Raw genomic sequence first — 54,397 nt, forward strand, 5'->3', positions numbered from 1 at the left:
CCTCGCGCGCCGCGGTCGACGCGGGCTACGCCCCGAACGACCTGCAGGTGGGCCAGACCGGCAAGATCGTGGCGCCGCAGCTGTACATCGCCGCCGGCATCTCGGGGGCGATCCAGCACCTGGCGGGTATGAAGGACTCCAAGGTGATCGTGGCGATCAACAAGGACCCCGAGGCCCCGATCTTCAGCGTGGCCGACTACGGCCTCGAGGCGGACCTGTTCACTGCAGTTCCCGAGCTGACCAAGGCCCTGTAAGACCTGCACAAGCCCACCAAGGCATCGTTCGCGATGCCTTTTTCATATCTGGACGAGTTGGAGACAAGACCATGAGCTACCGCGCCCCCGTCAAGGACATGCTGTTCAACCTCCGCCACCTGGCGGGCATCGACGAGATCGCGAAGATCCCCGGCTTCGAAGACGCCGGTTTCGAGACCGCCCAGGCCGTGCTCGAGGAGTGCGCCAAGTTCAACGAAGGCGTGGTCGCACCCCTGAACCGCGCCGGCGACCTGGATCCCTCGTCCCTCGCCAACGGCGTGGTCACCACCACCCCGGGCTTCAAGGAGGCTTACCGCCAGTACGCCGAGGGCGGCTGGCAGGGCCTGCAGCACCCGGCCGACTTCGGCGGCCAGGGCCTGCCCAAGGCCATCGGCTCGGCCTGCGGCGAGATCCTCAACGCGGCGAACCTGAGCTTCGCGCTGTGCCCGCTGCTCACCGACGGTGCGATCGAGGCGTTGCTCACTGCCGCCTCCGACGAGGTCAAGGCCATCTACCTGGAGAAGCTGGTGACCGGCGAGTGGACCGGCACCATGAACCTCACCGAACCCCAGGCCGGCAGCGACCTGTCGCTGGTGCGAACCAGCGCCGAGCCGCAGCCGGACGGCACCTACAAGGTGTTCGGCACCAAGATCTTCATCACCTACGGCGAGCACGACATGGCGGACAACATCGTCCACCTGGTGCTGGCCCGCGTGAAGGGCGCGCCCGAGGGCGTCAAGGGCATCAGCCTGTTCGTGGTGCCCAAGTTCCTCGTGAACAAGGACGGCTCGCTGGGCGCGCGCAACGACGTGCAGTGCGTGAGCATCGAGCACAAGATGGGCATCAAGGCCTCGCCGACCGCGGTGCTGCAGTTCGGCGACGGCACGGCCGCGAGCATCGCCGACAGCGCCGGCCCTGGCGCCGTGGGCTACCTGGTGGGCGAGGAGAACCGCGGCCTCGAGTACATGTTCATCATGATGAACAGCGCGCGCTACGCGGTGGGCGTGCAGGGCATCGCGATCGCCGACCGCGCCTACCAGAAGGCCGTGCAGTACGCGCGTGACCGCGTGCAGTCCCGGCCGGTGGACGGCAGCATCAACGCTGCGGCGCCCATCATCCACCACCCCGACGTCAAGCGCATGCTCATGACCATGCGCGCCTACACCGAGGGCTGCCGCGCCATGGCCAGCGTGGCTGCTGCCGCCTACGACGCCGCCCACCACCACCCCGACGCCGAGGTGCGCAAGCAGAACCAGGCCTTCTACGAATTCCTGGTGCCGCTGGTGAAGGGCTACAGCACCGAGATGAGCCTGGAGGTCACCTCGCTGGGCGTGCAGGTGCACGGCGGCATGGGCTTCATCGAGGAGACCGGCGCGGCGCAGTACTACCGCGACGCCAAGATCCTCACCATCTACGAAGGCACGACCGCGATCCAGGCCAACGACCTGGTGGGTCGCAAGACCGCGCGTGACGGCGGCCAGGTGGCGCGCGCCATCGCCGCCCAGGTCGAGAAGACCGAGGGCGAGTTGGCCGCCCGGGGCAGCGTCGCCGCCCGCGCCGTGCACAAGCGCCTGGCCGCCGCGCGCAAGGCCTTCCTCGACGTCGTCGACTTCGTCGCCGGCCAGACCAAGGCCTCGCCCAACGCGGTGTTCGCCGGCTCGGTGCCGTACCTGATGCTGGCGGGCAACCTCGTCGCGGGCTGGCAGCTGGCGCGCGCGCTGCTCGCTGCCGAGACCCTGGCCGCCCAGGGCGAGGACGCCGACTTCATGAACGCCAAGGTCGCCACCGCCCGCTTCTACGCCGACCACCTCCTGGCCAAGGCGCCCGGCCTGCGCGACGCCATCGTCGAGGGCGGGGACAGCGTCACCGCCATGGCCCTGGACGCCTTCTGAGGCCCGCGCCGTGACCCGCGTCCTGCCCGGCGCCCTCGGCCGCGTCCCGCTGCCCATCATCGGCTCGCCGCTGTTCATCATCAGCAACCCCAGGCTGGTGATCGAGCAGTGCAAGGCCGGCGTGCTGGGCGCGATGCCCGCGCTCAACGCCCGCCCGGCCTCGCAGCTGGACGAGTGGCTGCACGAGATCACCGAGGCCCTGGCGGCCCACGACCGCGCGAACCCGGACCGGCCGGCCGCGCCCTTCGCGATCAACCAGATCGTCCACAAGAGCAATGACCGGCTCGAGCGCGACATGGAGCTGGTGGTCAAGCACAGGGTGCCGGTGGTGATCACGTCGCTGGGCGCGCGCACCGACGTCAACGACGCGGTGCACGCGTACGGCGGCGTCGTGATGCACGACATCATCAACAACGCCTTCGCCCGCAAGGCGATCGAGAAGGGGGCCGACGGCCTGATCGCGGTGGCGGCCGGTGCCGGCGGCCATGCCGGCACCAAGAGCCCCTTCGCCCTGGTGCAGGAGATCCGCCAGTGGTTCGACGGCCCGCTGGCGCTCTCCGGCGCCATCGCCACCGGCGGCGCGGTGCTGGCGGCCCAGGCCCTGGGGGCGGACTTCGCCTACATCGGCTCGGCCTTCATCGCCACCCTCGAGGCCCGCGCCAGCGAGGCCTACAAGCAGGCCATCGTCGAGGGCTCGAGCGACGACATCGTCTACACCAGCCTGTTCACCGGCGTGCACGGCAACTACCTCAAGCCCTCGATCCTGGCCGCCGGCCTGGACCCGGAGAACCTGCCCGAACGCGACCCGAGCCACATGGACTTCGGCGGCGAGCGCGCCGCCAAGGCCTGGAAGGACATCTGGGGCAGCGGCCAGGGCATCGGCGCGGTCAACGCGGTGACCTCCACCGCAGACCTTGTGGCACGCCTGGCGCGCGAGTGGCGCGAGGCGCGGGCCCGCGTCTGCGGCTGAAGCCCCGGCGTCCCCGGGAGGGCAGGCCCGGGCCTTGCGCGGCGGGCATCGCGATGGAATACTGTATGGATGAACAGTCGTTTCGTCGCCGTGCCCGTTTCCGCCCTCAAGGGCCGGGGCGCGGCCACGCGGCTCGCCCACCGCTTCTCCCGCGAGGCGCGTGACGCCTTCGACGACGGCTGGGAGACCCTGGCCGAGGCCCGGGCCGAGGGCGCGCCCGCGCCGGCCACCGAGATCACCTGGGAAGACCCGCGCAGCGCCATCACCTACAGTGACTCGCCCGACCTGTACTTCGACCGCTCCCTCAACCCCTACCGGGGTTGCGAGCATGGCTGCATCTACTGCTACGCGCGGCCCACGCACAGCTACCTGAACCTCTCCCCGGGCCTGGATTTCGAGACCCGGCTGGTCGCCAAGCGCGGCATCGCGCAGGTGCTGCGTCGGGAGCTCGCCAGCCCCCGCTACCGCCCCGGTTCGTTGGCGCTGGGGTCGGCCACCGATGCCTACCAGCCGATCGAGCGCGAGCTGCGGCTCACCCGCTCGGTGATCGAGGTGCTGCACGAGGCCTCCCACCCGTTCACCCTGGTCACCAAGTCCAGCGGCGTCGAGCGCGACATCGACCTGATCGCGCCGATGGCCCGCCAGGGCCTGGCCTCGGTCTTCGTCACCCTCGTCACCCTCGATGCCGGCCTGACCCGCCGGCTCGAGCCGCGCGCCGCCGCGCCGCACCGCCGCCTGCGCACCATCCGCACGCTGGCCGAGGCGGGCATCCCGGTGGGCGTGAGCCTCGCGCCGCAGATTCCCTTCCTCACCGAGGACATGGAGCAGGTGCTGGAGGCCGCGCGCGAGGCTGGCGCGACCAGCGCCTTCTACCAGGTGCTGCGCCTGCCCTGGGAAGTGAGCCCGCTGTTCCGCGAGTGGCTGGCCTTGCACTACCCGCAGCGCGCGCAGCGGGTGATGGCGCGCCTGCAGGACATGCGTGGCGGCAAGGACTACGACGCCGACTACGCCACCCGCATGAAGGGGGGCGGCCCCTGGGCCGACCTGCTGGCGCAGCGGTTCCGGCGCGCCAGCACGCGGCTCGGGTTCAACCGCGAGCGCTGGGCCGAGAACACGGCGCTGTTTCGCCGGCCCGCGCTCGACGGACAGCAGTCCCTCTTCGACGCCCCGGCCTGAGCCTCGGGTGTGGACGAGTCCACGCTTGAGGCCACGGCCGGCCTCGTGGCGCCGGCGTGTTCAGCAATTGTTAATTCAAAAGTATCTGTTGGTGGATAGCATCCGGCTCCCTTTCCATTTCCAGAGAGCCACCATGCCACTGAATCCCAGCCTCAAGCGACTGTTGTCCCTGTCCTGCCTCCTCGCCCTGGCCGCCTGCGGCGGCGGTGGCGGTGGCAGCGAAACGGCCGGCTCGGAACCCGGCGGCGGAATCGACCAGCCCTCGGGGGCCGCGAAATACGTCGGCACCTGGGTCGCCTGCACGCCGGTCGATGCGACGCATTCCATCCGGAGCACCCATGTCATCCCGCCGATGGCGTCCGACGTGATCCGCGTGAACTCCAGCGTCGAGATCCTCGCCAGCGCGGACTGCAGCGGGCCGGTGACCGGCCGGCAGGAGGTGGTCAGCGACGTGGGCTGGCTCGGCGCGACCAAGGTGGTCGACGGCACCACCGCGGACAAGGTGGGCGTCGCCCCCCGGAGCAGCATCACCAGCGGCAGCATCACCCTGATCGGCGATCCGCTGCAGCCTTTCAACCAGGTGATCGCCCTCGTTGACGGCCGGTTGCGTGAAGGCGACCTGAACGCCATCGGCCTCGATGGCTTCCCCGAGCAGCTGAGCGCCACCCTCTACATCAAGCAACCGTAAACCGCAGGAGCGCCCGCCAGACCCAGGCGGCCGCTCCCAGCATCACCAGGGAAATCGCCGCGCCCGCCAGGTTCACGCGCCACTGCTGCGCGTTCCCCAGCCGGCGCCACTGCCGCAGGCAGGCCCAGGCCATGGGCGGCAGGGCGAGGGCGGCCCACAGCGTGGGCACCGGCCACCGCCCCCAGCTCGCCAGCTCCGGAACCAGCGAGGCCGCGCCGGCAGCCAGCACCGCCGGCGCGGCCTCCAGTCCGCGTTGCCACAGGCCGGTGGCCACCGTGGCGGCGAGCATCAGCACGAGCGCAGCCGCGGCCTTGCGCGTGCGCTTCCAGTCCAGCGCGAACAAGACGAGGCAGGCGGCAGCGGCCTGCAACAGCCCCAGCGCCAGGGCCTGCAACAGGCCGGCCGCCGTCGGGTGCACCAGCGCCCGCCACAGGGCGACGTTGCAGGCCAGGGCGATCCAGGCGCCCACGCCGGCCACCATCCACGCAGGATGCGGCGCCAGGCGCGCTTCCCCGGGCATCAGGGTGGAGCGCACGAAGTCGGTGGCCCGGAACAGTTTGAGTCGCTGGGAAGGCATGGGCAGGAAACCTCCCGGCGATTGTTTGGCCGTGCCCCCGCCTTGGCAAGCGTCCGGCACCACCCGGCGGGCAATAAAAAGCCCGGCCGGAGCCGGGCTGGTTGCAGCGGGCAGGGCGCCTTACTGGAAGAAACCCTTGAGCTTGTCGGCCCAGGTCTCCTCGCTGGGCGTGTGCTTGTGGCCGCCCTTCTTGAGCGACTCGTCCAGCTCCTTGAGCAGCTTGCGCTGGTGCTCGGTGAGCTTGACCGGCACTTCCACGCCGATGTGGCAGTACAGGTCGCCGGGGTAGCTGGAGCGCACGCCCTTGATGCCCTTGCCGCGCAGGCGGAACTGCTTGCCGTGCTGCGTGCCCTCGGGGATGTCGATGGCCGCCTTGCCATTGAGGGTGGGCACCTCGATCTCGCCGCCCAGGGCGGCGCGGGCCATGCTCACCGGTACCACGCAGTGCAGGTCGTCGCCCTCGCGCTCGAAGATCTCGTGCTTCTTCAGGCGGATCTCGATGTACAGGTCGCCCGGCGGGCCGCCGTTCATGCCCGGCTCGCCGTTGCCGGCGCTGCGGATGCGCATGCCGTCGTCGATGCCGGCGGGGATCTTCACCTCCAGCGTCTTCTGCTTCTTCACCTTGCCCTGGCCATGGCAGGTGGTGCAGGGCTCGGGAATGATCTTGCCCGCGCCGCGGCAGTGCGGGCACGTCTGCTGCACGCTGAAGAAGCCCTGGCGCATCTGCACCACGCCCTGGCCATTGCAGTGGGTGCAGGTCTTGGCCTGGGTGCCGGGCTTGGCGCCGCTGCCATGGCAGGTCTCGCACGAGTCCCAGGTGGGAATGCGGATCTGCGCCTCCTTGCCGGCGGCGGCTTCCTCCAGGGTGACCTCCATCGCGTAGGAGAGGTCGCTGCCCCGGTACACCTGGCGGCCCCCGCCGCCACCGCGCCCGCCGCGGGCCTGGCCGAAGATGTCGCCGAAGATGTCGCCGAAGGCCTCGGCAAAGCCGCCGAAGCCCTCGCCGCCGCCCGGCCCGCCGCGCATGTTCGGGTCGACGCCGGCGTGGCCGTACTGGTCGTAGGCCCCGCGCTTTTCGGCGTCGGAGAGCATCTCGTAGGCCTCCTTGGCCTCCTTGAACTTGGCCTCGGCATCCTTGGCGGCGTCCCCCTGGTTGCGGTCAGGGTGGTACTTCATCGCCAGCTTGCGATAGGCCTTCTTGATCTCTTCTTCCGTCGCGTTCTTGGGCACGCCCAGGACGTCGTAGTAGTCGCGTTTGCTCGCCATGTTCCTATCTCAGGCAGTGTCGTTCAGGCAGTGTCCTGCGTTCCAGCAAAAAAGCCGCGCCGGCCTTGCGGGGCCAACGCGGCGAGCTGTCGCTGCGGTGCGAAGCCGCGATCAGCCCTTCTTGACTTCCTTGACCTCGGCGTCGACGACGTTGTCGTCGGCCGGCTTGGCCTGGGCCTGGGCGTCGGCGCCGGGGGCCGCGCCGCCGGCGGCCTGGGCGGCCTGCTGCGCCTGCATGTCGGCGTACATCTTCTCGCCCAGCTTCTGCGACACGGTCATCAGCGCGTTGGTCTTGTCCTCGATCGCGGCCTTGTCCTCGCCCTTGAGGGCTTCTTCCAGCTCCTTGACCGCGGCTTCGATCTTGTCCTTCTCGCCGGCTTCCAGCTTGTCGCCGTACTCGCCCAGGCTCTTGCGCACCGAGTGGACCATGGCCTCACCCTGGTTGCGGGCCTGCACGATCTCGAGCTTCTTCTTGTCCTCGGCGGCGTTCAGCTCGGCGTCCTTCACCATCTTCTGGATTTCCTCCTCGGACAGGCCCGAGTTGGCCTTGATGGTGATCTTGTTCTCCTTGCCGGTGCCCTTGTCCTTGGCGCCCACGTGCAGGATGCCGTTGGCGTCGATGTCGAAGCTCACCTCGATCTGGGGCAGGCCGCGCGGGGCCGGCGGGATGCCCTCGAGGTTGAACTCGCCGAGCAGCTTGTTGCCGGTGGCCATCTCGCGCTCGCCCTGGTAGACCTTGATGGTCACGGCCGGCTGGTTGTCGTCGGCGGTGGAGAAGGTCTGCGCGAACTTGGTCGGGATGGTGGTGTTCTTGCTGATCATCTTGGTCATGACGCCGCCCAGGGTCTCGATGCCCAGGGACAGGGGGGTCACGTCCAGCAGCAGCACGTCCTTGCGGTCGCCGCCCAGCACCTGGCCCTGGATGGCCGCGCCCACGGCGACGGCTTCATCGGGGTTGACGTCCTTGCGCGGCTCCTTGCCGAAGAACTCCTTGACCTTCTCCTGCACCTTGGGCATGCGGGTCATGCCGCCCACCAGGATCACGTCATGGATGTCGGACACGCTCACGCCGGCGTCCTTGATGGCGGTGCGGCACGGGGCGATGGTGCGCTCGATCAGCTCGTCGACCAGGCTTTCCAGCTTGGCGCGGGTCAGCTTGATGTTCAGGTGCTTCGGGCCCGAGGCATCGGCCGTGATGTACGGCAGGTTGATGTCGGTCTGCGAGCTGTTGGACAGCTCGATCTTGGCCTTCTCGGCGGCTTCCTTCAGGCGCTGCAGGGCCAGCACGTCCTTCGACAGGTCGACGCCCTGTTCCTTTTTGAACTCGCCGATGATGTAGTCGATGATGCGCTGGTCGAAGTCCTCGCCGCCCAGGAAGGTGTCGCCGTTGGTGGACAGCACCTCGAACTGCTTCTCGCCGTCGACGTCGGCGATCTCGATGATCGACACGTCGAAGGTGCCGCCGCCCAGGTCATAGACGGCGATCTTGCGGTCGCCCTTTTCCTGCTTGTCCAGGCCGAAGGCCAGGGCCGCGGCGGTGGGCTCGTTGATGATGCGCTTGACTTCCAGGCCGGCGATGCGGCCGGCGTCCTTGGTGGCCTGGCGCTGGGCGTCGTTGAAGTAGGCCGGCACCGTGATCACGGCCTCGGTCACGGGCTCGCCCAGGTAGTCCTCGGCGGTCTTCTTCATCTTGCGCAGCACCTCGGCGCTGATCTGCGGCGGGGCCAGCTTCTGGCCGCGCACGCCGACCCAGGCGTCACCGTTGTCGGCCTTGGTGATCTCGTAGGGCATGAGGTGGATGTCCTTCTGGACTTCCTTTTCCTCGAACTTGCGGCCGATCAGGCGCTTGACCGCGTACAGGGTGTTCTTGGCGTTGGTGACGGCCTGGCGCTTGGCCGAGGCGCCCACGAGGATCTCGCCGTCCTCCTGGTAGGCCACGATCGACGGGGTGGTGCGGGCGCCCTCGCTGTTCTCGATGACCTTGGGCGTGTTGCCCTCCATGACCGAGACGCACGAGTTGGTCGTGCCCAGGTCGATGCCGATGATCTTGCCCATGTGTTTCTCCTGATTCCTGATTCGTTGGCCCGCTGCGCGGGCCGGATGCATTGATGTCGTGTGCTTACTTGCGGCTCACCGGCGCGGTTTCAAGGCTGCGCGACGGTCACCAGGGCGGGGCGCAGGGTGCGCTCGGCGATGGTGTAGCCCTTTTGGAGTACGGTCACCACGGTGTTGGCCTCCTGCTGGCTGCCTTCGGGGCGGGGCACCATGGAGATGGCCTGGTGCTGGGCGGGGTCGAACTTCGCGCCGGCGGCGGGGTTGATCTCCAGGACCTTGTTGCGCTCCAGCGCGGACTTGAGCTGGCGCAGGGTCGCTTCGGCGCCCTCGCGGATCTGCTCCGGAGTGGCTTCCTTGATGGCCAGGCCGGCTTCCAGGCTGTCGGCCACCGGCAGCAGGCTCTCGGCGAAGGCCTCGACCGCGAACTTGCGGGCCTTGGCCATTTCCTCGTCGGCGCGGCGGCGGGTGTTCTGCATGTCGGCCTGGGCGCGCAGGTACTGCTCGTTCAGTTCGGCGACCTTGGCCTGCAGCGCGGCGACCTCGGCCTGCAGGGCGCCGGCGTCGGCGCTGGTGGCGGCCAGGGCGGCCTCGAGTTCCTCGGGCGTGGCGTCCTGCGGGACGCCCGGAGCGGGGGCTTGGGAGGGTTCGGACATGGTGGTGCGGGAAAAACGCAAAAAACTTCCGCGTTAGCTGGGGGCGCGGAAGGCCGGTTCAAGGCCGGGCCGGCAAAAAAAGCGGCCGGTCGAACGCGCGGGGCCGCACGGGCCCCGCCGGGCGGGCGGTCAGTGGACGGCGAGCAGCTCGACGTCGAACTTCAGCGTCGCATTGGGCGGGATCACGCCGCCGGCGCCGCGGGCGCCATAACCCAGCTGCGCCGGGATGATCAGGGTGCGGCGGCCGCCGACCTTCATGCCGGCGACGCCCTCGTCCCAGCCGCGGATCACCATGCCGGCGCCCAGGGAGAACTCGAAGGGGTCGTTGCGGTCGCGGCTGGAGTCGAACTTGGCGCCCTGCTGGCCGTCCTTCCAGAGCCAGCCGGTGTAGTGCACCTGCACGTCCTGGCCGGGCTTGGCCTCGGCGCCTTCGCCGACGTTGGTGTCTTCGTACTGCAGGCCGGAGGGAGTGGTGTTCATGGTCGGGTCCTCGGAAAACCCGCGAGTTTACCGGGGGCCTCTTTCCGCGGGCCTACTTGCGCCGGCCCTGGGACCACTTCACCGCGAAGGGCTGGACCTCGCCCAGGCGCCTGGCCAGCTCGGCGCCCGCCGGCGTGATGCCGTAGCCCTCGGGGCCGTGGTCGACGAAGCCGGCCTCGCGCAGCTCCTTGATGCGGGTGTTCAGGGTGTTGGGCGTGATGCCGCCCACGCTGTCCTGCAGCAGCCGGAAGGTCTGGGGGTGGCCATCGCGCAGCGCCCACAGCACCCGCAGGGCGTAGCGGGCCTCCAGCAGCGCGAAAAGCTGGCTGACGGCGGCGGTGTCCTTCACGGTCATGGGAGGGGCAGTCGGGGGGAGGCGGGGGGCGGCGTGGGCGGGGGTCGGGGCTTCGCGGAAGTTTACGCGCTCTTGCTACACAAACAATAGCAGAGCGCAGCGGGCGGCCGCCGCGTGCTACAGGATTTGTAGCTTCCGGGCCACACCACGCGCGGCGCGGCGGGTCAGAGGTAGATTTTCTTGAGGAGCCGCACCAGGGTCTGGCGCTCGGCGTCGGTGAGGCGGCCGGTGGCTTCCAGGTCGGCCTCGTGGGCCATGGCGGCCGCCTCCTGCAGCAGGCTGCGGCCGGCCGGGGTCATGTGCAGGCCCATGGCCCGGCCGTCCTTGGGGTGGGGGCGGCGGTCGATCAGGCCGCGATCGAGCAGCTGCTTGACCAGGGCCACCAGGTTGGACGACTGGATGCCCAGTTGCGCGCACAGCTGGCTGGAGGTGATGCCCGGGTTGCCGTCCACCAGCGTCAGCAGGGTGAAGCCCACCGGCCGCAGCTCCAGCGGCGCCAGGTGCCGGATGAAGTTCTCGACGATGGCCAGCGAGGCCCGCCGCACGCTGTAGCCGATGAAGCCCTCGATGACGGTGGTGTCGATGTCTTCGGGGGCGGCGTCGGCGGCAGGCGCGGAATCGGGGGAGGCGGGCTGGCGGGCGGGCACGGGGCGGCAGGTCTCAGGCGGTGTCGGTGGCGGGAACCGCGGCGAGGCGGTCCTCGATGATGCGCACGCGCATCTCGAACTCCGGCAGCACCCAGGTGCGCAGGGCCTGCAGCGGTTCGCTCCAGCGCGGCTCGCCCGATTGTGGCACCGCCGCCAGGCGCGAGCCGGCCCACCCCAGGAGCGCCAGGGCGCAGGCGCGCAGGAAGTCGTCGGCCACCCAGGCGGGCAGGTCCACCCGGGCCGGCGCGGCCTCGGCGATGCGCCGCGCCAGCGCGGCCAGGGTGGCGAAGCGCGCCGCGTCGGCCGTCGCCGGCTGCAGGTCGGCGAAGGCCGCCGCCAGGGCGGCGCCGCCATCGGGCACCACCTTGCGTTGCAGCAGGTCCAGCGCCTGGATCTCGTTCGTGCCCTCGTAGATCATGGCCACCCGCGAGTCGCGCACGATCTGCTCGATGCCCCACTCGCTCACGTAGCCGTGGCCGCCGAACACCTGCAGGCAGGCGCTGGCGCCATGGAAGCCCTGGTCGGTGAAGGCGGCCTTCATGATCGGCGTGGCCAGCGCGCACCAGCGCTGCGCGGCCTCGCGGCGTGCGGCGTCGGGGTGGTGCTGGGCCTCGTCCAGGGCCACGGCGGTGCGGTAGGCGAGCACCCGGCCGCAGTCGACCCAGGCGCGCTGCGTGTCCAGGATGCGGCGCACCGCGGGGTGCTCGCCGATCAGGCTGGTCTCCTTCGCGCCCGGGGCCCGCATCTGGCGGCGCTCCAGGGCGTAGGCGGCGGCCTTCTGGTGGGCGGCGTCGAGCAGGCCGATGCCCTGCAGGGCCACGTGCAGGCGCGCCGCGTTCATCATGATGAACATGGCGTTCAGGCCCTTGCCCGCCTCGCCGACCTGCCAGGCCACCGTGTCCTCGAAGCGCATCACGCAGGTGGGGCTGCCGTGCAGGCCCATCTTCTCCTCGATGCGGTCGCAGAACACCGCGTTGCGCGTGCCATCGGGCAGCACCTTGGGCGCGACGAACAGCGACAGGCCCTTGGGCCCGGGCGGCGCGTCGGGCAGGCGGGCCAGCACCAGGTGGACGATGTTGTCCGTGAGGTCGTGCTCGCCGCCGGAGATGAAGATCTTGCCGCCGGTGAGGCGATGGGTCGCCCCGTGCGGGCCGGCCTGGGGCACGGCGCGGGTGCGCACCAGGCCCAGGTCGCTGCCGGCGTGGGGCTCTGTCAGGCACATGGTGGCCAGCCACTCGCCGGTGGCGACCTTGGGCACGAACAGCGCGCGCACCGTCTCGTCGCCGTGGTGGCGCAGGGTCTCGTAGGCGCCCGTGAGCAGGCCCGGGGCCATGGTCCAGCCGTGGTTGGCGGCGCTGAGCATCTCGTACAGCACCATCTCCAGCACCACCGGCAGGCCCTGGCCGCCATCCTCGGGCGCGTGCGAGAGTGCGGGCCAGCCGCCTTCCCAGAAGGCCTGGTGGGCCTCGCGGAAGCCGGGCGGCATGGTGACCTTGCCAGCGTCCCAGCGGGCGCCGACCTCGTCGCCCACCCGGCTCAGGGGGGCGACCACGCTGGCGACGAACTCGCCGGCGGCCTCGAGCACCTGGCGCTGCAGGTCCAGGTCGTAGTCGCCATGCGGGGGCAGGGCGCCCAGCACCCCGGGGGCGCCGAGCACCGCGGTCAGGACATGGTCGATGGCGCCCGTGTCGGGCCGGTAGTGCTGTGACATCAGGACTCCGCGGTGAAGCCGATCTTCTTGATCAGGGGGCCCCAGTGCGCCGACTCGGAGGCCTGCCACTTGGCGGCGCCCTCGACGGTGGAGCCCTGCGGGATCAGGCCGACGATGGCCAGGGAGTCGGTCACGGCCTTGTCCTTGAGGGCGGCGTTGATCGCGGCGTTGGCGGCGGCGATCACCGGCGCCGGCGTCCTGGCGGGCGCCCAGAAGCCGAACCATTCCTCGGTGGTCAGCTCGGGGAAGCCCTGCTCGGCGAAGGTGGGAACGTCGGGCACGTAGGGCGAGCGCTTGGGGCCGGAGGTGGCCAGGATGCGCATCTTGCCGGCCTTGTGGTTGGCAATGAAGTCGCCATGCGGCGTCACCATCGCGGCGATCTGGCCGCCCACCACGTCGGTCACGCCGGGGACCGATCCGCGATAGGGCACGTGCTTGAGTTCAGTGCCGGTGTTCAGGCCCAGCAGCGCGCCGAGGAAGTGCGGCGTGGAGCCGGCGCCCGGCGAGCCGAAGCTGGCCTGCTGCGGATTGGCCTTGGCCCAGGCGATGAAGTCCTTCACCGTCTTGACCGAGGCCGGCACCATCGGCCCCACGGCCAGGCCGTGGTGGACGATGGCGGCCACGGAGACCGCGGTGAAGTCCTTCGGGTCGTAGGCGAGCTTCTGGTAGATGTGGGGGTAGTTGGCCAGGGCCGAGACCGGGGCTACCGCCAGCACCGAGCCGTCGGCCGGGGCGGCCTTGAGCGACTCCAGGGCGATGCGGCCGCCCGCGCCGGGCTTGTTTTCCACCACCGCGGCGTTGCGCGCGAAGGCGGTGCCGGCGAACTTCTCGCCGACGCGGCGGGCCACGGTGTCGCCGGAGCTGCCGGCGGGGAAGCCGTAATAGATCTTGACCTGGTCGAGGGCCTGGGCCAGGGCCTGCAGCGGGGCGAGGGCGCCCAGGGCGGTGGCGCCGGCGGCGGCCTGGATGAAGTGGCGGCGGGTCGTCATGCGGATTTCCTCTCGAAGTGGGATCAGGGTCGGGCGCGTCAACGGGGCGCCATGCGCAGCGCGCCGTCGAGGCGGATCACCTCGCCATTGAGGTGGGTGTTGGTGGCGATGTGGCAGGCCAGCTCGGCGAACTCCGAGGGCTTGCCCAGGCGCGGCGGGAAAGGGATGGAGGCCGCCAGCGAGGCCTGCACCGGCTCGGGCAGCTCCTTGAGCAGCGGCGTGGCGAACAGGCCGGGCGCGATGGTGCAGACGCGGATGCCGTGCTGCGCCAGGTCGCGGGCCATCGGCAGCGTCATGCCGACCACGCCGGCCTTGGAGGCGCTGTAGGCCTCCTGGCCCACCTGACCGTCGAAGGCGGCGACCGAGGCGGTGAGCAGGATCACCCCGCGCTCGTTGTCCTCCAGCCCGGGCAGGGCGGCGCATTGTGCGGCGAACAGCCGGCACATGTTGTATGCGCCGATCAGGTTGACCTGCACCACGCGGCTGAAGTCCGCCAGCGGGGCGGCGCTGCCGTCCTTCTGCACGATGCGCTTGGCCGAGCCGATGCCGGCCACGTTCATCAGCAGGCGTGCCGGGCCCTGGGCCTCGCGGGCCTGGGCCAGGGCGGCGGCGGCGCTGGCCTCGTCGGTGATGTCGCAGGCGCAGGCGATGCCGCCGATCTCGGCGGCCACGCGCTGCGCCGCCTCGGCGTTGCGGTCGAACACGGCGACCTTCGCGCCGCGCTGGGCCAGCAGGCGGGCCGTGGCCTCGCCCAGGCCGGATGCGCCGCCGGTGACGATGGCGGCTTGTCCTTCGATCTTCATGGTCAGGCTTTCTTCGGGGTCGGGGTGACGATGCCGGGCGCGGTGCCCGCATGCAGGGCCTCGACCAGGTCGGCGCGGTGCTTGAGCACGGCGCGCTGGTTGATCGAGCCCTTGTCGGTGACCTCGCCCTTGTCCATGTGCAGGGGCTCGGTGAGGATCAGGGCGCGGGCGACGCGGTTGGAGCTGCCGGTGGCGTCCGCGGCGAGGCGGTCGACCAGGTCCTGCAGCCAGGCGCGCACCGGGGCGGCTTCCGCCACCGCCGCCAGGGACGCGCCCGCGGGCAGGCCGGACAGCTTGGCCAGCGCCTGGGTCGGCACCACCAGGGCGCCGATCTCGTTCTTGTTCAGGCCGGTGATGACCGCGTCCTGGACGTAGGGCGCGCCGGCGGCGGCGATCCTGCCGCGCAGGGGGCCGACGCTGACGAAGGTGCCCGTGGCGAGCTTGAAGTCCTCGGCGATGCGGCCGTCGAACTTCACGCCCAGGTGCACGTCCTGCGGGTCGATCCAGGCCACCGCGTCGCCGGTGCGGAAGAAGCCCTCCTCGTCGAAGTGCTCGGCGGTCTCCTCGGGGCTGCGCCAGTAGCCCGGGGTGATGTTGGGGCCGCGGTAGCGGATCTCGCGCTTGTCGCCCATGTCGACCAGCTTGATCTCCAGGCCGGCGGCGGGCAGGCCGACGTGGCCGGCCTGCGCGTGCGGGTTGGTGACGAACAGCGCGAAGGGGCCGGACTCGGTCATGCCCAGGCCGGCGGTCATCACGATGCGCTCGCCGTACTCGCGCTCGGCCAGGGCGTAGAGCGCGTCCTGCACCTGCTGCGACAGCGCCGCGCCGGCATAGAGCATGGAGCGCAGGCGCGAGAAGAAGTTGCGGCGCAGGGTGTCGTCGGTCTCCATGGCGCGGGCCAGGGCCTCGTAGCCGACCGGCACGTTGAAGTACCAGGTGGGCGCGACCTCGCGCAGGTTGCGCAGGGTCTCGCCGATCAGGGCCGGCGTGGGCTTGCCCTCGTCGAGGTACATCGAGCCGCCGTTGTAGACGACCATGTGGAAGTTGTGGTTGCCGCCGGCGGTGTGATTCCAGGGCAGCCAGTCCACCAGCACCGGCGGCTCCTCGGCCAGCACCGGGATCGACTGCACGATCTGCTGCTGGTTCGAGCAGATCATGCGCTGGGTGTTGACCACCGCCTTGGGCTGCTTGGTCGAGCCGCTGGTGAAGAGGAACTTCACCACCGTGTCGGGGCCGGTGGCCTGCATCGCGGCGTCGACCGCCGCGGTGGGCTCGGTGGCCAGCAGGGCGGACATCGGCGTGATCCGGTGGCCCCTGGCGCTGGTGGCGCCGGCGGCGTCGTCCAGCACCACTTCCACGTCGGCCGGGACCACCGCCTCGATGGCGTGCTGGAAGCGCGGCCAGTCGGTGGCGAACACCAGGCCGGGGGTGAGCGTGTCCAGCAGGTGGCGCAGCTTGTCGTAGTCCTTGCTCACGAGCGAGTAGGCCGGCGAGGCGGCGCTGAAGGCCACGCCGGCGTACATGGCACCCAGCGCCAGCATCGCGTGCGACAGGCTGTTCTCGCTCAGGATCACGAGGGGACGCTCGGCGCTCAGGCCGCGATCCAGCAGGGCCTGGCCGATGCGGCGGGCCGCGTCCAGCGCCTGCGCGAAGGACAGGCGGCGCCAGTCCCCGCCGAGCGCCGGGTCACGCTGCGCGAAGAGCGTGTGGTCGGGCTTCACCTTCGCCCAGTGGACCAGGCGGTCGGTCATGCGCCCGGGGTAGGGCGCCAGCGCCTGCTCGCTGGTGACGTAGGTGCAGCCGGGGGCCTCGCGCAGCACCGCGCGGGTGATGCCGAAGGTGAAGGGGCGGTAGGTGGCGGTGGCGGACATGGCGCGGGTCCTCGGGTCAGGCCTTGACCTTGGGGCCGGTGCCGTCCAGGAAGGCGCGCACGCGGGCCTTGGCCTCGGGCGCCGACTGGGCGATGGCGGCGAGCATGGATTCGGAGAAGAACCCGTGGTCGGCCGGCTGCTCGGCGATGCGGGGCAGGCCCTGGATCAGGGCGTAGTTGGTCATGGGCGCGTTCTGCGCGATGCGCTCGGCCAGCTCGATCGCCTTGGCCAGAGCCTCGCCGGCGGGCACGTGGTACTGCGCCAGGCCCACGGCCACGCCTTCGGCGGCCTTGTAGACGCGGCCGGTCAGCATCATGTCCAGCATGCGGTGAGCGCCGATCAGCTTGGGCACGCGGACCGAGCCGCCGCCGCCCACGAAGATGCCGCGCGAGCCCTCGGGCAGGGCGAAGAAGGCGGTGTCGTCGGCCACCCGGATGTGGCAGGCCGAGGCCAGCTCCAGGCCGCCGCCGACCACCGCGCCATGCAGCGCCGCGACGACGGGGACCGGGCCCTGCTCCAGCTCCCGCAGGATGTAGAACCAGGAGCGGGAGTGGTGCAGGCCCTGCACCGCGTCGCGCTCCTGCAGCTCGCTCAGGTCCAGGCCGGCGCAGAAGTGGTCGCCCTCGCCATGCAGCACGACGGCCCGGGTGGTGGCGGGCAGTTCGGCGAAGCGCTGGCCGATGGCGGCGATCAGGCCGTCGCTGATGGCGTTGCGCTTGCGCGGACGGCACAGGCGGAGAATGGAGATCGCGCCGCGATGCTCGACCTGCACTTCGTCCAGGCTCGGGTTGACGGTGGAATTGCTTGACATGGGACTCCGTGTGACCTGTAATAAGGCTATAAAACATAGCCAGTTTAGGAAGCCGGCCCGCCAGCCGTATCAGTGAAAACCCGAGGAGACGCCATGGACCACAAGAACCTCATCGCCATCGACATCCACACCCATGCCGAGGTGAGCTGCTGGAATCCGTTCGACAACTACGCCGAGGAGTACGACCGCGCGGCGGACAAGTACTTCCGGAACTCGCGCCGCCCGACGATCGCCGAGACGGTGGCCTACTACCGCGAGAAGAAGATCGGCCTGGTGATGTTCACGGTGGACAGCGAGAGCCAGATCGGCCGCCGCCGCATCCCCAACGAGGAGATCGCGCAGGCCGCGCGCGAGAACGCGGACATGATGGTGGCCTTCGCCTCGATCGATCCGCACAAGGGCAAGATGGGCGCGCGCGAGGCCGAGCGCCTGATCAAGGAGGAGGGCGTCAAGGGCTTCAAGTTCCACCCCACGGTGCAGGGCTACCACCCCTACGACAAGATGGCCTGGCCGATCTACGAGGTGATCAACGCGCACAAGCTGCCGGCGATCTTCCACACCGGCCACAGCGGCATCGGCTCGGGCATGCGCTGCGGCGGCGGCCTGCGCCTGGAGTACTCCAACCCCATGCACCTGGACGACGTGGCGATCGACTTCCCCGACATGCAGATCGTCATGGCCCACCCCAGCTTCCCCTGGCAGGACGAGGCGCTGTCTGTTGCGACGCACAAGCCCAACGTCTGGATCGACCTCTCCGGCTGGAGCCCGAAGTACTTCCCGAAGCAGCTGGTGCAGTACGCCAACACCCTGCTGAAGGACCGCGTCCTGTTTGGCAGCGACTACCCCCTGATCACGCCCGAGCGCTGGATGAAGGACTTCGAGGAGGCCGGCTTCAAGCCCGAGGTCATGCCCGGCATCCTCAAGGACAACGCGGTGCGCCTGCTCGGTCTGGCCTGAGCGCGCCGGCGCGCGGTCGAAGCCGCGCTTCGTCCGCGCCGCCATCGCCCGCTGTTGCTGAAACACGCCAACCAAAGAATTTGTTTTCCAGGGAACCTTGGCCCCTTCCACTTTCTCTATCGTTCACCTACAGTGAAGACGGGTGCTGGCCGACATTGGCACGAACGGAGCAGAAACCCGGCGCGCTAAAGTGGTTCGCACTGCGGTGACCGCAGGACCCTCGCGGTCACCCGTGGACGGAAGGAGGCTCCATGGACGTGATTCGCAACTTCCTTGCGCGCTACGAGCAGACGCGCGAGGAGGACATGTCTCTCGAGGACTACCTCGAGTTGTGCCGGAAGGACCCCCTCGTCTATGCGACGGCGGCCGAGCGCATGCTCGCCGCCATCGGCAAGCCCGAGGTCATCGACACCCGGCATGACCCGCGGCTCTCGCGCATCTTCGGCAACAAGATGGTGCGCATCTACCCGGCGTTCAAGGATTTCTACGGACTCGAGGAGCCGATCGAGCAGGTCGTCTCCCACTTCCGCCACGCCGCGCAGGGGCTCGAGGAGAAGAAGCAGATCCTCTACCTGCTCGGCCCCGTCGGCGGCGGCAAGTCCTCCATCGCCGAGCGGCTCAAGCAGCTGATGGAGCAGGTGCCCTTCTTCGCCATCAAGGGATCGCCGCTGAACGAGTCGCCGCTGGGCCTGTTCTCCAACGACGAGGATGGCCCGTTGCTCGAGCAGCAGTACGGTATCCCGCGGCGCTACACGCAGAAGATCATGTCGCCCTGGGCCGTCAAGCGGCTCGAGGAGTACGGCGGGGACATCCGCAAGTTCCGCGTCGTCAAGCGCTACCCCAGCGTGCTGCGCCAGGTCGCCATCGCCAAGACCGAGCCGGGCGACGAGAACAACCAGGACATCTCCTCCCTCGTCGGCAAGATCGACATCCGCAAGCTCGAGCAGTACGCCCAGGACGACCCGGACGCCTACAGCTATTCGGGCGGCCTGTGCCTGGCCAACCAGGGGCTGCTGGAGTTCGTGGAGATGTTCAAGGCGCCGATCAAGGTGCTGCACCCGCTGCTCACCGCCACCCAGGAAGGCAACTTCAAGGGCACCGAGGGCTTCGGCGCGATTCCCTTCGACGGCATCGTGATGGCCCACTCCAACGAGAGCGAGTGGAAGGCCTTCAAGAACAACAAGAACAACGAGGCCTTCCTGGACCGCATCTACATCGTGAAGGTGCCGTACTGCCTGCGCGTGGCCGAGGAAGTGAAGATCTACGAGAAGCTGCTTCGCAACTCCTCGCTCAAGGACGCGATCTGCGCGCCCGGCACGCTCAAGATGATGGCCCAGTTCGCGGTCCTGACGCGGCTGAAGGAGCCGGAGAACTCCAGCATCTTCTCCAAGATGCAGATCTACGACGGCGAGAACCTGAAGGACACCGACCCCAAGGCCAAGAGCTACCAGGAGTACCGCGACTACGCGGGGGTCGACGAGGGCATGACCGGCATTTCCACGCGCTTCGCGTTCAAGATCCTGTCCAAGGTCTTCAACTTCGATTCGCACGAGATCGCGGCCAACCCGGTGCACCTGATGTACGTGCTCGAGCAGCAGATCGAGCGCGAGCAGTTCCCGGCCGAGACCGAGCAGAAGTACCTGGCCTACATCAAGGAGCACCTGTCGGCTCGCTACGCCGAGTTCATCGGCAAGGAGATCCAGACCGCCTACCTCGAGAGCTACTCCGAGTACGGCCAGAACATCTTCGACCGCTACGTCACCTACGCCGACTTCTGGATCCAGGACCAGGAGTACCGCGACACCGACACCGGCGAGATCTTCGACCGCTCCGCGCTGAACGCGGAGCTCGAGAAGATCGAGAAGCCCGCCGGCCTGTCCAACCCCAAGGACTTCCGCAACGAGATCGTCAACTTCGTGCTGCGTGCGCGCGCCAACAACAACGGCAAGAACCCGGTGTGGACCAGCTACGAGAAGCTGCGCACCGTGATCGAGAAGAAGATGTTCTCCAACACCGAGGACCTGCTTCCCGTCATCAGCTTCAACGCCAAGGCCAGCGCCGACGAACAGAAGAAGCACGAGGACTTCGTCAACCGGATGGTCGAGAAGGGCTACACGCGCCGCCAGGTGCGGCTGCTGTGCGAGTGGTACCTGCGCGTGAGAAAGAGCTCGTAAGGGCCGCACCGGGGAGGCAGCAGTGACCGGGCCGACCGCCAACAAGCTCCACCAGATCATCGACCGGCGCCTGTCCGGCAAGAACAAGTCGATCGGCAACCGGGAGCGGTTCCTGCGCCGCTACCGGGAGCAGATCCGCGAGGCCGTGCGCAAGGCGGTGGGCGACCGCAGCATCCACAACATCGAGGAGGGCGCCGACATCTCCCTGCCTCGCCGGGATGTCTCCGAGCCGGTGTTCCACCATGCGCCCGGCGGCAGCCGCGAGATGGTGCACCCGGGCAACCAGGAGTACGTGCGCGGCGACCGCATCCCCCGGCCCCAGGGCGGCGGGGGCGGCTCCGGCCGGGGCGAGGCCTCGCCGGACGGCCAGGGCGAGGACGACTTCACCTTCCGCATCACGCGGGAGGAGTTCATGAACTACTTCTTCGACGACCTGGCCCTGCCGCGGATGATCCGCACCCAGCTGCTGGCCGATGCGCCGGAGTGGAAGACCCGACGCGCCGGCTTCATCTCCGAAGGCAACCCGACCAGCCTGCATGTGGTGCGCTCGATGCGCGTTGCCCTGGGCCGGCGCATCGCCATGGGCGGCGAGGCGCGCGCCGCGCTGCGCGAGGCCGAGGCCCACCTGGCGCGCCTCGAGCAGCGGCCCGACACGCCGCCGCGCGAGCTCGAGCTGGCCCGCGAGGAGGTGGAGGCCCTGCGCGCCCGCCTGCGCCGCGTGCCGTTCCTGGACCCGTTCGACCTGCGGTTCCGCCACCGCGTCCGCGAGCCGCTGCCCACCAGCAAGGCGGTGATGTTCTGCCTGATGGACGTCTCCGGCTCGATGGACGAGGGCCGCAAGGACCTGGCCAAGCGCTTCTTCATCCTCCTGTACCTGTTCCTGTCGCGGCACTACAAGCAGACCGACGTGGTCTTCATCCGCCACCACACCCAGGCCGCCGAGGTGCCCGAGGAGGAGTTCTTCCACGCCACCGAGAGCGGCGGCACCGTGGTCTCCAGCGCGCTGGTGCTGATGAACGAGATCGTCCGTGAGCGCTACATGGGCAGCGAGTGGAACATCTACGGCGCCCAGGCCTCCGACGGCGACAACTGGCAGCAGGACTCCACCAAGTGCCGCGACCTGCTGGAAAACAAGCTGCTGCCCCTGTGCCGCTACTTCGCCTACGTGCAGGTGGCCGACGAGGACCAGAACCTGTGGGAGGAGTACGGCGCGGTGCGCGAGGCCCATGCGAACTTCGCCATGCAGAAGATCACCTCGCCCGAGCAGATCTTCCCGGTGTTCCGGGACCTGTTCAAGAAGCATCCGCAGGGGGCCGCATGAAGGACGACCTGCCCCGGGGTGCGGACCGCCTGCCCGCCGGTTCGGACTGGACCTTCGACCTGATCGAGACCTACTACGACGCGATCCGCGAGACCGCGGCGGGCTTCAAGCTCGACACCTACCCCGTGCAGCTGGAGCTGATCTCCGCCGAGCAGATGCTCGACGCCTACGCCTCGGTGGGCATGCCGGTGAACTACCGGCACTGGTCCTTCGGCAAGCAGTTCATCACCAGCGAGAAGAGCTACCGGCGCGGGCACATGGGCCTGGCCTACGAAATCGTCATCAACTCAGACCCGTGCATCGCCTACCTGATGGAGGAGAACACCCTGCCGATGCAGGCGCTGGTGATGGCCCATGCCTGCTTCGGCCACAACAGCTTCTTCAAGGGAAACTACCTGTTCCGCATGTGGACGGACGCCTCGTCCATCATCGACTACCTGGTCTATGCCCGCAGCTACATCGCCGACTGCGAGGAGCGCCACGGGCTGGACGCGGTGGAGGAGGTGCTCGACGCCTGCCATTCCCTCATGAACTACGGCGTGGACCGCTACCGCCGGCCGCAGCGCCTGTCGCTGGCGCAGGAGGAGGCGCGGCGCAAGGAGCGCGAGGCCTACCTGCAGCAGCAGGTGAACGACCTGTGGCGCACGCTGCCGCGCTCGCCGGGCAAGGAGGCGCGCAAGGAGCGGCGCCGCTACCCCGAGGAGCCGCAGGAGAACCTCCTGTACTTCATCGAGAAGAACGCGCCGCTGCTGGAGCCGTGGCAGCGCGAGGTGGTGCGCATCGTGCGCAAGGTCGCCCAGTACTTCTACCCGCAGCGCCAGACCCAGGTGATGAACGAGGGCTGGGCCACCTTCTGGCACTACACCCTGCTCACCTCCCTGTACGAGCAGGGCCGCCTGGCCGACGGCTTCATGATCGAGTGCCTGGCCTCGCACACCAATGTGGTGTTCCAGCCGCCGGTGACCGACCCGCGCTACAGCGGCATCAACCCCTACGCGCTGGGCTTCGCCATGTTCAGCGACCTGCGCCGCATCTGCGAGCACCCGACCGACGAGGACCGCGAGTGGTTTCCCGGCATCGCCGGCACGGACTGGCTCACGTCACTGGACTACGCGATGCGCCACTTCAAGGACGAGAGCTTCATCGGCCAGTACCTCTCGCCGCGGCTGATGCGCGAGTTCCGCCTGTTCACCATCGTCGACGACGCCACCCGCAGCGAGCTGGAGGTGGCCGCCATCCACGACGAGTCCGGCTACCGGCGGGTGCGCGAGTCGCTCTCGCGCCAGTACGACCTGAACTTCCGCGAGCCCTCCATCCAGGTCTGGAACGTGAACCTGCGCGGCGACCGCTCCCTGACCCTGCGCCACACCCGCCAGGGCGACCGCCCCCTGGACGACAGCGCCGAGGAGGTGATCAAGCACGTGGCGCGCCTGTGGGGCTTCAAGGTGCGCCTGGAGAGCGTCGATTCACAGGACCGGGTGGTCCAGCACTGGGAAGTGACGCCGCCGCCGCACCACAACGGCAATTGAGGCGCCGGCCGGCGTCGCGGACCCAGGTCGATACGACCACGATGACCAGCTTGATATTCATCAAGGGCGCAGGGTGATGACTTCTGTTCGAGCTTTGCAGGCCCTACCATGGATGCCCAAGCACAAGGAGAAGCCATGACCGAAAGCCAAGCCGCCGCACAGCGCGACAAGCTGATGTCCGACCTGAAGCTCGTGATCGAGGATGCGGAGGAACTCCTGCACCTCACCGCGGGCCAGACGGGCGAGAAGGTCGCCGAGATGCGCGCCCGCATCCAGGACCGCATGCAGCGGGCCCGCGCCGAGCTGGGCCGCCTGCAGGACGCTGCCGTCCACCAGGCGCGCCAGGCCGTCCGGGCGACGGACGAATTCGTTCATGAGCGACCCTGGACCTCGATCGGCATCGCCGCCGGCGTCGGCATGCTCGTGGGCATGCTGATCGCGCGCCGGTAAGCCGGCATGGGTGACCCGAAGGACGCCCCCGGCTTCCTGGCCTCCCTGCGCGCCTCGCTGGACGCGGGCCTGGAACTGCTCCAGGTCCGGCTTGCGCTCCTGGGCAACGAGCTCGAGGAGCAGAAGCTGCGTCTGGCCGAGGGCCTGGCGCTGACCCTGTTCGGCGCCATGCTGCTGGCGATCGCCACCCTGCTGGCCTGCGCCTTCGTGCTGGTCCTGTTCTGGGACAGCTACCGCCTGCCGGCGCTGGGCGTCATGACGGTGCTGCTCGGCGGCGGCGGCCTCTGGCTGCTGGCGGCCGGCCGGGAGCGGGTGCGCTCCAGCGGCTCGATGTTCCAGTCCAGCCTGGACGAACTGGCGCAGGACCGCGAGGCCCTGAGGCCGGCCCCGTCCGAGCCGCCGGAGGGCCGGTGAGCCGCGCCCTGCGTGACCTGCAGCGCCGCCGCGCCGTGCTGTGCGCGCGCAGCGGCATGGAGCGCCGGCGCCTGGCCGGCGAGCTCGCGGTGGTGGCCCAGCCCCTGGCCTGCGCCGACCGCGCCGTGGGCCGGGCGCGCCGGCTGGTGTCGCAGCCGGCCCTGGCGCTGGGCCTGATCGGCGCGCTCCTGGCGATCCGCCCTCGCCGCATCCTGAAGTGGTCGGGGCCGCTGCTGGCGGCCTGGCGCCTGTGGCGCGCCTTCCGCGGCCAGCGCTGACGCGCCGGGGTCCACACCGAACGCCCTGCCATCGCCCTTCGCCGGCCTGCCCGGCGCCCCTCGACGCCCTCAACCCCGGTTCTGCCGCTGCCGCGGCCGCCACCACTTGCGGCGTTCGCCGAGGCGCTCGAAGGGAAACAGGCTGCCCAGGTTGCCGGCCACCGACGAGAGCTGGCTGAGGCCGCGCCAGCCTTCCAGCAGGAATTCCTGGACCACCTCGCGCTCGCCCACCTCGCGGCCCTCGGCCACCCGCGAGAGCGCGTGCATCACGTACAGCCCGAGCAACGCCGAGGCGGCGAACAGGAAGTCCCAGTGGGCGAAACCGATCACCGCGAATTCGCCGCCGCCGCCGGGCGCGTTCCAGCGGATCACCGCGGACAGCTCGCGCGTGGCGGCGGCCTCGGCCAGGGCGCCGGCCAGCACCGGCGCCACGCCGCCGCCGAGGGCGCAGACCAGGCCGATGGCCGCGAGGTAGGCCGTGGCATTGGCCGCCGGCGCGAGCTTCAGCCCCAGGTTGCCCACGCCCAGGCCGATGCCTGCCGCGGCCACGCCCATGGCCACGTGCAGCAGGTGCAGCAGGGCCAGCCGCCAGCCCGGGTCGGCGACGCCGTCCACCGCCACCATCGCCAGCATCGCGCCGAAGTGCAGGGGCAGGGCCACGGCGAGGACGCCCTTGTTCGTCAGGCGGTCCGACAGCCGGCCCCACAGCACCAGCGTGAGCGCGTTGGCGACCTGGCTGACGACCCACAGGCGGGTGACCACGCCCAGCGGGTAGTCGAGCTGCTCCATGAGGAACACCGCGATGAAGGGCACGGCCAGGTTGGAGGCGATGGTCCAGGCGCCCAGGAACACCAGCACCCGGCGGAAGTTGCGATCGCGCAGCGGCGCGCGCAGGCGCGCGGCCAGGCCGGTGACGGGGCCGGCCTCCCGCATCTGCGGCTCGGGCGCGCGGGCCAGGTGGAAGGAGCTGACGAGCCCCGCCAGCGAGGCGGCCACGAAGGCCAGCGCGTAGGCCTCCAGCGGCGCGGCGGTGGCGGTGGCCGGGCGCGCCACCAGCGCGCCGGCGGCCAGCGTGCCCGCGCAGGACAGGGCGGTCGCCCAGAACAGCCGCCGCGCGAAGAAGCCGCCCAGCTGCGAGGGCGGTATGAGCTGGTGCAGCCAGGAGTTCACCGCGCAGCCGGCCACCGCGTGGAGCAGGGCGATGAGTGCCTGCGCCGCGAGCAGCGCCCACAGCGCGAGGCGGGGCGAGGGCAGCAGGGGCAGCAGCGCCATCGCGAGCAGCAGCAGGCGCGCCAGCGTCAGCAGGGTCACGCCGATCAGGCGGCGCCGGCGTACCCGTTCAACGAGCAGGGTGGCCGGCCACTGCGCCGCCTGGGTCACGAACGGGATCGCGGCCAGCAGCCCCACCTGCAGGGGCGTCGCGCCCAGCGCCAGGGCGAAGGCCACCAGCACGACGCCGCCGGAGAATGCGCCGGAGAGGCTGGCCCAGGCGAGGTCCTGCACCAGGGCGCGCTGGCCGGCCTGCAGCGCGCGGGGCGGGATGTCGGCGACCGGCCCCAGCACGCCGCCAGCGGGACTCATGGCCCCCAGCCCCCCGGCAGCCGGCGCTGGGCGTCGCGCAGCGCGTCGAGCAGCGGCTGGTGCACCACCCGGCCCATGCCGTTGGCGCCGTCGATATCCCACAGGCCCATGGGCAGCCAGTCGCGCGGGGCATGCCAGTCCTGCATGGCGAGGATCGGGTAGAGGCACACGCCGCGCAGCGGGATGCCCAGGGCGAGGATGCGCTCGACCTCGCGGGCCAGGCCGCGGAACCAGTCGGCGCGGTGCTCGCCCCAGTGCATGGTCTCGGTGATGAGGAGGTCGCCGCCATAGCGCTCCCAGACCCGGCGCACCAGCTCGGACAGCGGCTGGCGGCGCGGGTCGCCGTCGTGCAGCCATTCCTTGTGGCGGCCGTGGACCCACTGGCAGGTCCAGTAGTAGTTCACGCCGACCACGTCGAGCAGGGCGCGGCTGCCGCCCAGCTCGGGGTGCAGCCGCCCGCACAGGATGTCCCACGACTCGAACACGTGGCGTTCGTTGAACTCGCGCGCCGCGGCCACGGACTCGGGGCGGTCGTCCGGCGGCACCACCCGGCACAGCGGGTCGGCGTGGACGAAGCGCGCGCCGGGCACTTCGTCGCGGATGGCGCGCATGCCGCGCAGGGCCGCGCGCACCAGGGCCAGCTTGAGGTCCGCGGCCTGGCCGCGGCGGTGCGGCGCGAACTGCGCGTCATGGCCCGCGGCCCAGGCGAAGAAGGAGGGCTCGTTGACCGGCGTGAACCACAGCGTGCCCGCGGTGCGCCGGCGCAGGTGGCGGGCGCAGGCGGCGCAGTAGTCGGCAAAGCGCTCGGCGAAGGCCGGCGAGAGCAGGTCCAGGCCGGCGGGATAGCCGTAGTGGAACAGGTCCCAGATCACCTCCACGCCATGGCGCTGCGCCGCGCGCACCACCGGCTCGAGGCTGGTGAAGTCGTAGCGGCCGCCGCCGCGGTCCACCAGCGGCCAGCGCACCGCGTCGCGCGCGGCCAGGATGCCGACCTCGCGCAGGCGGCGGTAGTCGTCGTCCGCATGCAGGTCGTGCCAGGTGGCCGAGACCAGGTCGATCCAGTGGCCTTCTCGGTTGAATCCCGTGGCGCATTCGAAGCCGCCGAGGAAAAAGCTCTTGAACATGGGCGCGCGCGCTCCCCGGGCGAGGCATGGCCCGGCAGGGGGGAGGGGCAAGGGGCGTGCCTGGGGGATGCGTGCCGGCTGATCGAGGGCGGACGGGATGGCCCTGCCGAGTGACCGTTATTCAACGAGCGCGACCTGCGCGCCGTGAAATTTCTCGCCCACCTGATCGAAAGTCAGATCCAGCGCGGGCCGCGGACGAGCCGCGAGGGCAGAGAGCGACGCGAACGAATCGGGTCCGTGCTGGGCGGTGATGGCATGGCCATCGTGTTCCAACCGATCCTCGAAATCGCCGCGGAGAGGATGGCGGGCGGTGAAGCGCTGCCGCGGTTTACGTTGCATCCGCAACGCACCCCCGACGTCTGGTTCAGGGAGGCCGATGAAGCAGGCCTCCCTATCGAGCCGGAGGTGATGTCTGTTCAGAAGGCGACCGAAGCGTTTGATGCGCTGCCAGAGCCGCTGTATCTGGCCGTCAACGTCTTGCCGGCCACCGCGAAGAGCCGCGAGTTCCCAGGCTCCCTGGGTCGCCGTGACTTGAAAAGGGGCGTGCTCGAAGTGACCGAGCATTCGGCCGTATCTTGCGCGCGCTCGGTGTGACGTTCGCGCAAGGCTACTTTCTGGGCAAGCCCGGCCAACTTCCGACGGTGCATTAGGCACGGCCTGGCCACTGCCCACCTCCTGCTTGCCACCGATGCGGACGTCCGCGGGTTGAACGGGCACCCCTTCACCCGCCGGCCTGCAGGCGGGCGGCTCGGGCGGGCCAACCTCGCCCCGACGGGAGTCCCCGAACTGATGCAGCAGCGGGTGTTCGGGGACCCCGGCAATGACTCAGTTGTTGGTGATGCCCGCGGCCTTGATGACCGGGCCAAATTGCCTGCGATAGGCGGCGATCTGGTTCTCGAAGGCCTGGGCCGTGCCGCCCTCCACGGTGCCGCCAGACTCCTCGATGCGCTTGCGGATCGCCGGGTCCCGCAGGACCGCATTCACATCACGGTTGATCGCTGCAATGACGTGGGCTGGCGTGGTCCGCGGCGCGACGATGCCCCACCACAGCTTGCTCTCCAGGTTGGCCAGGCCCGACTCTTCCATCGTCGGGACGTCCGGGAGCATGGGCGAGCGGCTCTTGTCCATCACGGCCAGCGCCTTGAGTTTTCCTGCCTTCACGAACGTCTGGATTGGGCTGATGCCGGCCTCGTAGACACCGACCTAAGCTTCTCGAGTTTTCTCGAACTGGACGCTGCTCAGGCAGGAGCCCCTGGTGGCCCTGGTGCCGCAATCCCAGTCGCACCAGGAGCCGCTGGACCTGCTGCGAACCCAACCCTTCATACGCTATGACCGTTCGCTCGGCGGCGGCAAGCATGCCGACCGCTTCCTGCGCCAGCACGGCATCGAGCCGGCCGAGCGCTTTGAACTGAGCTCGCTGCTGGCGATCGCCATGATGGTCCATGAAGGCCTGGGCGTGTCCCTGGTGCCCGACATCGGCTCGCCCCTGACGGCCGGCCTGCGGGTGGCCTCCCTTCGCGTGGACGACAGCGGCGAGGCGCGCCGGTTCGGTGTGCTGTGGCAGCGGGGCTCGCCCAAGTCCCAGTTGATTTCGGCTTTCCTCCAGCAGACGCAATCGCAGGCCTGACATCCAGGCCTCGCCGCGTGGCGGGACACCCCCTCAGTCCAAGCCCTCCGGCGCCTCATCCCCGGAGGGCTCCAGCGGCGCATCCAGGGAATGCAGGAGCTGCCGGATCTCGCTTTTGACATGCTCCGAGCAATACCTCGCCAGGTCGCCGTGAAGCATGCGCAGGAGCACGTCGGTACGTGCGCAAAAGACATCGTCGTGGACAGGGCACATGGCGGACCTCCCCGGGGCAGAACGGATGGACCTAACCCATCCGTTAAGTGCACAACGATGGACGGACGGTTCCTGCCGACAAGGGGCTGAAGCCGTGCCGCCTGCCGCATCGGGTGCCCGGGCGATGCCCCCGGCTTCCAGGCCCCATGAAAAACGCCCGCGCAAGGCGGGCGTTCATTCAGCGAAGGCAGGCGCCGATCAGAGATCGCCCCACACTTCCTGCGCGGTCTCCACCACCAGGCGCAGCTTGGTGCGCTGGTCCTCGACGGCGATGTTGTTGCCGTGCACGGTGCTGGAGAAGCCGCACTGGGGCGACAGGGCCAGCTGCTCCAGCGGCGCATAGCGGGCGGCCTCGTCGATGCGGCGCTTGAGGTCGTCCTTGCTTTCCAGCTGGCCGAACTTGGTGGTCACCAGGCCCAGCACCACGGTCTTGCCCTTGGGCAGGTAGCGCAGCGGGCGGAAGTCGCCGGAGCGGTCGTCGTCGTACTCGAGGAAGTAGGCGTCGAGGTCCATTTCCTTGAGCAGGGCCTCGGCCACCGGCTCGTAGTTGCCGGCCGCGGCGTGCGTGCTCTTGAAGTTGCCGCGGCACAGGTGCATGGCCAGCAGCATGCCCTCGGGCTTCTGCGCCACCACCTTGTTGATGAAGGCGGCGTAGCGGTGCGGCAGCTCGTTGGGGTCGTCACCGCGCTGGCGGGCGGCCTCGCGCATCTTCTCGTCGCACAGGTAGGCGAGGTTGGTGTCGTCCATCTGCACGTAGCGGCAGCCGGCGGCGTAGAGGGCGCGCAGCTCGTCGCCGTAGGCCTTGGCCACGTCGTCGTAGAAGGCGGGATCCAGCTCGGGGTAGGCCTCGCGGCTGATGCCGGCGCGGCCGCCGCGGAAGTGCAGCATCGTCGGCGAGGGGATCGTCATCTTCGGGGTGCAGCCGGCCGGGGTCAGCGACTGCACGTACTTGAAGTTGTCGACCTCGATGTTCTTGGCGTGCGTGACCTTGCTGGTCACCTTCATCACCGGGGGCGCCAGGGCCTTGGTGCCGTCGGCATTGAGCACGCTGACCGGAATGTCGGCCACCACGCCACCGAGCTGCTCGAGGAAGTCGATGTGGAAGTAGGTGCGGCGGAACTCGCCGTCGGTGATGCTCTTGAGGCCCACGTCCTGCTGGAACTTGACGATCTCGGCGATCGCCTTGTCTTCCACGGCGCGCAGCTGCTCGGGGGTGATCTTGCCCTGGGCCTTCTGTTCACGCGCCTCGAGCAGGTATTGCGGGCGCAGGAAGCTGCCCACGTGGTCGTAGCGGGCGGGTAGTTTCATCATGGAGTCGTCTCCTCGGGGGACTGAAATGGAAAAGGGGGCCGAAGCCCCCGATCGTAACGCTGTGCCTCAGAGGTCCAGGACCAGCAGCTTGCCCTTGGCGCGCGAGCAGCAGGGGAGGAACTGGTCGTGGCAGGCCTTCTCGGCGTCGGTGAGGTACAGGTCGCGGTGGTCGACCTCGCCTTCCAGGACGCGGGTCAGGCAGGTGCCGCACACGCCCTGTTCGCACGAAACCATGATTTCCACGCCCTGGGCGGCCAGGGCGGTGCTGACCGGCTGGTCGGCGGGCACGGTGTAGGTCTTGCCGGTGGAGGCGATGCGCACCTCGAAGGCCTGGTCGCCGGTGGTGTCCTGCGGCGCGGCGCCGAAGTACTCCAGGTGCACGTGGTCGGCCGGCCAGCCCTGGGCCTTGGCCGTGTTCACCACGAAGTCGATGAAGCCGCCCGGGCCGCAGACGTAGATGCGGCTGCCGGCGGGGGCCTTCTTCAGGAGGGCGGGCAGGTCCAGCTTCTGGGCGGCGTCGCCGTCGTCCAGGTGCAGGTGGAAGCGCTCGCCGAAGGCCTGCATCTCGCCCACGAACGCGCTGCGCGCCAGCGAGCGGTTGCAGGCATGCAGCTCGAAGCTCACGCCGGTGGCGGCCAGGCGCTGGGCCATGCACAGCAGGGGCGTGACGCCGATGCCGCCGGCCAGCAGGATGATGTGCGGCGCGGCCACCAGCGGGAAGTGGTTGCGCGGCTCGCTGATGGTGAGCACGTCGCCCTCGCGCACCTGGTCGTGCATGGCGACCGAGCCGCCGCGCGAGGCCGGGTCGCGCAGCACGCCGATGCGGTAGTGGGTGGCATCGTGCGGGTCGTTGGCCAGCGAGTACTGGCGCACCAGGCCGCCGGGCAGGTGGACGTCGATGTGCGAGCCGGCGCTGAAGGCGGGCAGGGGGCCGCCGTCGGCGCGCGCCAGCTCGAAGCTGGCGATGCCCTCGGCTTCCTCGCGGCGCCGCAGCACCTTCACTTGGAGTTGGGTCATGGAGTCAGGCAGGAAAGGGCGGTCACAGGGCCGAGGGCGCCGGCTCCGTGGACTGCTCGGCGGCGATCAGCCGGTCGATGATACGGCGCGACTGCACGCCGCCGGCATCGATGTTCAGCATCAGCAGCTTGCGGTTCTTGTAGAGGGTGAGGTTGCGCTGCTGCGCCTCGAGCACCGCGGTGTCCTCGGCGAACACCTTGCCCTGGCCCTCGCGGATCTGGGCGGTGAGGTTGGTGTCCTTGGGGCTGAAGTTGCGGGCCATGCCCCAGAAGTACCACATCGTGGTCTCGGTCTCGGGGGTGATGAAGTCCACCACCGTGGCCGACACCTTGTACTCGGGGGGCGCGTCGTAGCCGCCCTTGCCGGCCACCGCCACGCCCACCTCGATCATGATGTGGCTGGGGGGCGTGAAGTGGCAGATCTGCCAGCGGTCCACCGGCTGGTGTTCGTCCAGGCCCTTGGCGCGCATGTTGGCGCGCCAGAAGGGCGGGGCGATCACGTTGTTCATGAAGCGGCTGGTGATGACCTCGTCGCCCACGGTCTTGGTCGACACCGGCGTCTCGTCGATCTCCTTCTGGCCGATGCTGGTGGTGTGCACATAGGTCTCGTGCGTGAGGTCCATCAGGTTGTCGACCATCAGGCGCCAGTCGCACTTGATGTGGTACAGGCCGCCGCCGTAGGCCCACTCGGGGTTGTCGGACCAGTGCGGGTGGTGGATGGTGGCGGGGTCGGCCTTGGCCGGGTCGCCGGGCCAGACCCAGATGAAGCCGTGGCGCTCGACCACCGGGTAGGCCTTGATGGCGGGGAAGCCGCCCACCCGCTGGCTCGGCATGGCGTGGGTCTTGCCGTCGCAGCCCATGACCAGGCCGTGGTAGCCGCACACCAGCTTGCCTTCGCAGACGTAGCCCAGGGACAGGGCGGCGCCGCGGTGGGGGCAGAAGTCCTCGAGGGCTGCGACTTTGCCCTCCTCGCCCCGGTAGAACACGATCTGCTCGCCGCAGATCATGCGGCCCAGGGGCTTGCTGTCGATTTCGTCGGGCGTGCAGGCGACGTACCAGGCGTTCTTCGGAAACATGGGAGTCCAGCGGTCAGTGAAGGGAAGGCCGCATTATGGTGTTCTGGATACTCGTTGTATACATTCACCTAGGGAAAACACTGATATTGGGGGTATGTTCGGGTTTGATCTGGGTCAAACGGTGATTTCTGCTGATACATTGAATACATGTCGAAGTCGACGGAACACGAAATCGCCCGCCCCGCCGAGTCCGAGCCCTCCGGCTCGCAGGCCGTGCGCGCCCTGTTGCGGCTGCGCGAGATGGTGCTGGCGGGCGAGCTGCCCTCGGGCAGCCGGATCGCCGAACTGTCGATCGTGGAGAAGCTGGGCGTCTCGCGCACCCCGATCCGCGCCGCCCTGCTGCGGCTGGAGCAGGAGGGCCTGCTCGAGGCCCTGCCCGCGGGCGGCTACGCCGTGCGCTCCTTCACCGAGCGCGACGTGCACGATGCGATCGAGCTGCGCGGCACCATCGAGGGCCTGTGCGCCCGCCTGGCCGCCGAGCGCGGCGTGGCCCCCGGCATCCTGGCCGACGCGCGCGAGTGCCTGGACGGCATCGACGCGGTGCTGGGCCAGCCCGCCCTCGACGACGAGGCCTTCGCCCGCTACACCGAGCACAACGAGCGTTTCCACAACCTGCTGTCCGAGATGGTGGGCAGCGGCACCCTGGCCCGCGAACTCGACCGGGTGGTGCGCCTGCCCTTCGCCTCGCCCTCGGGCTTCGTGGTGCTGCAGGCCAACTCGCCCCGCTCGCGGGACATGCTGATCGTGGCCCAGGACCAGCACCGCCAGGTGCTCGACGCCATCGAGGCGCGCGAGGGCGGCCGGGCCGAGGCCATCATGCGCGAGCACTCGCGGCTGGCGCAGCGCAACCTGCGCGAGGCGGTGGCGACCCGCAGCCTCGACCGCATGCCGGGTGTGCGCCTGATACGACAACGTGGCTGAGACGGACCGCCTCGGAGTACCATCCGCGAGCACCCGTCGCTCGGTCATAGCACGGCGTCGGAAATAGCAAACTGCAATAACTGATATCGCCCACCGATCCAACCGGAATCCAAACTAGGAGAGAGACCATGAAGAAGCGCACCCTCGTCCAGGCCCTCGTCGGCGCGGCCCTGATCTCCGCCAGCGGCCTCTCGCTGGCGCAGCAGGCCCCGTTCAAGATCGGCCTGATCCTCCCCATGACCGGCCAGCAGGCCACCACCGGCCGCCAGATCGAGGCCGCCGCCAAGCTGTGGATGGCGCAGAACGGCGACACCGTCGCCGGCCGCAAGGTGCAGCTGATCGTCAAGGACGACACCAGCCTGCCCGACGTCACCCGCCGCCTGGCCCAGGAACTGATCGTCAACGACAAGGTCGACGTGATCGCCGGCATGGGCATCACCCCGTCCGCGATGGCCGTCGCGCCGCTGGCCACGCAATCCAAGACGCCGCTGGTGGTGATGGCCGCCGCCACCTCCAGCATCACCGAGGCCTCGCCGTACATCGTGCGCACCAGCTTCACGCTGCCGCAGGCCTCCGTGGCCCTGGCCGACTGGGCGCCCAAGAACGGCATCAAGCGGGTCGTGACCCTGGTGACCGACTACGGCCCGGGCATCGACGCCGAGCGCTTCTTCAAGGACCGCCTCCTGTTCAACGGCGGTACCGTCCCCGAGTCGCTGCGCGTGCCGCTGCGCAACCCGGACTTCGCCCCCTTCCTGCAGAAGGTGCGTGACATCAAGCCCGACGCCCTGTTCGTCTTCGTGCCCTCCGGCGCCGGCGCCGCGGTGATGAAGCAGTTCCTCGAGCGCGGCATGGACAAGGCCGGCATCAAGCTCATTGGCACCGGCGACGTCACCGACGACGACCAGCTGAACGACATGGGCGACGGCGCCCTGGGCGTGGTCACCTCGCACCACTACTCGGCGGCCCACCCCTCCGCCGCGAACAAGAAGTTCGTCGAGGCCTTCATGAAGGCCAACAAGAACCTGCGCCCCAACTTCATGGCCATGGGCGGCTACGACGGCATGCGCGTGATCTACGAAGCCCTCAAGAAGACCGGCGGCAAGGGCGGCGGCGACGCCCTGCTGGCCGGCATGAAGGGCCAGATCTTCGAGAGCCCGCGCGGCCCCGTCTTCATCGACGCCCAGACCCGCGACATCGTCCAGAACATCTATCTGCGCAAGGTCGAGAAGAAGGACGGCCAGCTCTGGAACATCGAGTTCGACGTGATCAAGGACGTCAAGGACCCGGGCAAGACCAAGTAAGGACGCACCCGAGCGAGTGCCGTCCGGCCCCCGCCGGACGGCACTTTTTGCAAGAGGGGGCGTTCGCCCGCCGGGCCATGCCGTCGCGGCATAGCTGGTAGATCAGGTTCTCTTTGAGGTTATCCATCCGAAATGGTTGCGCGCGCAACAAAATATGGGGTTTACCCGGAAGGTCCGGGAGCCCATGGCCCGTTCGCGGGCTGATTGTTGTTCCGTGCAAGGAGAGAACCCCATGAAGAAGCGAATCCTGATCCAGGCCCTGGCCGCCGCAGCCCTGCTGCCCGCGGCGGGCGTCGCGGTCGCCCAGCAGGCCCCGTTCAAGGTCGGCCTGGTCCTGCCCATGTCGGGCCCCTTCGCCACGCACGGCAAGCAGATCGAGGCGGCGGTGCGCCTGTACATGGCGCAGAACGGCGACGCGGTCGCCGGCCGCAAGGTGCAGGTGATCGTCAAGGACGATACCGGCATCCCCGACGTGGCCAAGCGCCTGGCGCAGGAGCTGGTGGTCAGCGAGCAGGTGGACGTGCTGGCCGGCTTCGGCCTGACCCCGCTGGCGCTGGCCTCCGCGCCGGTGGCCACGCAGTCCCGGACGCCCCTGGTGGTGATGGGCGCGGCCACGTCCAGCATCACCCAGGCCTCGCCCTACATCGTGCGCACCGGCTTCACCCTGCCGCAGGTGACCATCGGCATCGCCGACTGGGCGCCCAAGAACGGCATCAGGAAGGTCGTCACCCTGGTGACCGACTACGGCCCGGGCCTGGACGCGGAGAAGTACTTCAAGGACCGCTTCACCTTCAACGGCGGCCAGGTCGTCGAGAGCGTGCGCGTGCCCCTGCGCAACCCGGACTACGCGCCCTTCCTGCAGAAGGTGCGTGACCTCAAGCCCGACGCGCTGTTCGTCTTCGTGCCCTCGGGGGGCGGCTCGTCCCTGATGAAGCAGTTCGCCGAGCGTGGCCTGGACAAGGCCGGCATCAAGCTGATCGGCCCTGGCGACGTCACCGACGACGACATCCTCAACGCCATGGGCGACGTCGCCCTGGGCGTGGTCACCTCGCACCACTATTCCGCCGCGCACGAGTCGCCCCTGAACAAGAAGTTCGTCGAGGCCTTCGAGAAGGCCAACAAGATGCGCCCCAACTTCCACGCGGTGGGCGGTTACGACGGCATGCGCGTGATCTACGAAGCCCTGAAGAAAACCGGCGGCAAGAGCGGCGGCGACGCCCTGCTGGCCGGCATGAAGGGCCAGCTGTTCGAGAGCCCGCGCGGCCCCATCTTCATCGATGCGCAGACCCGCGAGGTCGTGCAGAACGTCTACATCCGGAAGGTTGAAAAGAAGAACGGACAACTCTTTAACATCGAGTTCGCCACGATCAAGGACGTCAAGGACCCTGCCAAGGGTTCCTGATGCCCGAGGAGGCGGCGCGCCACGGCGCGTCGCCTCGCCGCCCGCCCGCACGGCACCCCTGCGGGATTGACTGCCTGCGTCACTTTATCGATCCATGCTCACCATCCTCTTTGACGGCATCGCCTACGGCATGCTGTTGTTCATCCTGGCCCTGGGGCTGGCGGTGACGATGGGCCTGATGAACTTCATCAACCTGGCCCACGGCGCCTTCGCCATGACCGGCGGCTACATCACCGTGCTGCTGATGCAGCGCGCCGGCGTTCCCTTCCTGGCCTGCCTGCCGCTGGCCTTCCTGGGCGCGGCCTTGCTGGGCGGCATCCTCGAACGCACCCTGTACCGCCCGCTGTACAAGCGCCCGCACCTGGACCAGGTGCTGTTCACGATCGGCCTGGTCTTCATGGCCACCGCCGCGGTGGACTACTTCATCGGCTCGACGCAGCAGATCATCCAGCTGCCCGACTGGCTCAAGGGCCGCACCGAGATCGGCGAGGGCGCGCTCATGCTGGGCATGGGCCACTACCGCCTGTTCATCATCGCGGTGTGCGCGGCGCTGACCATCGGCCTGCAGTACATCCTCTCGAGCACGCGCTTCGGCAGCCGCCTGCGCGCCTCGGTCGACGACCAGCGCGTGGCCGCCGGCCTGGGCATCAACGTGAACATCGTGTTCCTCTCGACCTTCGCCTTCGGCTGCGGCCTGGCCGGCCTGGGCGGCGCACTGGGCGCGGAGGTGCTGGGCCTGGACCCGAACTTCCCGCTGAAGTTCATGTTCTATTTCCTGATCGTCTGCGCCGTCGGCGGCACCTCCTCGATCACCGGCCCGCTGCTGGCCGCGCTGCTCGTGGGCATCGCCGACGTGGCGGGCAAGTACTACATCCCCAAGCTGGGCGCCTTCATCGTCTACACCGTCATGATCGCCATCCTGATCTGGAAGCCGCAGGGCCTGTTCGTTCGCCAGGGAGGCAAGGCATGAGCGCCACCAAGACCGACAACAACAACCGCGAGCAGGCCCAGCGCTCGCTGCTGGACGCGGGCCGCATGCGCGCCTGGGAGCCGGTGCTGTGGCTGGCGATGTTCGCCGCCCCGCTGCTGTTCACGCAGCATGCCGCCATCGTCAACGAGATCGCCATCGTGGCGCTGTTCGCCATCTCGCTGGACCTGGTGCTGGGCTACACCGGCATCGTCTCGCTGGGCCATGCGGCGTTCTTCGGCTTCGGCGCCTACGCCGCGGCCCTGTTCGCCAAGCACCTCAACCCGGACCCGCTGCTGGGCCTGCTGGTCGCCACCGTGCTGACCACCGCGCTGGGCGCGGTCGCCAGCCTGACCATCCAGCGCGGCACCGACCTGACCCGCCTGATGGTGACCCTGGGCGTGGCCCTGATCCTGCTGGAGCTGGCCAACAAGCTCGACTGGCTCACCGGCGGCGCCGACGGCCTGCAGGGCGTGGTCATCGGCCCGCTCCTGGGCACCTTCGAGTTCGACCTGGCCGGCCGCACCGGCGCGCTGTACTCGCTGGCGATGCTGCTGGTGGTGTTCATCATCGCCCGCCGCCTGGTGAACTCGCCGTTCGGCGGCACGCTCAAGGCGATCCGCGACAACCGCCTGCGCGCCATGGCCATCGGCATCCCGGTGGCCCAGCGCCTGGCCGTGGTCTACACCGTGGCCGCGGCCATGGCCGGCGTTTCCGGCGCGCTGCTGGCCCAGACCACCGGCTTCGCCTCGCTGGACGTGTTCGACGTGCACCGCTCGGCCGACGTGCTGCTGATGCTGGTCATCGGCGGCACCGGCTGGCTGTGGGGCGGCGTGTTCGGCGCGATCGTGTTCAAGCTGATGTACGACGTGCTTTCGAGCATCACCCCGCAGTACTGGACGTTCTGGCTGGGCCTGTTCCTGGTGGTGCTGGTGCTGGTCGGCCGCGACCGGCTGCTGCGCCCCTGGACCTGGTTCGGCGGCAAGAAGGGAGGCGCGCAATGAGCGGCCATCACGGCGATACCCAAGAAATCGTGCTGTCGGCCCAGGGCCTGGTGAAGCGCTTCGGCGGCATCACCGCCACCGGCAACGTCAACCTCGACCTGCGCAAGGGCGCCCGCCATGCGCTGATCGGCCCCAACGGCGCCGGCAAGACCACGCTGATCAACCTGCTCACCGGCGTGCTGCCGCCCACCGAGGGCAAGATCGTCCTCAATGGCGTGGACATCACCCGCCTGGCGCCGCACGAGCGCGTGCGCCGCGGCATGGTGCGCACCTTCCAGATCAACCAGCTGTTCTCGTCGATGACCCCGCTGCAGACGCTGGCGCTGGTCATCTCGCAGCACCGCGGCCTGGGCGGGCGCTTCTGGCAGCCCCTGGGCGGCGACAAGGCCGTGACCGAACGCGCCTACGAGCTGCTGGAGCACTTCCACCTCGCGGAGGTGATGGACCAGGTGACCGAGCAGCTGGCCTACGGCAAGCGCCGCCTGCTGGAGATCGCCATCGCCTTGGCCTGCGAGCCCAAGGTGCTGCTGCTCGACGAGCCGGTGGCCGGCGTGCCGGCCGGCGAGCGCGAGGAGATCCTGGCGACCGTGGCGGCCCTGCCGTCCGATGTCTCGGTGCTCCTGATCGAACACGACATGGACCTCGTCTTCAGCTTCGCCAAGCGCATGACGGTGCTGGTCAACGGCACGGTGCTGACCGAGGGCGACCCGGAGCAGATCGCCAACGACCCGCAGGTCAAGGCGGTTTACCTGGGCCATGGAGAAGACGCGCATACGGAGGCCGCGCATGGCTGAACTTCTGAAAGTGCAGGACCTGTCCGCCGGCTATGGCGAGGCGGTGGTCCTCAATGGCGTGTCGTTCGAGCTGGAGGAGGGCCAGACGCTGGCCCTGCTCGGTCGCAACGGCACCGGCAAGACCACGCTGATGAACACCATCGCCGGCGCCACGCGCCAGCATGGCGGCAGCATCTCCCTGGGGGGCGTCGCGCTGCACAAGCTGGCGCCGCACCAGCGCGCCGCGGCCGGCATCGGCTGGGTGCCGCAGGAGCGCAACATCTTCAAGTCGCTCACCGTGCACGAGAACCTCACCGCCGTGGCCCGCCCCGGCAAGTGGACGCCCGAAGGCGTCTACCAGATGTTCCCGCGACTGGCCGAGCGCAAGGGCAACCTGGGCACGCAGCTGTCCGGCGGCGAGCAGCAGATGCTGGCCGTGGGCCGGGCCCTGGTGCTGAACCCGAAGCTGCTGCTGCTCGACGAGCCGCTGGAGGGCCTGGCGCCCATCATCGTGGAGGAACTGCTCAAGGCCATCCGCCGCATCACCCGCGAGGAGGGCCTGTCGGCCATCATCGTGGAGCAGCATCCGCAGGCCATCCTCGCCATCTCCGACAGCGCGGTCGTCCTCGACCGCGGCACCATCGTCCACCGCGGCACCGCGCGCGAGCTGCGCGAGGACCTGGCCCTGGTCGACCGGCTGCTCGGCGTGGCGCGCTGACGCCGTCCTTCCCTTGACGGGCCCTGCGGGGCCCAGGAGACCTTCCATGACGCAACGTCGCCAATTCCTGCTCCAGTCGGCCGCCCTGGCGGGCGCCGGCCTGGCCCCCCTGGGCGCCTTCGCCCAGCAGCCCGCCGGCTTCCCGAGCAAGCCGATCCGCATCGTCGTGCCCTTCGGCGCTGGCGGCGTGGCCGACCTGACCGCCCGCGCGGTGGGCCAGGCGCTGTCCGACCGCGTCGGCCAGTCGGTCGTCATCGAGAACAAGCCGGGCGCCGGCGGTGTCGGCGCCGGCGAGGCGGTCGTGCGCTCCGACGCGGACGGGCACACCCTGCTTCTCATGAGCAATGCCACCGCGGTCAGCGCCACGCTGTTCCGCAAGCTGCCGTTCGATGCGCAGAAGGACTTCGCGCCGGTGTCCCTGCTGGCCGTGTTCGACCTGGCGATCGTCGTGCCCGCGAACTCGCGCTGGCGCACCTTCGCCGACTTCCTGGCCGAGGCCAAGGCCAACCCCGGCAAGATCAACCTCGGCACCATCGCCATCGGCAGCACGCAGAACCTGGCGGCGGAGCTGTTCAAGTCCACCGCCGGCGTGGACGTGCAGGTCGTGCCGTTCAACGGTACGCCCGCGGTCATCACCGCGCTGCGCGGCGGCTCGATCGACGCCGCCGTCGAGATCCTCGGCCCGGTGCGCACCCAGATCACCGCCGGCGCATTGCGCCCGCTGGCGATCATGGGCGAGAAGCGCGAGCCCACCCTGGCCGACGTGCCCACCGTGGCCGAGGCGCGCGGCCCGCTGACCGGCTTCAACGTGGCCTCCTGGAACGCGCTGGCCGCACCTGCCGCCACGCCGCGTGACCGCATCGCCTACCTGAACCGCGAGCTGAACGCGGTCCTCACCCAGCCCGCGCTGAAGCAGAAGCTGGCGGCCCTCGAGGTGGATGCCCGCCCGAGCACGCCCGAGCAGCTCGGCCAGCTGCTCGCCAGCGAGACCAAGCGCTGGGGCGACGTGATCACCCGCGCCAACATCCCGCGCCAGTAAGCGCGCCAGCCAGCGCGCCGCGAGGCGGCGCCAAGGATCCCCCATGCGTCTCGGAGTCATCGGCTACGGCGAGGTCGGCAAGACCTTCGCCGCCGGCCTGAAAGCCCAGGTCAGTGCCGTCTCGGCCTGGGACCTGAAGTTCGGCCACGGCGCCGACCCCCGCCAGCGCGAGGCCGAGGCGGCGCACGCCGCGGCGGCCGGCGTCACCGCCCAGCCCTCGATGCAGGCCTTGTGCGAGGCCAGCGACCTGGTGATCTCCGCGGTCACCGCGTCGAACACGCTGGCGGTGGCCGGGGAGGCGGCCGCCTTCCTGCGCCCGGGCATGGTCTTCCTCGACCTGAACTCGGCCTCGCCCGGCACCAAGCAGCAGTGCGCCGCGCGCATCGACGCCACCGGCGCGCACTACGTGGAGGCCGGCGTCATGACCTCGGTGCCGCCCTACGGCATCAGGGTGCCGATGCTCCTGGGCGGCGCCCGGGCCGCCGAACTGGCGGCGCGCCTGCAGGCCTGGGGCATGGATGCCCGGCCCGTGTCCGAGCAGCTGGGCGTGGCCAGCGCCATCAAGATGTGCCGCAGCGTGATGATCAAGGGCCTGGAGGCGCTGGTCATCGAGAGCTACACCACGGCCCGCGCCTACGGCGTCGAGGACCACGTGCTGCCCACGCTGGCGGAGACCTTCCCGCAGATCGACTGGTCGGCGCAGGGCGCCTACTTCTTCAGCCGCGTCGTGCAGCACGGCAAGCGCCGCGCCGAGGAGATGCGCGAGTCGGCCAACACCGTGCGCGAGGCCGGCTTCGAGCCGGTCATGACCGCCGCCATCGCCGGCAAGCAGCAGTGGGTGGCCGACCAGGCCGCCGGCGGCGTGTTCCGCGAGGTGGCCCCGGGCGCCCGCTGGCAGGACTATGCCGACGCGCTGATCGCGGCGCGAAAGGGCTGACGACTTGCTCGCGATCCTCAGCGTCACCACGCCCATCTACCTCCTCATCGCCCTCGGTTACGTGTGCGTGCGCGCCGGCCTGTTCGCGCGGGCCGACATGCGCCTGTTCGGCAAGTACGTCATCAACCTCGCGCTGCCCGCGCTGATCTTCGGCTCGCTGGCTCAACGCCCGATCGGCGACGTGGTCAACCCGGTCTACCTGCTCGCCTATGCCGCCGGCTCGCTGGCGACGATGGCGCTGGGCGTGCTGTGGGCGCGCAAGGCCGGGGGCAAGCCGATGTCGGCCGCGGCCATCATGGGCATGGGCGTGGCCTGCCCCAACAGCGGCTTCGTCGGCCTGCCCCTGGTCACGCAGGTGTTCGGCAGCAGCATCGGCGGCCTGAACCTGGGGCTGGCGGTGATCGTCGAGAACATCGTCCTGATTCCCGCGGCCCTGGCCCTGGCCGAGAGCGACCTGGGCGAGGCCGGGGCCGGCGCCACCCGGGCGCAGCGCCTGCGCAATGCCCTGGCGCAGTCCCTGCGCGGCATGGCGCGCAACCCGATGGTCTGGGGGGTGGTCGCCGGCCTGGCGTGCTCGCTCGCCGGGCTGCAGCTGCCGGCGCCGCTGGGGCGCGCGGTCGGCCTGCTGGCCACCTCGTGCTCGGCGATCGCGCTGTTCGTGGTCGGCGGCACCCTGGTGGGCTTCGGCCTGCGCGGGGCCTGGCGCGACGTCTCGGCGATCGCGGTGGGCAAGCTGCTGGTGCACCCGCTGCTGGTGATGCTCCTGGTGATGGTGCTGCCGCCGATGCAGCGCGAGCTGCAGATGGCGCTGGTCCTCACCGCGGCGGTGCCGATGATGGGGATCTACCCGATCCTGGCCCAGCGCCATGGCCACGACGGCATGGCGGCCTCGGCCCTGCTGGGGGCGACCATCGCCTCGTTCTTCACGCTGACCGGCCTGCTCTGGCTGCTGCAGGCGCCGGTCTGAGGCGCGCTATCGCGTGACCTGAAGGCGGGGCCGGTGCGGCGTGGGGGCGGCCGCCGCGTCAGCGGCAGGCCCGCCCGATCCAGTCCGCGGCCTGCTGCAGGGCCTGGTCCGCGGCGGGCGTGGGAAAGGCCAGGAAGCCGTGGACCATGCCCTCGTACCGGCGCATCGTCACCGCGACGCCCGCGGCCTGCAGTCGCTGCGCGTAGCGTTCCGCCTCGTCACGCAGCGGGTCGTAGCCGGCCGTGAGCACCAGCGCCGGCGGCAGGCCGTCGAGGCGCTCGGCCCGCAACGGCGCGGCATAGGGGTGGGTGCGGTCGGCTTCGCGGGCCAGGTACTGCGCCCAGAACCAGCGCATGTCCGCCGCGGTCAGGTAGTAGCCCTCGGCGAACTCGCGCATCGAGCCGGTGGCCGGCTCGGGGTGGTCGGCCACCGGGTAGAACAGCACCTGCCCGCGCAGCGCCGGGCCGCCCAGGTCGCGCGCACGCAGCGCCGTCACCGCCGCCAGGTTGCCGCCGGCGCTGCCGCCCGCCACGAAGACCCGCGCCGGGTCCACGCCCAGCGCGCCGGCCCGGGCCACGGCCCACTGGAGGGCGGCCCAGGCGTCGTCGGGCGCGGCGGGGAACTTGTGCTCGGGCGAGAGCCGGTACGCCACCGACATCACCCGCACGCCCGCACGGGCGCACAGCACGCGGCAGACATGGTCGTAGTTGCCCTCGATGGTGCCAAAGACAAAGCCGCCGCCGTGGAACAGGACCACCAGGGGCAGGGCCTGCGGCGCGCCGGGCGCGTCATGCGTACCCGGCGGCGGCGCGTACAGCCGTACGCGGATCGTGCGGTCGCCGGCGTCGATGTGCCGGTCCTCCACCGCGCCCACGGGCTGGACCGGGCCGGCGCCGCCGATGCGCTCGCGCGGCTGGCGCAGCTGGGCCAGCGGCCGCTGGTGCATCGGGGGCTGGGCGTTGATCGCGGGCAGCAGGGCGGCGATCTCGGGCGCGAGCGTCATGCCGGGCCCCCGTTCACTGTTCGGCCGTGATGCCGTACTCGCGCACCAGCGCCTCCCACTTCTGCTGGTCGCTGCGGATCAGGGCCTGGAACTCGGCCCGGCTGGTCGGGGCCGGCACCATGTTCTGCGACAGCAGCAATTCGGCGAAACGGGGCGTGCGCAGGATGGCGGTCGCCTGGGCGTTCAGCTTGTCCAGCACCTTGGGGTCGGTGCGCGCCGGGGCCAGCAGGCCCCACCAGATCGCCTGGTCGTAGTCGGCCAGGCCCGGGATGCCGGACTCCGCGATGGTGGGCACGTGGGGCAGCGCCACGAAGCGCTTGCCCGAGGTGACGGCCAGCGCCCGCAGCTCGCCCGACTTGATGTGGGGTCCGGCCACCGCCGGCGTGGCGAACTGGATCTCGAACTGCTGGCTCAGCTGCGCCATCACCGCCGGGCCCGAGCCCTTGTAGGCGATGTGCACCAGCTGGATGCCGGCCAGCTTGTTGAACAGCAGGGGCGCGAGGTGGCCGGGGGTGCCCACGCCGGCGCTGCCGAAATTCAGCTTGCCCGGGTTGCGGCGGGCCAGCTCGACGAAGTCCCGCAGGGTCTGGATCGGCGAGGACTTGTGCACCACCACCACCAGCGGCGCGGTGGCCAGCACCGTGACCGGCGCGAAGTCGGTCGCCAGGTCGTAGCCGGGGTTCTTGTAGATGAAGGGGTTGATGACGTGCGAGTTGTTGGCCGCCAGCAGGGTGTAGCCGTGGGGCTGCGCCTTGGCGGTGAACTGCGCGCCGATGTTGCCGCCCGCGCCGCCGCGGTGGTCCAGCAGCACCGGCTGCTTCAGGCGTTCGCCGAGTTCGGCCGCCAGCGGCCGCATCACCACGTCGGTGCCGCCGCCCGGGGCGTAGGGGATGACGACCTGGATCGGCTGGGCCGGGTAGTCCTGCGCCTGGGCCAGCAGGGGCGCGGCGCCGGCGCACAGGATGGCGGCAGAAGTTTTAATAAATCGAAAAAACATTCGAACTCCTGAATTTTTCGGGCGGTTCGATGCTAACGCCGGCGGGCCGGCTGCGGGCCGGTTCCCGACCGATTCCCGGGGCCGCCGCAGGCGATGGGTGTCACCCCGGCGTCACCGGGCCGGGCCTCGCGTTCAGTGCTCGCCGAGGTCCATCCCCGGCCCGGCAGGGCTGCGCGGGATGACGTGGCCGGGGATGGAGGAGGACGAGGTCGACGAGGTCGCGGTGGTCGTGGAGGCCGCGGGGGGCGTGGAGGTCGTCGTCGTGGACGTGGACGTGGCCTCGGGGAGCGGCGCGGCCTCCTCGAGCCACTGCGCCCATTCGGCGCGGGTGGACGGCCGGACCAGGTCCAGGATCCTCTGGCGGGTGCGCGCCAGGTCCATGGCCAGGTTCCCGGGGCCGCCGGACGTGAGGTCGAGGTCATAGCGGCCCGCCGGGTCGATGCGGGCCACGGCCAGCGCGGCCGCGCCCTTGTGCGCCGCCGGGCGGGGGCAGTGCCTGAGGTCGGCGAGGTGGTCGCGGACCTGGTCGTCGCTGGCGGGCCTGCCCCAGGACGCCAGTGCGCCCAGGCAGCCGGCCAGCTGCCCCGGGGTCAGGGGGATACGGTCCTCCAGCAGCGCGCCCGTCATCAGCCGGGACTGGAGCAGGTCACCCGCGGTGCCGCCCGCCAGCCCCTCGACGATGGAGGCGCAGGTCTCGGGGGCGAGACGGGTGGGCGCGCCGGACGCGGCATCCACGACCGGGGCCAGCATCCCGCGCAGCAGGTCCACGCGCAGGTGGGCGGGCTGGGCCACCGCCTCGCTGGCCGTACGCAGGGCGCCGACCAGGCGGTAGGCGTGCATCGGGACCGCGTTGCGCCCGCCGCGGGCCTGGTAGATGCCGGTCGCGAAGGTGGCGAGGCGGCGCTCGTAGTCCCCGGCGCCGGTGCAGGCCGAGGCCATGCCCCGCACCAGGTCGCCCAGTGCCGCCCTCAGGCGGCCCGGTCGCACCGGCCGGTCCTGGCTCCCCGCCCAGCGGCCGGCCTCGAGGACCTCCCGCAACTCGCGGGCCTGGGCCGCGGGGCCCACGCCCACCGCCTGCAGCCGACCCGCCAGGGCCACGCCCAGGGCGAGCCGGTCGGCGCGCCGGCCCAGGTTGCGGCAGGCGTAGCGCAGGACTTCGCCGAGGGCGGCGGCGCGCTGCCCCGGGTCCTCCAGGTCCCGCTCGCCGAAGATCACTTCCATGCTCCGCCAGGCCGAGCCTTCCTGCGGCCAGTGGAAGCCGGTGCCCAGGGCGGGCGTAAGGCGTACCCCGGAGGCCGGGGCCGGGGTCGCCTCCTCGGGCAGGCTGTCCAGGTCGGCCTCGGGCTCGCGCCCGCGCTTGAACTGGCCGGAGGCCTTGCCCTCGCGCACGACCGCGACATGGCGGGCCTGCAGGGGCGCGGCGTCGCCCGCGTCCTGCGCGGGAGCGAGGGAGGTGGGGAAGGGGGGGTGGCCCGGGGCGCGCCCGAAGCGCGGGAGCGACACGCTGCGGGCCGTCCACTGGGCCGGCGTCTCGGCGGCGTCGGAGCCGGAGGTCTTGCCGTCGACGAGCAGGGGGGATGCGCCGCTCGGGTGGAGGGCGAGGGAGGGCTGGCGGGGCGGGGTCTTGTCCATGGCGGCGCTTTCGGATTGAAAAACGCCATGGGTGGGGGGGGCGGCACTCCGGTTCCCGGCTTCGGTGCGCCGTCGTCCTCGGCGGTGCCGGCCCCGCTCAGTCGGCCAGCAGCCGCAGCGCGGTCGCCCGGATCAGGTCCACCGTCGCCCGCTGCGTCAGCGTGGCCGGTCGCAGCGAGCTCACCGCCAGCGACAGCTGGCTGCGCAGCGGCGGCGTGCCGATGGGGCGCATGCTGAAGGCCTGCGGGCGCGCCGAGGTCTGCACCGCGTTGCGCGAGAGGATGGCGCTGCCGGTGCCGTCCGCCACCAGCTCGAGGATCGAGGACACGCCGTCGATCTCCAGCGCGATCGTCGGCTTCAGGCCCTGGTTGGCCATCTCGGATTCCACCAGCATCCGGATCGCGTTTGGCCGGCTGGGAATCACCAGGGGCAGCTTCGCCACGTCGCGCAGCGGCACCGGGCGCGTCGGCGCGGCGGCCTTGCCGCCGGAGCGCGCCTGCACCAGGTACAGGCTCTCGGCCACCACCGGCGTGACCTCCAGGTCGGCCGCCGCCGTGGCGTTGTACAGCAGGGCGATGTCCAGCCGGCCCGAGGCCAGGGACTCGCGCATGCCGGTGGACAGGGCCTCGGTGATGGACAGCGAGGCCTCGGGCATGTGCTCGCGGAAGGCGTGGATCAGGGGCACGGCCAGCACCTTGGCAACGGAGGGCGGCAGGCCCAGGGCGACCCGGCCGGCCAGCGCGCCGCGCACCCGGCCCAGCTCCTCGCGGGCGCGCTCCACCTGGTGGAGGATGCCGCGGCCATGTTCGAGCAGCAGCTTGCCGGCCTCGGTGGGCGTGGCGCCCCGGCCATTGCGCACCAGCAGGTTCTGGCGAAGCTCCACCTCCAGCAGGCGCACCTGGCGCGAGAGGGCGGGCTGGGCCACGTCCAGCGCGATGGCGGCGCGGGTGAAGCTGCCCATCTCGGCGACGCGCACGAAGTACTCGAGTTGCTTGAGGTCCATGTCCGGTGTCTGGCGATTTATTTATACCTTCGGTTCGATTATGCCGATCCTGTATAGCTGGTAGTGGGCGCCTCACCTTCCCCGGGCCGGCCCGCCGAACCAGAATGCGCGGATGCAACCTGAAGCGACCTCCGCCCTGCGCGGCATCTCCTCGATGGCCACCCGCCAGCTGCTCGCGGAACTGGCGCAGGCCTGGCAGGCCCGCAGCGGCCAGGCCGTCGCCATCGAGTCCGTCGGCGGCGTCGATGCCGCCAAGCGCGTGCAGGCCGGCGAGGCCTTCGACGTGGTGATCCTCGGCAGCGACGCCATCGACAAGCTCATGGCCGCCGGCTGCCTGGAGCCCGGCTCCAAGGTGGACCTGGTGCTTTCGGGCACCTCGGTGGCCGTGCCGCGCGGCGCCGCGCTGCCGGACCTCTCCAGCGAGGAGGCGGTGAAGCAGGCGGTGCTGGCCGCGCCCTCCGTGAGCTATTCCACCGGCCCCAGCGGCGTCGCCCTGGCCCGGTTGTTCGAGCGCTGGGGCATCGCCGCCCAGGTGCAGCCCAAGGTCGTCACCCCGCCGCCGGGCACGCCCGTGGGGTCGCTGGTGGCCAGGGGCGAGGTGGCCCTGGGCTTCCAGCAACTGAGCGAACTGATCCACGTCGAGGGCATCACCATCGCCGGCGCGCTGCCGCCCGCCATCGCCATCGACACCATCTTCTCGGCCGCCGCCTGCAAGGGCACGGCCCGCGGCGCCGAGGTGCGCGCCATGCTGGCCTTCATGGCCTCGCCCGAAGCGGCCGACGCCAAGCGCCGCCAGGGCATGCAACCCGTTTGAATCCAGAAAGAAAGACCCAGGAGCCCCCCATGAGCCTGATCATCGATTGCCACGGCCACTTCACCACCGCGCCCAAGGCGCTGGAAGACTGGCGCAACCAGCAGATCGCCGGCATCAAGGACCCGTCCAAGAGCCCGAAGGTCGCCGACCTGAAGATCTCCGACGACGACCTGCGCGAAGCCATCGAGACCAACCAGCTGAAGCTGATGAAGGAACGCGGCAGCGACCTCACGCTGTTCTCGCCGCGCGCCAGCTTCATGGCCCACCACATCGGCGACTTCAACGTCTCGTCCACCTGGGCCGCCATCTGCAACGAGCTGGTGTACCGCGTGAGCACGCTGTTCCCCGAGCACTTCGTCCCGGTGGCCATGCTGCCGCAGTCGCCCGGCGTGGACCCGGCCACCTGCATCCCCGAGCTGGAGAAGTGCGTCAAGGAATACGGCGCGGTCGGCATCAACCTCAACCCCGATCCCTCCGGCGGCCACTGGACCAGCCCCCCGCTGACCGACAAGCACTGGTACCCCATCTACGAAAAGATGGTGGAGTACGACCTGCCGGCCATGATTCACGTGTCCACCAGCTGCAACGCCTGCTTCCACACCACCGGCGCCCACTACCTGAACGCCGACACCACGGCCTTCATGCAGCTCATTCAGGGTGACCTGTTCAAGGACTTCCCGACGCTGAAGTTCCTGATCCCCCACGGCGGCGGCGCGGTGCCCTACCACTGGGGCCGTTTCCGCGGCCTGGCGCAGGAGATGAAGAAGCCCCTGCTGACGGACCACGTGTTGAACAACGTCTACTTCGACACCTGCGTCTACCACCAGCCCGGCATCGACCTGCTGAACACCGTGATCCCGGTGAAGAACGTGCTGTTCGCCTCCGAGATGATCGGCGCGGTGCGCGGCGTCGACCCCACCACCGGCCACTACTACGACGACACCAAGCGCTACATCGAGGCGTCGAAGATCCTCAGCGCCGAGGACAAGCACCAGATCTACGAGGCCAACACCCGCCGCGTGTTCTCCCGCCTGGACGCCCGCCTCAAGGCCGCCGGCAAGTAAACCGAACCCAAGGAATCCAAGCCATGTACGAACTCGGCGTCGTTTACCGCAACATCCAGCGCACCGACCGTGCGACCGCGGATGCCCTGGGCAAGCTGGGCTCCGCCACCGTCCACGAGGCCATGGGCCGCGTGGGCCTGCTCAAGCCCTACATGCGTCCGATCTACCCGGGCTGCCAGGTCTCCGGCACCGCCGTGACCGTGCTGCTGCACCCCGGCGACAACTGGATGATGCATGTCGTGGCGGAGCAGATCCAGCCGGGCGACATCGTCGTCGCCGCCATCACCGCCGAGTGCACCGACGGCTACTTCGGCGACCTGCTGGCCACCAGCTTCCAGGCCCGCGGCGCCCGCGCCCTGGTGATCGACGCCGGCGTGCGCGACGTCAAGACGCTTCAGGAGATGGGCTTCCCGGTGTGGAGCAAGGCGATCAGCTCCAAGGGCACCATCAAGGCCACCCTGGGCTCGGTGAACATCCCCGTGGTGTGCGCCGGCATGAGCGTCAACCCCGGCGACGTGATCGTCGCCGACGACGACGGCGTGGTCTGCGTGCCGCGCGCCCTGGCCGCCAAGACCCTCGAAGCCGCCCAGGCCCGCGAGGCCAACGAGGGCGAGAAGCGCGCCAAGCTGGCCGCCGGCGTGCTGGGCCTGGATATGTACAAGATGCGCGAGCCCCTGGAAAAGGCCGGCCTGCGCTACATCGACTGACCCCGCCGGAACCCGCCGTGACGGCCCCGACCCGACCGAGCCTGCGACCCGGCCTGCGCCTGCGCGCGCGTTCCCTGGCCCTGGCTCTGGCCCTGCCGCTGGCGCTCGGCGGCTGCGCGCACCTGGCCGCGCCCGCGGCGCCGCAGGCCGCGGCCGCCCCGGCGCCCGCCGAGGCCCGCGCCGCGCTCGCGCCCACCGGCGTGCTGCGCGTGGGCGTGTACCCCGGCAGTCCCACCTCGCTGGTCACCACCCGCTCGGGGGAGCGCGCCGGCGTGAGCCTGGAGCTGGGCACCCTGATGGCGCAGCGCCTGGGCGTGCCGGTGAAGGTGGTGGAGTTCAGCCGCGTGGCCCAGGTGGTCGAGGCCGTGCAGGCCGGCGAGGTGGACTTCACCTTCACCAACGCCACCGAGGCGCGGGCGAAGCTGGTCGACTTCACGCCGCCGCTGGTGCGCCTGGAGCTGGGCTACCTGGCGCCGGCCGGCTCGCCGATCGCCGAGGTCGGCCAGGTCGACCGCGCCGGCGTGCGCGTGGGCGTGAGCCAGGGCAGCAGCTCGCAGGGCGCGCTGCCCGGCCTGCTGAAGCAGGCGAGGGTGGTGCCCGTGCCCTCGCTGGCCGAGGCCGCCGCGCAGCTCAAGGCCGGCGGGCTGGACCTGTTCGCCACCAACAAGGGCATCCTGTTCGAGCTGGGCGACAGCCTGCCGGGCGCCCGCGTCCTCGACGGGCGCTGGGGCTTCGAGCAGCTCGCCATCGCCGTGCCCAAGGGCCGTCCCGCCGGCATGCCCTGGCTGCGCGACTTCGCGCAGCAGGTGCGCGCCCAGGGGCAGTTGCAGGCCATGGCCTCGCGCGCCGGCCTGCGCGGGCTGGCCGCCGACTGACCCCGCACGATGCCCGCCGCGCGCCCGGCGCGCGGCCACGACGACAAGGAGACTCCATGAACGCATTCCCCACCCGGCGCCGCTTCGGCCAGGCCCTGGCGGCCGCCGGCCTGCTGGCTGGCACGGCCTTCGCCCAGGCTCCGGCCTACCCGAGCAAGCCGGTGAAGGTGGTCGTCGGCTACGCCGCCGGCGGCGCCGTCGACGCGGTGGCGCGCACCATCGGCCAGAGCCTCTCGGGCAGCCTGGGCCAGCCTTTCGTGATCGAGAACAAGCCCGGCGCCGGCACCAACATCGCGGTGAAGTCGGTGATCGACGCGCCGGCCGACGGGTACACGCTGATGATGGCCGCCAACGCCCTGGCGGCGAACCCCTCGCTCTACCAGCCCGCGCCCTTCGACCCCGAGCGCGACCTCGCGCCGGTGTCGCTGGTCGGCCGCGTGCCGGTGGTGATCGCGGCCAACGCCTCGGTGCCCTACACCACGATCGCCCGCATGATCGAGGCCGCCAGGGCGAAGCCGGGCGGCATCGCCTACGCCTCGCCGGGCAACGGCTCCACGCCGCACATGGCGGTGGAACTGTTCGAGCGCGCCGCCGGCGTGAAGCTGCAGCACGTGCCGTACCGCGGCGGCTCGCCCGCCATCACCGACGTGATCGGCGGCCAGCTGCCGCTGGTGGCGGTGAACGCGCTGGAAGTGCAGCCCCATGTGCGCAGCGGCCGCCTGAAGGTGCTGGCCGTCCTCAGCCCGAACCGCACCGCCATCTTCCCCGACGCGCCCACCATCGCCGAGTCCGGCTTCCCCGGCTTCGAGGCCTCGGTCTGGTACGGCCTGGTGGCCCCGGCGGCCACGCCCAGGCCCGTCATCGCGCGCCTGCATGCCGAGGTGCAGAAGGCCCTGGCCACGCAGGAAGTGCGTGACCGCATGACCCAGGTGGGCGGCGAGGTGATCCCCGGCTCCACCGAGATGTTCGCCAGCCTGATCCGCAGCGAGCGCCAGCGCTACGAGCGCCTGGTGCGCGAGGCGCAGATCAAGCCCGATTGACCCGACGATTCATTGATCCTTTGCAGGAAGACTCCCATGAGCAAACCCACTACCGGTGATTTCACGAAGACCCCCGGCTGGCTCGACTGGTTCGAAGGCCCGAGCAAGCCCAAGTTCAAGCTGCCCGCCGGCGCGGTCGACGCGCACTGCCACGTCTTCGGCCCGGGCGCGCAGTTCCCCTACGCCCCCGAGCGCAAGTACACGCCCTGCGACGCCAGCAAGGAGCAGCTGTTCGCCCTGCGCGACCACCTGGGCTTCGCCCGCAACGTGATCGTGCAGGCCACCTGCCACGGCGCCGACAACCGCGCCCTGGTCGACGCGCTGGTGCACTCCGACGGCAAGGCCCGCGGCGTGGCCACGGTGAAGCGCTCGGTCACCGACCATGAGCTGCAGGACATGCACGCCGCCGGCGTGCGCGGCGTGCGCTTCAACTTCGTCAAGCGCCTGGTCGATTTCACGCCCAAGGACGAACTGATGGAGATCGCCGCCCGCATCGCCCCCCTGGGCTGGCATGTGGTGATCTACTTCGAAGCGGTGGACCTGCCCGAGCTGTGGGACTTCTTCACCGCCCTGCCCACCACCGTGGTGGTGGACCACATGGGCCGCCCCGACGTGAGCAAGCCCATCGACGGCCCCGAGTTCGAGCTGTTCCTGAAGTTCATGCGCCAGCACCCGAACGTCTGGAGCAAGGTCTCCTGCCCGGAGCGCCTCTCGGTGACCGGCCCGGCCGCCCTGGATGGCGAGCAGGCCGCGTACAAGGACGTCGTGCCCTTCGCCCGCAAGGTGGTCGAGGAATTCCCCGACCGCGTGCTCTGGGGCACCGACTGGCCGCACCCGAACCTGAAGAACCACATGCCCGACGACGGCCTGCTGGTGGACTTCATCCCCCACATCGCGCCCACCGAGGAACTGCAACGCAAGCTGCTGGTGGACAATCCCATGCGCCTGTACTGGAAAGACTGAGATGTCCCTCGACAAACCCTACCTGGACGTGCCCGGCACGACCATTTTCGACGCCGACCAGAGCCGCAAGGGCTACTGGCTGAACCAGTTCTGCATGTCCCTCATGAAGGCCGAGAACCGTGAGCGGTTCAAGGCCAACGAGCGCGCCTACCTCGACGAGTGGGCCATGACCGAGGACCAGAAGCTGGCCGTGCTCGCACGCGACCTGAACCGCTGCATCGCCCTGGGCGGCAACATCTACTTCCTCGCCAAGATCGGCGCCACCGACGGCAAGAGCTTCCAGCAGATGGCGGGCTCCATGACCGGCATGAGCGAAGAGGAATACCGCAACATGATGATCAAGGGTGGCCGCTCGCCCGAAGGCAACCGCTACCTTGGGGAGAAAAAATAATGGCCCGCATCACCGCCAGCGTCTACTCGTCCCACGTGCCCGCCATCGGCGCCGCGCTGGACCTGGGCAAGTCGCACGAGGACTACTGGAAGCCCGTCTTCGCGGGCTATGACTTCGTCAAGCAGTGGGAGCAGGCGCAGAAGCCCGACGTGGTCTTCCTCGTCTACAACGACCACGCCACCGCCTTCAGCCTGGACTTCATCCCCACCTTCGCGATCGGCACCGCCGACCGGTTCACGCCGGCCGACGAGGGCTGGGGCCCGCGCCCCGTGCCCATGGTCCATGGCCACCCGGAGCTGGCCTCGCACATCGCGCAGTCGGTGATCCAGCAGGACTTCGACCTCACCATCGTGAACAAGATGGACGTGGACCACGGCCTGACCGTGCCGCTGTCCCTGATGTTCGGCCAGCCCAAGGAGTGGCCCTGCAAGATCATCCCGTTCGCGGTGAACGTGGTGCAGTACCCGGTGCCCTCGGGCCGCCGCTGCCTGCAACTGGGCAAGGCGATCCGCAAGGCCGTCGAGTCCTTCGACCAGGACCTCAATGTGCAGATCTGGGGCACGGGCGGCATGAGCCACCAGCTCCAGGGCCCGCGCGCCGGCCTCATCAACCGCGAGTGGGACAACGCCTTCCTGGACCGCCTGATCGCCGACCCCGAGGGCCTGGCCGACGTGCCGCACATCGACTATGTGCGCGAGGCCGGCTCCGAGGGCATCGAGCTGGTCATGTGGCTGATCGCGCGCGGCGCGATGGGCGACCTGGCCGGCGGCAAGCCGCCCAAGACCCTGCACCGCTTCTACCATGTCCCCGCGTCGAACACCGCCGTGGGCCACCTGATCCTCGAGGAACAACAATGACCATCAAAGTAGCCCTGGCCGGCGCCGGCGCGTTCGGCATCAAGCACCTGGACGGCATCAAGAACATCGACGGCGTCGAAGTCGTCTCCCTGATCAGCCGCGACCTGGCGAAGACCCAGGAAGTCGCCGACAAGTACGGCATCAAGCACATCACCACGGACCTGAACGAGTCCCTGGCGATCAAGGAAGTCGATGCCGTCATCCTGTGCACGCCCACGCAGATGCACGCCGCCCAGTCGATCGCCTGCCTCAAGGCCGGCAAGCACGTGCAGGTGGAGATCCCGCTGGCCGACAGCCTGAAGGACGCCCAGGACGTCGTGGCGCTGCAGAAGCAAACCGGTCTGGTGGCCATGTGCGGCCACACCCGCCGCTTCAACCCCAGCCACCAGTACGTGCGCCAGCAGATCACCGCCGGCAAGTTCAACATCCAGCAGATGGACGTGCAGACGTACTTCTTCCGTCGCACCAACATGAACGCCGCCGGCCAGCCGCGCTCCTGGACCGACCACCTGCTGTGGCACCACGCCGCCCACACCGTGGACCTGTTCCAGTACCAGACCGGCAGCAAGGTGGTGAAGGCCAACGCGATCCAGGGCCCGATCCACCCGACCCTGGGCATCGCCATGGACATGAGCATCCAGCTGAAGGCCGAGAACGGCGCCATCTGCACGCTGTCGCTGTCCTTCAACAACGACGGCCCCCTGGGCACCTTCTTCCGTTACATCGGCGACAGCGCCACCTACATCGCGCGCT

The 54,397-nt window shown here is 70.1% G+C and carries 55 protein-coding genes (1 of these 55 cut by a window edge); 33 read left to right on the plus strand and 22 right to left on the minus strand.

Annotated features, from left to right (window positions below; translation table 11 throughout):
- The 5 genes from ACT80S_RS11630 to ACT80S_RS11650 form a co-directional block, all read left to right on the plus strand.
- Positions 1–254, plus strand: a 254-nt coding sequence (locus ACT80S_RS11630) for an electron transfer flavoprotein subunit alpha/FixB family protein (RefSeq protein ID WP_377415874.1), incomplete at its 5' end; no start/stop codon positions are given.
- 71 nt (positions 255–325) lie between these two features.
- Complete coding sequence (locus ACT80S_RS11635) at positions 326–2,146, plus strand: acyl-CoA dehydrogenase (protein WP_377415876.1); 1,821 nt, start codon at positions 326–328, stop codon at positions 2,144–2,146.
- A gap of 10 nt (positions 2,147–2,156) precedes the next feature.
- Positions 2,157–3,116: an NAD(P)H-dependent flavin oxidoreductase gene (locus ACT80S_RS11640; protein ID WP_377415878.1), complete on the plus strand. Its 960-nt coding sequence runs from the start codon at positions 2,157–2,159 to the stop codon at positions 3,114–3,116.
- 69 nt (positions 3,117–3,185) lie between these two features.
- On the plus strand, positions 3,186–4,292 hold the full coding sequence (locus tag ACT80S_RS11645) for a PA0069 family radical SAM protein (protein WP_377415880.1): 1,107 nt from the start codon (positions 3,186–3,188) through the stop codon (positions 4,290–4,292).
- A gap of 133 nt (positions 4,293–4,425) precedes the next feature.
- Positions 4,426–4,980: a hypothetical protein gene (locus tag ACT80S_RS11650; protein ID WP_377415882.1), complete on the plus strand. Its 555-nt coding sequence runs from the start codon at positions 4,426–4,428 to the stop codon at positions 4,978–4,980.
- Here the strand turns inward: ACT80S_RS11650 and ACT80S_RS11655 are convergent.
- The 12 genes from ACT80S_RS11655 to ACT80S_RS11710 all read right to left on the minus strand — a co-directional run bounded on the left by ACT80S_RS11655 (position 4,967) and on the right by ACT80S_RS11710 (position 17,198).
- Positions 4,967–5,557: a hypothetical protein gene (locus ACT80S_RS11655; RefSeq protein WP_377415884.1), complete on the minus strand. Its 591-nt coding sequence runs from the start codon at positions 5,555–5,557 to the stop codon at positions 4,967–4,969. The genes ACT80S_RS11650 and ACT80S_RS11655 overlap by 14 nt on opposite strands.
- A gap of 120 nt (positions 5,558–5,677) precedes the next feature.
- Positions 5,678–6,823, minus strand: a complete 1,146-nt coding sequence (gene dnaJ / locus ACT80S_RS11660; protein ID WP_377415886.1) for a molecular chaperone DnaJ — start codon at positions 6,821–6,823, stop codon at positions 5,678–5,680.
- A 111-nt stretch (positions 6,824–6,934) separates the two neighbouring features.
- Positions 6,935–8,878, minus strand: coding sequence for a molecular chaperone DnaK (gene dnaK, locus ACT80S_RS11665; protein ID WP_377415888.1), 1,944 nt, complete (start codon positions 8,876–8,878; stop codon positions 6,935–6,937).
- A gap of 89 nt (positions 8,879–8,967) precedes the next feature.
- Positions 8,968–9,531 carry a nucleotide exchange factor GrpE gene (gene grpE / locus ACT80S_RS11670; RefSeq protein ID WP_377415890.1) on the minus strand — a complete coding sequence of 188 codons (564 nt, stop codon included), beginning with the start codon at positions 9,529–9,531 and terminating at the stop codon, positions 8,968–8,970.
- Positions 9,532–9,660: 129 nt separating this feature from the next.
- Positions 9,661–10,011: an FKBP-type peptidyl-prolyl cis-trans isomerase gene (locus tag ACT80S_RS11675; protein ID WP_377415892.1), complete on the minus strand. Its 351-nt coding sequence runs from the start codon at positions 10,009–10,011 to the stop codon at positions 9,661–9,663.
- Between the two features lie 52 nt (positions 10,012–10,063).
- Positions 10,064–10,366 (minus strand): winged helix-turn-helix transcriptional regulator, encoded by a 303-nt coding sequence (locus ACT80S_RS11680; protein ID WP_377415893.1) that lies wholly within the window; start codon positions 10,364–10,366, stop codon positions 10,064–10,066.
- Positions 10,367–10,530: 164 nt separating this feature from the next.
- Complete coding sequence (locus ACT80S_RS11685; protein WP_377415894.1) at positions 10,531–11,013, minus strand: MarR family winged helix-turn-helix transcriptional regulator; 483 nt, start codon at positions 11,011–11,013, stop codon at positions 10,531–10,533.
- Positions 11,014–11,026: 13 nt separating this feature from the next.
- On the minus strand, positions 11,027–12,724 hold the full coding sequence (locus tag ACT80S_RS11690) for an acyl-CoA dehydrogenase family protein (RefSeq protein WP_377415895.1): 1,698 nt from the start codon (positions 12,722–12,724) through the stop codon (positions 11,027–11,029).
- A complete protein-coding gene (locus ACT80S_RS11695) occupies positions 12,724–13,713 on the minus strand; it encodes a Bug family tripartite tricarboxylate transporter substrate binding protein (protein WP_377415896.1) in 990 nt (329 codons plus the stop codon). The genes ACT80S_RS11690 and ACT80S_RS11695 overlap by 1 nt, the downstream gene beginning before the upstream one ends.
- A gap of 38 nt (positions 13,714–13,751) precedes the next feature.
- The gene (locus tag ACT80S_RS11700) at positions 13,752–14,516 is read right to left on the minus strand and encodes an SDR family NAD(P)-dependent oxidoreductase (protein WP_377415897.1); all 765 of its coding nucleotides are present in this window, start codon (positions 14,514–14,516) and stop codon (positions 13,752–13,754) included.
- A 2-nt stretch (positions 14,517–14,518) separates the two neighbouring features.
- Positions 14,519–16,387, minus strand: a complete 1,869-nt coding sequence (locus ACT80S_RS11705; protein ID WP_377415898.1) for a feruloyl-CoA synthase — start codon at positions 16,385–16,387, stop codon at positions 14,519–14,521.
- Positions 16,388–16,403: 16 nt separating this feature from the next.
- Positions 16,404–17,198 (minus strand): crotonase/enoyl-CoA hydratase family protein, encoded by a 795-nt coding sequence (locus ACT80S_RS11710; RefSeq protein ID WP_377415899.1) that lies wholly within the window; start codon positions 17,196–17,198, stop codon positions 16,404–16,406.
- 93 nt (positions 17,199–17,291) lie between these two features.
- On the opposite strand from ACT80S_RS11710, the gene ACT80S_RS11715 reads away from it, so the two are divergent.
- From ACT80S_RS11715 to ACT80S_RS11745, 7 genes are all read left to right on the plus strand, one after another.
- On the plus strand, positions 17,292–18,155 hold the full coding sequence (locus ACT80S_RS11715; protein ID WP_377415901.1) for an amidohydrolase family protein: 864 nt from the start codon (positions 17,292–17,294) through the stop codon (positions 18,153–18,155).
- Positions 18,156–18,406: 251 nt separating this feature from the next.
- On the plus strand, positions 18,407–20,329 hold the full coding sequence (locus ACT80S_RS11720; RefSeq protein WP_377415903.1) for a PrkA family serine protein kinase: 1,923 nt from the start codon (positions 18,407–18,409) through the stop codon (positions 20,327–20,329).
- Positions 20,330–20,351: 22 nt separating this feature from the next.
- Positions 20,352–21,650, plus strand: coding sequence for a YeaH/YhbH family protein (locus ACT80S_RS11725; protein ID WP_377415905.1), 1,299 nt, complete (start codon positions 20,352–20,354; stop codon positions 21,648–21,650).
- Positions 21,647–23,179 (plus strand): SpoVR family protein, encoded by a 1,533-nt coding sequence (locus ACT80S_RS11730; RefSeq protein ID WP_377415907.1) that lies wholly within the window; start codon positions 21,647–21,649, stop codon positions 23,177–23,179. The genes ACT80S_RS11725 and ACT80S_RS11730 overlap by 4 nt, the downstream gene beginning before the upstream one ends.
- 135 nt (positions 23,180–23,314) lie before the next feature.
- On the plus strand, positions 23,315–23,629 hold the full coding sequence (locus ACT80S_RS11735) for a DUF883 family protein (protein ID WP_377415909.1): 315 nt from the start codon (positions 23,315–23,317) through the stop codon (positions 23,627–23,629).
- 6 nt (positions 23,630–23,635) lie between these two features.
- Complete coding sequence (locus ACT80S_RS11740) at positions 23,636–24,043, plus strand: phage holin family protein (protein ID WP_377415911.1); 408 nt, start codon at positions 23,636–23,638, stop codon at positions 24,041–24,043.
- Entirely contained in the window at positions 24,040–24,321 is a 282-nt protein-coding gene (locus ACT80S_RS11745) for a YqjK family protein (protein WP_377415913.1), read from the plus strand. The genes ACT80S_RS11740 and ACT80S_RS11745 overlap by 4 nt, the downstream gene beginning before the upstream one ends.
- A 69-nt stretch (positions 24,322–24,390) precedes the next feature.
- Here ACT80S_RS11745 and ACT80S_RS11750 read toward each other — a convergent pair whose 3' ends face one another.
- Together ACT80S_RS11750 and ACT80S_RS11755 are read right to left on the minus strand one after the other, a co-directional pair.
- Positions 24,391–25,902 carry an MFS transporter gene (locus tag ACT80S_RS11750; protein WP_377415915.1) on the minus strand — a complete coding sequence of 504 codons (1,512 nt, stop codon included), beginning with the start codon at positions 25,900–25,902 and terminating at the stop codon, positions 24,391–24,393.
- The gene (locus ACT80S_RS11755) at positions 25,899–27,026 is read right to left on the minus strand and encodes a family 1 glycosylhydrolase (RefSeq protein ID WP_377415917.1); all 1,128 of its coding nucleotides are present in this window, start codon (positions 27,024–27,026) and stop codon (positions 25,899–25,901) included. Before ACT80S_RS11755 ends, ACT80S_RS11750 begins: the two co-directional genes overlap by 4 nt.
- 144 nt (positions 27,027–27,170) lie before the next feature.
- On the opposite strand from ACT80S_RS11755, the gene ACT80S_RS11760 reads away from it, so the two are divergent.
- Positions 27,171–27,620: a hypothetical protein gene (locus ACT80S_RS11760; protein ID WP_377415919.1), complete on the plus strand. Its 450-nt coding sequence runs from the start codon at positions 27,171–27,173 to the stop codon at positions 27,618–27,620.
- Between the two features lie 231 nt (positions 27,621–27,851).
- Here the strand turns inward: ACT80S_RS11760 and ACT80S_RS11765 are convergent, their stop codons facing one another.
- Positions 27,852–28,208, minus strand: a complete 357-nt coding sequence (locus tag ACT80S_RS11765) for a Bug family tripartite tricarboxylate transporter substrate binding protein (RefSeq protein ID WP_377416325.1) — start codon at positions 28,206–28,208, stop codon at positions 27,852–27,854.
- Between the two features lie 52 nt (positions 28,209–28,260).
- Between ACT80S_RS11765 and ACT80S_RS11770 the strand changes: the two genes are divergently transcribed.
- Positions 28,261–28,653, plus strand: coding sequence for a LysR substrate-binding domain-containing protein (locus ACT80S_RS11770; protein ID WP_377416327.1), 393 nt, complete (start codon positions 28,261–28,263; stop codon positions 28,651–28,653).
- A gap of 411 nt (positions 28,654–29,064) precedes the next feature.
- Here ACT80S_RS11770 and ACT80S_RS11775 read toward each other — a convergent pair whose 3' ends face one another.
- The 3 genes from ACT80S_RS11775 to ACT80S_RS11785 form a co-directional block, all read right to left on the minus strand.
- A complete protein-coding gene (locus tag ACT80S_RS11775; protein ID WP_377415921.1) occupies positions 29,065–30,177 on the minus strand; it encodes a 5-methyltetrahydropteroyltriglutamate--homocysteine S-methyltransferase in 1,113 nt (370 codons plus the stop codon).
- A 66-nt stretch (positions 30,178–30,243) separates the two neighbouring features.
- A complete protein-coding gene (locus tag ACT80S_RS11780; RefSeq protein WP_377415923.1) occupies positions 30,244–31,194 on the minus strand; it encodes a PDR/VanB family oxidoreductase in 951 nt (316 codons plus the stop codon).
- Between the two features lie 22 nt (positions 31,195–31,216).
- Positions 31,217–32,269 (minus strand): Rieske 2Fe-2S domain-containing protein, encoded by a 1,053-nt coding sequence (locus tag ACT80S_RS11785; protein ID WP_377415925.1) that lies wholly within the window; start codon positions 32,267–32,269, stop codon positions 31,217–31,219.
- 147 nt (positions 32,270–32,416) lie between these two features.
- On the opposite strand from ACT80S_RS11785, the gene ACT80S_RS11790 reads away from it, so the two are divergent.
- The 10 genes from ACT80S_RS11790 to ACT80S_RS11835 all read left to right on the plus strand — a co-directional run bounded on the left by ACT80S_RS11790 (position 32,417) and on the right by ACT80S_RS11835 (position 42,298).
- The gene (locus ACT80S_RS11790; RefSeq protein ID WP_377415927.1) at positions 32,417–33,190 is read left to right on the plus strand and encodes a GntR family transcriptional regulator; all 774 of its coding nucleotides are present in this window, start codon (positions 32,417–32,419) and stop codon (positions 33,188–33,190) included.
- 128 nt (positions 33,191–33,318) lie between these two features.
- Positions 33,319–34,491 carry an ABC transporter substrate-binding protein gene (locus ACT80S_RS11795; RefSeq protein ID WP_377415929.1) on the plus strand — a complete coding sequence of 391 codons (1,173 nt, stop codon included), beginning with the start codon at positions 33,319–33,321 and terminating at the stop codon, positions 34,489–34,491.
- 232 nt (positions 34,492–34,723) lie between these two features.
- On the plus strand, positions 34,724–35,893 hold the full coding sequence (locus ACT80S_RS11800) for an ABC transporter substrate-binding protein (RefSeq protein WP_377415931.1): 1,170 nt from the start codon (positions 34,724–34,726) through the stop codon (positions 35,891–35,893).
- Between the two features lie 94 nt (positions 35,894–35,987).
- A complete protein-coding gene (locus tag ACT80S_RS11805; protein ID WP_377415933.1) occupies positions 35,988–36,863 on the plus strand; it encodes a branched-chain amino acid ABC transporter permease in 876 nt (291 codons plus the stop codon).
- The gene (locus ACT80S_RS11810; protein ID WP_377415935.1) at positions 36,860–37,864 is read left to right on the plus strand and encodes a branched-chain amino acid ABC transporter permease; all 1,005 of its coding nucleotides are present in this window, start codon (positions 36,860–36,862) and stop codon (positions 37,862–37,864) included. Before ACT80S_RS11805 ends, ACT80S_RS11810 begins: the two co-directional genes overlap by 4 nt.
- Positions 37,861–38,658 (plus strand): ABC transporter ATP-binding protein, encoded by a 798-nt coding sequence (locus tag ACT80S_RS11815; protein WP_377415937.1) that lies wholly within the window; start codon positions 37,861–37,863, stop codon positions 38,656–38,658. Before ACT80S_RS11810 ends, ACT80S_RS11815 begins: the two co-directional genes overlap by 4 nt.
- Positions 38,651–39,355, plus strand: a complete 705-nt coding sequence (locus tag ACT80S_RS11820; RefSeq protein WP_377415939.1) for an ABC transporter ATP-binding protein — start codon at positions 38,651–38,653, stop codon at positions 39,353–39,355. Before ACT80S_RS11815 ends, ACT80S_RS11820 begins: the two co-directional genes overlap by 8 nt.
- A 46-nt stretch (positions 39,356–39,401) precedes the next feature.
- On the plus strand, positions 39,402–40,394 hold the full coding sequence (locus ACT80S_RS11825; RefSeq protein ID WP_377415941.1) for a Bug family tripartite tricarboxylate transporter substrate binding protein: 993 nt from the start codon (positions 39,402–39,404) through the stop codon (positions 40,392–40,394).
- 43 nt (positions 40,395–40,437) lie between these two features.
- Entirely contained in the window at positions 40,438–41,331 is an 894-nt protein-coding gene (locus ACT80S_RS11830) for an NAD(P)-dependent oxidoreductase (protein ID WP_377415943.1), read from the plus strand.
- 4 nt (positions 41,332–41,335) lie between these two features.
- On the plus strand, positions 41,336–42,298 hold the full coding sequence (locus ACT80S_RS11835; protein WP_377415945.1) for an AEC family transporter: 963 nt from the start codon (positions 41,336–41,338) through the stop codon (positions 42,296–42,298).
- Positions 42,299–42,356: 58 nt separating this feature from the next.
- Here ACT80S_RS11835 and ACT80S_RS11840 read toward each other — a convergent pair whose 3' ends face one another.
- The 4 genes from ACT80S_RS11840 to ACT80S_RS11855 all read right to left on the minus strand — a co-directional run bounded on the left by ACT80S_RS11840 (position 42,357) and on the right by ACT80S_RS11855 (position 46,933).
- Positions 42,357–43,301 (minus strand): alpha/beta hydrolase, encoded by a 945-nt coding sequence (locus tag ACT80S_RS11840; RefSeq protein WP_377415947.1) that lies wholly within the window; start codon positions 43,299–43,301, stop codon positions 42,357–42,359.
- A gap of 13 nt (positions 43,302–43,314) precedes the next feature.
- Complete coding sequence (locus tag ACT80S_RS11845) at positions 43,315–44,298, minus strand: Bug family tripartite tricarboxylate transporter substrate binding protein (protein WP_377415949.1); 984 nt, start codon at positions 44,296–44,298, stop codon at positions 43,315–43,317.
- 132 nt (positions 44,299–44,430) lie between these two features.
- Positions 44,431–45,930 carry a hypothetical protein gene (locus ACT80S_RS11850; RefSeq protein WP_377415951.1) on the minus strand — a complete coding sequence of 500 codons (1,500 nt, stop codon included), beginning with the start codon at positions 45,928–45,930 and terminating at the stop codon, positions 44,431–44,433.
- 97 nt (positions 45,931–46,027) lie between these two features.
- Positions 46,028–46,933 carry a LysR substrate-binding domain-containing protein gene (locus ACT80S_RS11855; RefSeq protein WP_377415953.1) on the minus strand — a complete coding sequence of 302 codons (906 nt, stop codon included), beginning with the start codon at positions 46,931–46,933 and terminating at the stop codon, positions 46,028–46,030.
- 112 nt (positions 46,934–47,045) lie between these two features.
- Between ACT80S_RS11855 and ACT80S_RS11860 the strand changes: the two genes are divergently transcribed.
- The 9 genes in view from ACT80S_RS11860 to ACT80S_RS11900 are tightly spaced (at most 56 nt apart) and all read left to right on the plus strand, a layout consistent with a single transcriptional unit that may run on beyond the window.
- Positions 47,046–47,747 (plus strand): substrate-binding domain-containing protein, encoded by a 702-nt coding sequence (locus tag ACT80S_RS11860; RefSeq protein WP_377415955.1) that lies wholly within the window; start codon positions 47,046–47,048, stop codon positions 47,745–47,747.
- Between the two features lie 29 nt (positions 47,748–47,776).
- Entirely contained in the window at positions 47,777–48,811 is a 1,035-nt protein-coding gene (locus tag ACT80S_RS11865; protein WP_377415957.1) for an amidohydrolase family protein, read from the plus strand.
- Between the two features lie 23 nt (positions 48,812–48,834).
- Positions 48,835–49,518 (plus strand): 4-carboxy-4-hydroxy-2-oxoadipate aldolase/oxaloacetate decarboxylase, encoded by a 684-nt coding sequence (gene ligK, locus ACT80S_RS11870; protein ID WP_377415959.1) that lies wholly within the window; start codon positions 48,835–48,837, stop codon positions 49,516–49,518.
- Between the two features lie 17 nt (positions 49,519–49,535).
- On the plus strand, positions 49,536–50,393 hold the full coding sequence (locus tag ACT80S_RS11875; protein WP_377415961.1) for a transporter substrate-binding domain-containing protein: 858 nt from the start codon (positions 49,536–49,538) through the stop codon (positions 50,391–50,393).
- 56 nt (positions 50,394–50,449) lie between these two features.
- Entirely contained in the window at positions 50,450–51,433 is a 984-nt protein-coding gene (locus ACT80S_RS11880; protein ID WP_377415963.1) for a tripartite tricarboxylate transporter substrate binding protein, read from the plus strand.
- 36 nt (positions 51,434–51,469) lie between these two features.
- Entirely contained in the window at positions 51,470–52,396 is a 927-nt protein-coding gene (locus tag ACT80S_RS11885; protein WP_377415965.1) for an amidohydrolase family protein, read from the plus strand.
- 1 nt (position 52,397) lies between these two features.
- Complete coding sequence (gene ligA, locus ACT80S_RS11890; protein ID WP_377415967.1) at positions 52,398–52,787, plus strand: protocatechuate 4,5-dioxygenase subunit alpha; 390 nt, start codon at positions 52,398–52,400, stop codon at positions 52,785–52,787.
- A complete protein-coding gene (locus tag ACT80S_RS11895; RefSeq protein ID WP_377415969.1) occupies positions 52,787–53,644 on the plus strand; it encodes a class III extradiol dioxygenase subunit beta in 858 nt (285 codons plus the stop codon). The genes ligA and ACT80S_RS11895 overlap by 1 nt, the downstream gene beginning before the upstream one ends.
- Positions 53,641–54,397 carry the 5' portion of a Gfo/Idh/MocA family oxidoreductase gene (locus ACT80S_RS11900; protein WP_377415971.1) on the plus strand. 191 nt of this gene lie beyond the right edge of the window, so only the first 757 of its 948 coding nucleotides appear in the window; it begins with the start codon at positions 53,641–53,643; its stop codon lies off the right edge, out of view. Before ACT80S_RS11895 ends, ACT80S_RS11900 begins: the two co-directional genes overlap by 4 nt.

The organism is Ramlibacter sp. MAHUQ-53 (assembly GCF_052600055.1).

What these genes read in the sequence shown, in the direction of transcription:
- ACT80S_RS11635 (WP_377415876.1), top strand. Translation starts at nt 326, where the DNA reads ATGAGCTACCGCGCCCCCGTCAAGGACATGCTGTTCAACCTCCGCCAC.
- ACT80S_RS11645 (WP_377415880.1), top strand. Translation starts at nt 3,186, where the DNA reads ATGAACAGTCGTTTCGTCGCCGTGCCCGTTTCCGCCCTCAAGGGCCGG.
- ACT80S_RS11650 (WP_377415882.1), top strand. Translation starts at nt 4,426, where the DNA reads ATGCCACTGAATCCCAGCCTCAAGCGACTGTTGTCCCTGTCCTGCCTC.
- ACT80S_RS11655 (WP_377415884.1), bottom strand. Translation starts at nt 5,557, where the DNA reads ATGCCTTCCCAGCGACTCAAACTGTTCCGGGCCACCGACTTCGTGCGC.
- dnaJ (WP_377415886.1), bottom strand. Translation starts at nt 6,823, where the DNA reads ATGGCGAGCAAACGCGACTACTACGACGTCCTGGGCGTGCCCAAGAAC.
- dnaK (WP_377415888.1), bottom strand. Translation starts at nt 8,878, where the DNA reads ATGGGCAAGATCATCGGCATCGACCTGGGCACGACCAACTCGTGCGTC.
- grpE (WP_377415890.1), bottom strand. Translation starts at nt 9,531, where the DNA reads ATGTCCGAACCCTCCCAAGCCCCCGCTCCGGGCGTCCCGCAGGACGCC.
- ACT80S_RS11675 (WP_377415892.1), bottom strand. Translation starts at nt 10,011, where the DNA reads ATGAACACCACTCCCTCCGGCCTGCAGTACGAAGACACCAACGTCGGC.
- ACT80S_RS11680 (WP_377415893.1), bottom strand. Translation starts at nt 10,366, where the DNA reads ATGACCGTGAAGGACACCGCCGCCGTCAGCCAGCTTTTCGCGCTGCTG.
- ACT80S_RS11690 (WP_377415895.1), bottom strand. Translation starts at nt 12,724, where the DNA reads ATGTCACAGCACTACCGGCCCGACACGGGCGCCATCGACCATGTCCTG.
- ACT80S_RS11695 (WP_377415896.1), bottom strand. Translation starts at nt 13,713, where the DNA reads ATGACGACCCGCCGCCACTTCATCCAGGCCGCCGCCGGCGCCACCGCC.
- ACT80S_RS11700 (WP_377415897.1), bottom strand. Translation starts at nt 14,516, where the DNA reads ATGAAGATCGAAGGACAAGCCGCCATCGTCACCGGCGGCGCATCCGGC.
- ACT80S_RS11705 (WP_377415898.1), bottom strand. Translation starts at nt 16,387, where the DNA reads ATGTCCGCCACCGCCACCTACCGCCCCTTCACCTTCGGCATCACCCGC.
- ACT80S_RS11710 (WP_377415899.1), bottom strand. Translation starts at nt 17,198, where the DNA reads ATGTCAAGCAATTCCACCGTCAACCCGAGCCTGGACGAAGTGCAGGTC.
- ACT80S_RS11715 (WP_377415901.1), top strand. Translation starts at nt 17,292, where the DNA reads ATGGACCACAAGAACCTCATCGCCATCGACATCCACACCCATGCCGAG.
- ACT80S_RS11720 (WP_377415903.1), top strand. Translation starts at nt 18,407, where the DNA reads ATGGACGTGATTCGCAACTTCCTTGCGCGCTACGAGCAGACGCGCGAG.
- ACT80S_RS11730 (WP_377415907.1), top strand. Translation starts at nt 21,647, where the DNA reads ATGAAGGACGACCTGCCCCGGGGTGCGGACCGCCTGCCCGCCGGTTCG.
- ACT80S_RS11735 (WP_377415909.1), top strand. Translation starts at nt 23,315, where the DNA reads ATGACCGAAAGCCAAGCCGCCGCACAGCGCGACAAGCTGATGTCCGAC.
- ACT80S_RS11740 (WP_377415911.1), top strand. Translation starts at nt 23,636, where the DNA reads ATGGGTGACCCGAAGGACGCCCCCGGCTTCCTGGCCTCCCTGCGCGCC.
- ACT80S_RS11750 (WP_377415915.1), bottom strand. Translation starts at nt 25,902, where the DNA reads ATGAGTCCCGCTGGCGGCGTGCTGGGGCCGGTCGCCGACATCCCGCCC.
- ACT80S_RS11755 (WP_377415917.1), bottom strand. Translation starts at nt 27,026, where the DNA reads ATGTTCAAGAGCTTTTTCCTCGGCGGCTTCGAATGCGCCACGGGATTC.
- ACT80S_RS11775 (WP_377415921.1), bottom strand. Translation starts at nt 30,177, where the DNA reads ATGATGAAACTACCCGCCCGCTACGACCACGTGGGCAGCTTCCTGCGC.
- ACT80S_RS11780 (WP_377415923.1), bottom strand. Translation starts at nt 31,194, where the DNA reads ATGACCCAACTCCAAGTGAAGGTGCTGCGGCGCCGCGAGGAAGCCGAG.
- ACT80S_RS11785 (WP_377415925.1), bottom strand. Translation starts at nt 32,269, where the DNA reads ATGTTTCCGAAGAACGCCTGGTACGTCGCCTGCACGCCCGACGAAATC.
- ACT80S_RS11790 (WP_377415927.1), top strand. Translation starts at nt 32,417, where the DNA reads ATGTCGAAGTCGACGGAACACGAAATCGCCCGCCCCGCCGAGTCCGAG.
- ACT80S_RS11795 (WP_377415929.1), top strand. Translation starts at nt 33,319, where the DNA reads ATGAAGAAGCGCACCCTCGTCCAGGCCCTCGTCGGCGCGGCCCTGATC.
- ACT80S_RS11800 (WP_377415931.1), top strand. Translation starts at nt 34,724, where the DNA reads ATGAAGAAGCGAATCCTGATCCAGGCCCTGGCCGCCGCAGCCCTGCTG.
- ACT80S_RS11805 (WP_377415933.1), top strand. Translation starts at nt 35,988, where the DNA reads ATGCTCACCATCCTCTTTGACGGCATCGCCTACGGCATGCTGTTGTTC.
- ACT80S_RS11810 (WP_377415935.1), top strand. Translation starts at nt 36,860, where the DNA reads ATGAGCGCCACCAAGACCGACAACAACAACCGCGAGCAGGCCCAGCGC.
- ACT80S_RS11815 (WP_377415937.1), top strand. Translation starts at nt 37,861, where the DNA reads ATGAGCGGCCATCACGGCGATACCCAAGAAATCGTGCTGTCGGCCCAG.
- ACT80S_RS11820 (WP_377415939.1), top strand. Translation starts at nt 38,651, where the DNA reads ATGGCTGAACTTCTGAAAGTGCAGGACCTGTCCGCCGGCTATGGCGAG.
- ACT80S_RS11825 (WP_377415941.1), top strand. Translation starts at nt 39,402, where the DNA reads ATGACGCAACGTCGCCAATTCCTGCTCCAGTCGGCCGCCCTGGCGGGC.
- ACT80S_RS11830 (WP_377415943.1), top strand. Translation starts at nt 40,438, where the DNA reads ATGCGTCTCGGAGTCATCGGCTACGGCGAGGTCGGCAAGACCTTCGCC.
- ACT80S_RS11840 (WP_377415947.1), bottom strand. Translation starts at nt 43,301, where the DNA reads ATGACGCTCGCGCCCGAGATCGCCGCCCTGCTGCCCGCGATCAACGCC.
- ACT80S_RS11845 (WP_377415949.1), bottom strand. Translation starts at nt 44,298, where the DNA reads ATGTTTTTTCGATTTATTAAAACTTCTGCCGCCATCCTGTGCGCCGGC.
- ACT80S_RS11850 (WP_377415951.1), bottom strand. Translation starts at nt 45,930, where the DNA reads ATGGACAAGACCCCGCCCCGCCAGCCCTCCCTCGCCCTCCACCCGAGC.
- ACT80S_RS11855 (WP_377415953.1), bottom strand. Translation starts at nt 46,933, where the DNA reads ATGGACCTCAAGCAACTCGAGTACTTCGTGCGCGTCGCCGAGATGGGC.
- ACT80S_RS11860 (WP_377415955.1), top strand. Translation starts at nt 47,046, where the DNA reads ATGCAACCTGAAGCGACCTCCGCCCTGCGCGGCATCTCCTCGATGGCC.
- ACT80S_RS11865 (WP_377415957.1), top strand. Translation starts at nt 47,777, where the DNA reads ATGAGCCTGATCATCGATTGCCACGGCCACTTCACCACCGCGCCCAAG.
- ligK (WP_377415959.1), top strand. Translation starts at nt 48,835, where the DNA reads ATGTACGAACTCGGCGTCGTTTACCGCAACATCCAGCGCACCGACCGT.
- ACT80S_RS11880 (WP_377415963.1), top strand. Translation starts at nt 50,450, where the DNA reads ATGAACGCATTCCCCACCCGGCGCCGCTTCGGCCAGGCCCTGGCGGCC.
- ACT80S_RS11885 (WP_377415965.1), top strand. Translation starts at nt 51,470, where the DNA reads ATGAGCAAACCCACTACCGGTGATTTCACGAAGACCCCCGGCTGGCTC.
- ligA (WP_377415967.1), top strand. Translation starts at nt 52,398, where the DNA reads ATGTCCCTCGACAAACCCTACCTGGACGTGCCCGGCACGACCATTTTC.
- ACT80S_RS11895 (WP_377415969.1), top strand. Translation starts at nt 52,787, where the DNA reads ATGGCCCGCATCACCGCCAGCGTCTACTCGTCCCACGTGCCCGCCATC.